General features: G+C 59.0%; 64 protein-coding genes, 1 tRNA gene and 3 pseudogenes (2 of these 68 only partly in view). 29 read left to right on the top strand and 39 right to left on the bottom strand.

Going from position 1 to position 54,412, the window contains the following annotated elements; all coding sequences use genetic code 11:
* The 5 genes from WDO70_10185 to WDO70_10165 all read right to left on the bottom strand — a co-directional run.
* On the bottom strand, nt 1-698 hold the 5' portion of the coding sequence (locus WDO70_10185; protein ID MEJ0063538.1) for a DUF5765 domain-containing protein. 43 nt of this gene lie to the left of the window's left edge; the window shows 698 of its 741 coding nt (coding positions 1-698); its start codon is at nt 696-698; its stop codon lies beyond the left edge, outside the window.
* Between the two features lie 102 nt (nt 699-800).
* Nucleotides 801-1,115: a 2Fe-2S iron-sulfur cluster-binding protein gene (locus WDO70_10180; protein ID MEJ0063537.1), complete on the bottom strand. Its 315-nt coding sequence runs from the start codon at nt 1,113-1,115 to the stop codon at nt 801-803.
* Nucleotides 1,116-1,132: 17 nt separating this feature from the next.
* Nucleotides 1,133-2,179 carry an NAD(P)/FAD-dependent oxidoreductase gene (locus WDO70_10175; GenBank protein MEJ0063536.1) on the bottom strand — a complete coding sequence of 349 codons (1,047 nt, stop codon included), beginning with the start codon at nt 2,177-2,179 and terminating at the stop codon, nt 1,133-1,135.
* 18 nt (nt 2,180-2,197) lie between these two features.
* Nucleotides 2,198-2,926 carry a cell cycle transcriptional regulator TrcR gene (locus WDO70_10170; GenBank protein MEJ0063535.1) on the bottom strand — a complete coding sequence of 243 codons (729 nt, stop codon included), beginning with the start codon at nt 2,924-2,926 and terminating at the stop codon, nt 2,198-2,200.
* Between the two features lie 118 nt (nt 2,927-3,044).
* The gene (locus WDO70_10165; GenBank protein MEJ0063534.1) at nt 3,045-4,067 is read right to left on the bottom strand and encodes an NAD(P)H-quinone oxidoreductase; all 1,023 of its coding nucleotides are present in this window, start codon (nt 4,065-4,067) and stop codon (nt 3,045-3,047) included.
* Nucleotides 4,068-4,156: 89 nt separating this feature from the next.
* Between WDO70_10165 and WDO70_10160 the strand changes: the two genes are divergently transcribed.
* The 4 genes from WDO70_10160 (at nt 4,157) to WDO70_10145 (ending at nt 5,635) form a co-directional block, all read left to right on the top strand.
* Nucleotides 4,157-4,471 (top strand): hypothetical protein, encoded by a 315-nt coding sequence (locus WDO70_10160; protein ID MEJ0063533.1) that lies wholly within the window; start codon nt 4,157-4,159, stop codon nt 4,469-4,471.
* A 25-nt stretch (nt 4,472-4,496) separates the two neighbouring features.
* Nucleotides 4,497-4,787 carry a hypothetical protein gene (locus tag WDO70_10155; GenBank protein ID MEJ0063532.1) on the top strand — a complete coding sequence of 97 codons (291 nt, stop codon included), beginning with the start codon at nt 4,497-4,499 and terminating at the stop codon, nt 4,785-4,787.
* 2 nt (nt 4,788-4,789) lie between these two features.
* Nucleotides 4,790-4,975, top strand: coding sequence for a DUF1192 domain-containing protein (locus WDO70_10150; protein MEJ0063531.1), 186 nt, complete (start codon nt 4,790-4,792; stop codon nt 4,973-4,975).
* Between the two features lie 87 nt (nt 4,976-5,062).
* Nucleotides 5,063-5,635, top strand: a complete 573-nt coding sequence (locus WDO70_10145) for a hypothetical protein (GenBank protein ID MEJ0063530.1) — start codon at nt 5,063-5,065, stop codon at nt 5,633-5,635.
* On the opposite strand, the gene WDO70_10140 is transcribed toward WDO70_10145, so the two are convergent.
* Nucleotides 5,627-5,842, bottom strand: coding sequence for a ribbon-helix-helix domain-containing protein (locus tag WDO70_10140; protein ID MEJ0063529.1), 216 nt, complete (start codon nt 5,840-5,842; stop codon nt 5,627-5,629). The two genes, WDO70_10145 and WDO70_10140, sit on opposite strands and share 9 nt — an antisense overlap.
* 210 nt (nt 5,843-6,052) lie before the next feature.
* On the opposite strand from WDO70_10140, the gene WDO70_10135 reads away from it, so the two are divergent.
* From WDO70_10135 to grxD, 5 genes are all read left to right on the top strand, one after another.
* Nucleotides 6,053-6,211, top strand: coding sequence for a hypothetical protein (locus tag WDO70_10135; protein MEJ0063528.1), 159 nt, complete (start codon nt 6,053-6,055; stop codon nt 6,209-6,211).
* Nucleotides 6,212-6,277: 66 nt separating this feature from the next.
* Entirely contained in the window at nt 6,278-6,940 is a 663-nt protein-coding gene (gene purQ, locus WDO70_10130) for a phosphoribosylformylglycinamidine synthase subunit PurQ (GenBank protein MEJ0063527.1), read from the top strand.
* Nucleotides 6,937-9,153 (top strand): phosphoribosylformylglycinamidine synthase subunit PurL, encoded by a 2,217-nt coding sequence (gene purL, locus WDO70_10125; GenBank protein MEJ0063526.1) that lies wholly within the window; start codon nt 6,937-6,939, stop codon nt 9,151-9,153. The genes purQ and purL overlap by 4 nt, the downstream gene beginning before the upstream one ends.
* Nucleotides 9,150-9,383 carry a BolA/IbaG family iron-sulfur metabolism protein gene (locus WDO70_10120; GenBank protein MEJ0063525.1) on the top strand — a complete coding sequence of 78 codons (234 nt, stop codon included), beginning with the start codon at nt 9,150-9,152 and terminating at the stop codon, nt 9,381-9,383. Before purL ends, WDO70_10120 begins: the two co-directional genes overlap by 4 nt.
* A gap of 14 nt (nt 9,384-9,397) precedes the next feature.
* Complete coding sequence (grxD, locus tag WDO70_10115) at nt 9,398-9,733, top strand: Grx4 family monothiol glutaredoxin (protein MEJ0063524.1); 336 nt, start codon at nt 9,398-9,400, stop codon at nt 9,731-9,733.
* Nucleotides 9,734-9,744: 11 nt separating this feature from the next.
* Here the strand turns inward: grxD and WDO70_10110 are convergent, their stop codons facing one another.
* The 7 genes from WDO70_10110 to apbC form a co-directional block, all read right to left on the bottom strand.
* The gene (locus tag WDO70_10110) at nt 9,745-10,236 is read right to left on the bottom strand and encodes a hypothetical protein (protein ID MEJ0063523.1); all 492 of its coding nucleotides are present in this window, start codon (nt 10,234-10,236) and stop codon (nt 9,745-9,747) included.
* A gap of 102 nt (nt 10,237-10,338) precedes the next feature.
* Nucleotides 10,339-10,767 (bottom strand): type II toxin-antitoxin system RatA family toxin, encoded by a 429-nt coding sequence (locus tag WDO70_10105; protein ID MEJ0063522.1) that lies wholly within the window; start codon nt 10,765-10,767, stop codon nt 10,339-10,341.
* 2 nt (nt 10,768-10,769) lie between these two features.
* The gene (gene lipA, locus WDO70_10100) at nt 10,770-11,708 is read right to left on the bottom strand and encodes a lipoyl synthase (GenBank protein ID MEJ0063521.1); all 939 of its coding nucleotides are present in this window, start codon (nt 11,706-11,708) and stop codon (nt 10,770-10,772) included.
* Nucleotides 11,709-11,731: 23 nt separating this feature from the next.
* Nucleotides 11,732-12,328, bottom strand: coding sequence for a hypothetical protein (locus WDO70_10095; GenBank protein MEJ0063520.1), 597 nt, complete (start codon nt 12,326-12,328; stop codon nt 11,732-11,734).
* Between the two features lie 107 nt (nt 12,329-12,435).
* Nucleotides 12,436-13,620: a class I SAM-dependent rRNA methyltransferase gene (locus WDO70_10090; protein ID MEJ0063519.1), complete on the bottom strand. Its 1,185-nt coding sequence runs from the start codon at nt 13,618-13,620 to the stop codon at nt 12,436-12,438.
* Entirely contained in the window at nt 13,617-14,117 is a 501-nt protein-coding gene (gene gpt, locus WDO70_10085) for a xanthine phosphoribosyltransferase (GenBank protein ID MEJ0063518.1), read from the bottom strand. Before gpt ends, WDO70_10090 begins: the two co-directional genes overlap by 4 nt.
* A gap of 43 nt (nt 14,118-14,160) precedes the next feature.
* Entirely contained in the window at nt 14,161-15,261 is a 1,101-nt protein-coding gene (gene apbC, locus WDO70_10080) for an iron-sulfur cluster carrier protein ApbC (protein MEJ0063517.1), read from the bottom strand.
* An 80-nt stretch (nt 15,262-15,341) separates the two neighbouring features.
* On the opposite strand from apbC, the gene hflK reads away from it, so the two are divergent.
* From hflK to WDO70_10065, 3 genes are all read left to right on the top strand, one after another.
* Nucleotides 15,342-16,436 (top strand): FtsH protease activity modulator HflK, encoded by a 1,095-nt coding sequence (gene hflK / locus WDO70_10075; GenBank protein MEJ0063516.1) that lies wholly within the window; start codon nt 15,342-15,344, stop codon nt 16,434-16,436.
* Between the two features lies 1 nt (nt 16,437).
* Nucleotides 16,438-17,304 carry a protease modulator HflC gene (locus WDO70_10070; GenBank protein ID MEJ0063515.1) on the top strand — a complete coding sequence of 289 codons (867 nt, stop codon included), beginning with the start codon at nt 16,438-16,440 and terminating at the stop codon, nt 17,302-17,304.
* Between the two features lie 246 nt (nt 17,305-17,550).
* Nucleotides 17,551-17,952 carry a hypothetical protein gene (locus tag WDO70_10065; protein MEJ0063514.1) on the top strand — a complete coding sequence of 134 codons (402 nt, stop codon included), beginning with the start codon at nt 17,551-17,553 and terminating at the stop codon, nt 17,950-17,952.
* A 16-nt stretch (nt 17,953-17,968) separates the two neighbouring features.
* On the opposite strand, the gene WDO70_10060 is transcribed toward WDO70_10065, so the two are convergent.
* Together WDO70_10060 and WDO70_10055 are read right to left on the bottom strand one after the other, a co-directional pair.
* A complete protein-coding gene (locus WDO70_10060) occupies nt 17,969-18,547 on the bottom strand; it encodes a class I SAM-dependent methyltransferase (GenBank protein ID MEJ0063513.1) in 579 nt (192 codons plus the stop codon).
* Between the two features lie 111 nt (nt 18,548-18,658).
* Entirely contained in the window at nt 18,659-19,537 is an 879-nt protein-coding gene (locus tag WDO70_10055; GenBank protein MEJ0063512.1) for a transglycosylase SLT domain-containing protein, read from the bottom strand.
* 184 nt (nt 19,538-19,721) lie between these two features.
* On the opposite strand from WDO70_10055, the gene WDO70_10050 reads away from it, so the two are divergent.
* Together WDO70_10050 and WDO70_10045 are read left to right on the top strand one after the other, a co-directional pair.
* Nucleotides 19,722-19,798: transfer RNA gene (locus tag WDO70_10050), tRNA-Met, on the top strand.
* A gap of 111 nt (nt 19,799-19,909) precedes the next feature.
* Nucleotides 19,910-20,476, top strand: a complete 567-nt coding sequence (locus WDO70_10045) for a hypothetical protein (GenBank protein ID MEJ0063511.1) — start codon at nt 19,910-19,912, stop codon at nt 20,474-20,476.
* Here the strand turns inward: WDO70_10045 and WDO70_10040 are convergent.
* The 6 genes from WDO70_10040 to WDO70_10015 are packed head-to-tail and all read right to left on the bottom strand — an operon-like array spanning nt 20,473 to nt 26,257.
* Entirely contained in the window at nt 20,473-21,072 is a 600-nt protein-coding gene (locus WDO70_10040) for a PH domain-containing protein (protein MEJ0063510.1), read from the bottom strand. The genes WDO70_10045 and WDO70_10040 overlap by 4 nt on opposite strands.
* Nucleotides 21,069-22,016, bottom strand: coding sequence for a thioredoxin-disulfide reductase (gene trxB, locus WDO70_10035; GenBank protein MEJ0063509.1), 948 nt, complete (start codon nt 22,014-22,016; stop codon nt 21,069-21,071). The genes WDO70_10040 and trxB overlap by 4 nt, the downstream gene beginning before the upstream one ends.
* The gene (can, locus tag WDO70_10030) at nt 22,016-22,699 is read right to left on the bottom strand and encodes a carbonate dehydratase (GenBank protein ID MEJ0063508.1); all 684 of its coding nucleotides are present in this window, start codon (nt 22,697-22,699) and stop codon (nt 22,016-22,018) included. Before can ends, trxB begins: the two co-directional genes overlap by 1 nt.
* Before the next feature lie 6 nt (nt 22,700-22,705).
* Nucleotides 22,706-24,616 carry a hypothetical protein gene (locus WDO70_10025; GenBank protein MEJ0063507.1) on the bottom strand — a complete coding sequence of 637 codons (1,911 nt, stop codon included), beginning with the start codon at nt 24,614-24,616 and terminating at the stop codon, nt 22,706-22,708.
* Nucleotides 24,606-25,247 (bottom strand): 2OG-Fe(II) oxygenase, encoded by a 642-nt coding sequence (locus WDO70_10020; protein ID MEJ0063506.1) that lies wholly within the window; start codon nt 25,245-25,247, stop codon nt 24,606-24,608. The genes WDO70_10025 and WDO70_10020 overlap by 11 nt, the downstream gene beginning before the upstream one ends.
* Entirely contained in the window at nt 25,244-26,257 is a 1,014-nt protein-coding gene (locus WDO70_10015) for a mitochondrial fission ELM1 family protein (GenBank protein ID MEJ0063505.1), read from the bottom strand. Before WDO70_10015 ends, WDO70_10020 begins: the two co-directional genes overlap by 4 nt.
* A 23-nt stretch (nt 26,258-26,280) precedes the next feature.
* Here WDO70_10015 and WDO70_10010 point away from each other — a divergent pair, with 23 nt between their 5' ends.
* The 3 genes from WDO70_10010 to WDO70_10000 are packed head-to-tail and all read left to right on the top strand — an operon-like array spanning nt 26,281 to nt 30,171.
* Entirely contained in the window at nt 26,281-26,775 is a 495-nt protein-coding gene (locus WDO70_10010) for an Lrp/AsnC family transcriptional regulator (GenBank protein MEJ0063504.1), read from the top strand.
* Nucleotides 26,776-26,781: 6 nt separating this feature from the next.
* A complete protein-coding gene (locus tag WDO70_10005) occupies nt 26,782-29,355 on the top strand; it encodes an MMPL family transporter (protein ID MEJ0063503.1) in 2,574 nt (857 codons plus the stop codon).
* Nucleotides 29,356-29,403: 48 nt separating this feature from the next.
* On the top strand, nt 29,404-30,171 hold the full coding sequence (locus WDO70_10000) for a VacJ family lipoprotein (protein ID MEJ0063502.1): 768 nt from the start codon (nt 29,404-29,406) through the stop codon (nt 30,169-30,171).
* 30 nt (nt 30,172-30,201) lie between these two features.
* Here WDO70_10000 and WDO70_09995 read toward each other — a convergent pair whose 3' ends face one another.
* The 4 genes from WDO70_09995 to WDO70_09980 all read right to left on the bottom strand — a co-directional run bounded on the left by WDO70_09995 (nt 30,202) and on the right by WDO70_09980 (nt 34,330).
* Nucleotides 30,202-30,423, bottom strand: coding sequence for a hypothetical protein (locus tag WDO70_09995; GenBank protein MEJ0063501.1), 222 nt, complete (start codon nt 30,421-30,423; stop codon nt 30,202-30,204).
* Between the two features lie 269 nt (nt 30,424-30,692).
* A complete protein-coding gene (locus WDO70_09990; protein MEJ0063500.1) occupies nt 30,693-31,385 on the bottom strand; it encodes an ATP12 family protein in 693 nt (230 codons plus the stop codon).
* A gap of 1 nt (nt 31,386) precedes the next feature.
* On the bottom strand, nt 31,387-33,342 hold the full coding sequence (locus WDO70_09985; protein MEJ0063499.1) for an AsmA family protein: 1,956 nt from the start codon (nt 33,340-33,342) through the stop codon (nt 31,387-31,389).
* The gene (locus WDO70_09980) at nt 33,314-34,330 is read right to left on the bottom strand and encodes an RluA family pseudouridine synthase (GenBank protein MEJ0063498.1); all 1,017 of its coding nucleotides are present in this window, start codon (nt 34,328-34,330) and stop codon (nt 33,314-33,316) included. Before WDO70_09980 ends, WDO70_09985 begins: the two co-directional genes overlap by 29 nt.
* Nucleotides 34,331-34,390: 60 nt before the next feature.
* Here WDO70_09980 and WDO70_09975 point away from each other — a divergent pair, with 60 nt between their 5' ends.
* Nucleotides 34,391-35,323: an aspartate carbamoyltransferase catalytic subunit gene (locus tag WDO70_09975; GenBank protein ID MEJ0063497.1), complete on the top strand. Its 933-nt coding sequence runs from the start codon at nt 34,391-34,393 to the stop codon at nt 35,321-35,323.
* Nucleotides 35,324-35,332: 9 nt separating this feature from the next.
* Here the strand turns inward: WDO70_09975 and WDO70_09970 are convergent, their stop codons facing one another.
* The gene (locus tag WDO70_09970) at nt 35,333-35,527 is read right to left on the bottom strand and encodes a hypothetical protein (protein ID MEJ0063496.1); all 195 of its coding nucleotides are present in this window, start codon (nt 35,525-35,527) and stop codon (nt 35,333-35,335) included.
* A 121-nt stretch (nt 35,528-35,648) separates the two neighbouring features.
* Here WDO70_09970 and plsY point away from each other — a divergent pair, with 121 nt between their 5' ends.
* Genes plsY through topA form a run of 3 tightly spaced genes read left to right on the top strand, consistent with a single transcriptional unit; the run spans nt 35,649 to nt 40,225 of the window.
* Complete coding sequence (gene plsY, locus WDO70_09965) at nt 35,649-36,446, top strand: glycerol-3-phosphate 1-O-acyltransferase PlsY (GenBank protein ID MEJ0063495.1); 798 nt, start codon at nt 35,649-35,651, stop codon at nt 36,444-36,446.
* Nucleotides 36,415-37,536, top strand: a complete 1,122-nt coding sequence (gene dprA / locus WDO70_09960; protein MEJ0063494.1) for a DNA-processing protein DprA — start codon at nt 36,415-36,417, stop codon at nt 37,534-37,536. Before plsY ends, dprA begins: the two co-directional genes overlap by 32 nt.
* Before the next feature lie 31 nt (nt 37,537-37,567).
* Entirely contained in the window at nt 37,568-40,225 is a 2,658-nt protein-coding gene (gene topA / locus WDO70_09955) for a type I DNA topoisomerase (protein MEJ0063493.1), read from the top strand.
* Nucleotides 40,226-40,278: 53 nt separating this feature from the next.
* Here the strand turns inward: topA and WDO70_09950 are convergent, their stop codons facing one another.
* Entirely contained in the window at nt 40,279-40,575 is a 297-nt protein-coding gene (locus tag WDO70_09950) for a GIY-YIG nuclease family protein (protein MEJ0063492.1), read from the bottom strand.
* Nucleotides 40,576-40,727: 152 nt separating this feature from the next.
* A complete protein-coding gene (locus tag WDO70_09945) occupies nt 40,728-41,510 on the bottom strand; it encodes a hypothetical protein (GenBank protein MEJ0063491.1) in 783 nt (260 codons plus the stop codon).
* Nucleotides 41,511-41,664: 154 nt separating this feature from the next.
* On the opposite strand from WDO70_09945, the gene WDO70_09940 reads away from it, so the two are divergent.
* From WDO70_09940 to WDO70_09915, 6 genes and pseudogenes are all read left to right on the top strand, one after another.
* The gene (locus tag WDO70_09940) at nt 41,665-42,855 is read left to right on the top strand and encodes a proline dehydrogenase family protein (protein ID MEJ0063490.1); all 1,191 of its coding nucleotides are present in this window, start codon (nt 41,665-41,667) and stop codon (nt 42,853-42,855) included.
* Between the two features lie 187 nt (nt 42,856-43,042).
* Nucleotides 43,043-43,636, top strand: a pseudogene (locus tag WDO70_09935) (aldehyde dehydrogenase family protein).
* A 22-nt stretch (nt 43,637-43,658) separates the two neighbouring features.
* Nucleotides 43,659-43,745, top strand: a pseudogene (locus WDO70_09930) (hypothetical protein).
* A 34-nt stretch (nt 43,746-43,779) separates the two neighbouring features.
* Nucleotides 43,780-43,932 (top strand): aldehyde dehydrogenase family protein, encoded by a 153-nt coding sequence (locus WDO70_09925; GenBank protein MEJ0063489.1) that lies wholly within the window; start codon nt 43,780-43,782, stop codon nt 43,930-43,932.
* A gap of 13 nt (nt 43,933-43,945) precedes the next feature.
* On the top strand, nt 43,946-44,203 hold the full coding sequence (locus WDO70_09920) for an aldehyde dehydrogenase family protein (GenBank protein MEJ0063488.1): 258 nt from the start codon (nt 43,946-43,948) through the stop codon (nt 44,201-44,203).
* The gene (locus tag WDO70_09915) at nt 44,136-44,759 is read left to right on the top strand and encodes an aldehyde dehydrogenase family protein (protein ID MEJ0063487.1); all 624 of its coding nucleotides are present in this window, start codon (nt 44,136-44,138) and stop codon (nt 44,757-44,759) included. Before WDO70_09920 ends, WDO70_09915 begins: the two co-directional genes overlap by 68 nt.
* Here WDO70_09915 and WDO70_09910 read toward each other — a convergent pair.
* The 7 genes and pseudogenes from WDO70_09910 to WDO70_09880 all read right to left on the bottom strand — a co-directional run bounded on the left by WDO70_09910 (nt 44,756) and on the right by WDO70_09880 (nt 49,013).
* Complete coding sequence (locus WDO70_09910) at nt 44,756-45,427, bottom strand: DHHA1 domain-containing protein (protein MEJ0063486.1); 672 nt, start codon at nt 45,425-45,427, stop codon at nt 44,756-44,758. The two genes, WDO70_09915 and WDO70_09910, sit on opposite strands and share 4 nt — an antisense overlap.
* A 401-nt stretch (nt 45,428-45,828) precedes the next feature.
* Nucleotides 45,829-46,113 (bottom strand): annotated as a pseudogene (locus WDO70_09905) (DHH family phosphoesterase).
* Nucleotides 46,001-46,567 (bottom strand): hypothetical protein, encoded by a 567-nt coding sequence (locus tag WDO70_09900; protein ID MEJ0063485.1) that lies wholly within the window; start codon nt 46,565-46,567, stop codon nt 46,001-46,003. Before WDO70_09900 ends, WDO70_09905 begins: the two are co-directional and overlap by 113 nt.
* Nucleotides 46,568-46,729: 162 nt before the next feature.
* Nucleotides 46,730-47,029, bottom strand: a complete 300-nt coding sequence (locus WDO70_09895) for a hypothetical protein (protein MEJ0063484.1) — start codon at nt 47,027-47,029, stop codon at nt 46,730-46,732.
* Nucleotides 47,030-47,093: 64 nt separating this feature from the next.
* The gene (locus WDO70_09890; GenBank protein ID MEJ0063483.1) at nt 47,094-47,588 is read right to left on the bottom strand and encodes a hypothetical protein; all 495 of its coding nucleotides are present in this window, start codon (nt 47,586-47,588) and stop codon (nt 47,094-47,096) included.
* Complete coding sequence (glpX, locus tag WDO70_09885; protein MEJ0063482.1) at nt 47,578-48,537, bottom strand: class II fructose-bisphosphatase; 960 nt, start codon at nt 48,535-48,537, stop codon at nt 47,578-47,580. The genes WDO70_09890 and glpX overlap by 11 nt, the downstream gene beginning before the upstream one ends.
* Nucleotides 48,538-48,626: 89 nt before the next feature.
* Entirely contained in the window at nt 48,627-49,013 is a 387-nt protein-coding gene (locus WDO70_09880; protein MEJ0063481.1) for a hypothetical protein, read from the bottom strand.
* 115 nt (nt 49,014-49,128) lie between these two features.
* Here WDO70_09880 and WDO70_09875 point away from each other — a divergent pair, with 115 nt between their 5' ends.
* The gene (locus WDO70_09875; protein MEJ0063480.1) at nt 49,129-49,809 is read left to right on the top strand and encodes a helix-turn-helix transcriptional regulator; all 681 of its coding nucleotides are present in this window, start codon (nt 49,129-49,131) and stop codon (nt 49,807-49,809) included.
* A gap of 132 nt (nt 49,810-49,941) precedes the next feature.
* Here the strand turns inward: WDO70_09875 and WDO70_09870 are convergent, their stop codons facing one another.
* From WDO70_09870 to WDO70_09855, 4 genes are all read right to left on the bottom strand, one after another.
* The gene (locus WDO70_09870) at nt 49,942-50,970 is read right to left on the bottom strand and encodes a homoserine dehydrogenase (GenBank protein ID MEJ0063479.1); all 1,029 of its coding nucleotides are present in this window, start codon (nt 50,968-50,970) and stop codon (nt 49,942-49,944) included.
* The gene (locus WDO70_09865; protein MEJ0063478.1) at nt 50,970-52,154 is read right to left on the bottom strand and encodes an LL-diaminopimelate aminotransferase; all 1,185 of its coding nucleotides are present in this window, start codon (nt 52,152-52,154) and stop codon (nt 50,970-50,972) included. The genes WDO70_09870 and WDO70_09865 overlap by 1 nt, the downstream gene beginning before the upstream one ends.
* A gap of 72 nt (nt 52,155-52,226) precedes the next feature.
* On the bottom strand, nt 52,227-52,511 hold the full coding sequence (locus WDO70_09860) for a hypothetical protein (GenBank protein MEJ0063477.1): 285 nt from the start codon (nt 52,509-52,511) through the stop codon (nt 52,227-52,229).
* Entirely contained in the window at nt 52,492-53,088 is a 597-nt protein-coding gene (locus WDO70_09855) for a hypothetical protein (GenBank protein ID MEJ0063476.1), read from the bottom strand. Before WDO70_09855 ends, WDO70_09860 begins: the two co-directional genes overlap by 20 nt.
* Here WDO70_09855 and phaC point away from each other — a divergent pair.
* A protein-coding gene (gene phaC, locus WDO70_09850; protein MEJ0063475.1) for a class I poly(R)-hydroxyalkanoic acid synthase crosses the window boundary here: on the top strand, nt 53,051-54,412 show its 5' portion. 426 nt of this gene lie beyond the right edge of the window; 1,362 of the gene's 1,788 nt are visible here — the first part of the coding sequence; it begins with the start codon at nt 53,051-53,053; its stop codon lies off the right edge, out of view. The genes WDO70_09855 and phaC overlap by 38 nt on opposite strands.

Here is a 54,412-nt window from a genome sequence, read left to right as displayed (position 1 = left end):
AACAGCAACTTGCGGATCGGGGTCTTGACAACGACCAGCAGCAACGCAATCGAAAGCAGGCACCAGACCGCCGGCTGCTCATTATGATCGGAACTTAGAAGTCCCGCCAGAGTCGGCCCGAACATCAGATGGTAAACCGTAAAGCGCCATGATCCGTATAGCAAGGGCAGCAGGAATCCGGCGATCATATAGCCGGAAAAGCCGCTCCTGATCATGGGAATTCCCGTCTCCATCAAGGAATTGCCGATGCCGTTAAGAGGCACGGACCAGCCGATATGCCAGGTGCCGCTGATCGAGCAAAGACTTTTACCGCACATCACTCTCCTGGGATCGCATTGGCCGGCCCAGTCGAAGGGATAAAGCTGGATCAAGGTATAGATGGAGGTTGCGAAGCATATGAAATAAACCGGCAGCTGGATTTTTTTCGCCACTTTATCGTTGATGAAATACATCGAGGCGGCGTTGATGAAAAAAGGCTGGAACGCGATGTGGAGATAGCCCAGCAGGGTCGATATCTGATTGGAGGGCAGGCTGCATTGGTTGATGACGGTATAGGTATATGCCTGCAAGGCTTCCATCAGCGAGAAATAGCCGAGGCTCACCCACAGGACTTCCGGCTCTTTTTTATAGACAGCATACGCCGTGCTGGACAGCCCCACCACGGCAAGGGCTGCGGAGGCTTCGCCTGACCAGCACATTTTTTGTACCTGAAAACAACCCAGCCTGATCGGCTGCGGCTGCATACTGGAGCGATTCTATGGCGGGAACAACCAATTAATTGGACGTCCCGCCCTGCTGTCCTAAACCGAACCGGGCGCGAGCTTGATCTTGATGCCGTCGAGCTTGCTGGTGAAGATAAGCTGGCAAGAGAGGCGCGAATCCTGGGTAACTTCAAACGCGCCATCGAGCATGCCGATTTCTTCTTCGTTCGCTTCGGGCAGTTTGTCTTTCCACTCCGGATCGACATAGACATGGCAGGTCGCGCAAGCGCATGACCCGCCGCATTGCGCCAGGATCGGCAATCCGCCTTCGCGAATGATCTCCATGATGCTCCACTCTTCGACGGCGTGCATGTCCTGGGTCTTGCCTTCAGTATCGGTAACGACGATTTTCATACTCTTAAACTCCGCGCTTAAGCTGCAGCTTCGGCGACGCCGAGCTTGGTCTGCAAGTCGCTGCTGCTGGTGGTGTACTGGAAGCGGTAGCGCCGGTCGGGATGGATGTAAGAAAAGGCTTTCTTCGCCATCAGCGCCGCTTCGTGGAATCCGGACAAGATCAATTTCATCTTGCCGGGATAGGTATTGATGTCGCCGATCGCAAAAATGCGCGGGACATTGGTTTCATAGCTTGCCGTCTCGACCGGGATCAGATTTTCGTGAAGATTGATGCCGAAATTCGCCACCGGCCCCAGCTTCATCGTCAGGCCGTAGAAAGCCAGCATCGTATCGCAGGCATGGTCATAGGCCGCGCCACCGTCTTCTTTCATGATCACGGCGCTCAATTGGCCTTCGTCGCCTTTAAGATCGAGGATTTGCGCGATCTTCAATTGCAACCTTCCGTCGGCCACCAGCGCGCGCATCTTCGCCACGCTATCCGGCGCGGCGCGGAAATCGTCGCGGCGATGCACCAGCGTGATCGATTTCGCCAAAGGCTGCAGGCTGAGCGTCCAGTCGAGCGCGCTGTCGCCACCGCCGGCGATGACGATGTCCTTATCCTTGAAATGCTCCATCTTGCGAACGGCGTAGAAGACGGATTTCGTCTCATAAGCGTCGATATTCTTGATCGGCGGCTTTTTGGGAACGAAGCTGCCGCCTCCCGCCGCCAGCACGACGATGCTCGCTTCGATAATCGTGCCGCGATCGGTCGTCAGACGCCATTTGCCGTCTTCGGTCTGCTGCAGGCTTTCGGCCATCTGCCCGAAATGAAAGACCGGATTGAACGGCGCGGCCTGTTCCATCAGGCGATCCGTCAGTTCCTGTCCGGTGCAAATCGGAACGGCCGGAATGTCATAGATCGGCTTTTCAGGATAAAGCTCGGCGCATTGGCCGCCGGGCTTGTCGAGAATATCGACCAGATGGCATTTGATGTCGTTCAGGCCGAGCTCGAATACCGAGAACAGGCCGACCGGGCCTGCACCGATGATGACGGCGTCCGTCGTATGAATCTGCGTTTGTTCCATAATCCTCTGGCTCCCCTTTTATTCCCCCGTTCCCGTCGCCGGCGGCATATCGTCATTGGCGGGACTATCGTTAGCGGGCGCATCGCTGTTCCCGAAAGGATTGGTAGGCGAAAAATCTTCCTCGACCTGCGGTTCGTCGGCCACCAGATTGAGGTCTTCAGGCATTGGGCGGCTGACAGGAATGGCTTCAGGCGCGTCTTTGCCTGCGGCCTTGGCTTCGCGGGCGAGGCGCCGTTCGGCCTTGCGCAGAGCGGCATCGAGATCGCTGCGCTTCGTGAGTCCCAGAAGGACAGGATCGCGCGGCTTGATATTGGCGCTGTTCCAATGCGCGCGGCTGCGGATTTTCTCGATCGTATCCTTGGTCGTGCCGATCAGGCGCGCGATCTGGGCGTCCAGCAATTCGGGATGATTTTTCACCAGGAACGCCACGCCGTCCGGCTTGTCGGCGCGCTTGGTCACCGGCGTATAGCGCGGCCCCTTGCTGCGCGCCACCGGCTGCGGCAAGTCGCTGCGCAGCATTTTCAGCTTGGTGCGCGGATCGGCCTCGCAGCGCGCGATTTCTTCGAGCGACAGCTGCCCGGACACGATGGGACTCATGCCGATCATGCCGGTCGCAACTTCGCCATCGGCGACCGCCTGGATTTCCAGCTTATGCATGCCGCAAAAATCGGCGATCTGGTCGAACGTCAGTTTCGTATTCTCGACCAGCCATACGGCGGTCGCTTTCGGCATCAGGGGATGCGCCATGTTCTTCTCTCCTTAGAACAAAAAAATCTTCTCCTCCGGCCACGGTGGCAACCGGACGATCCAAAAACATGCGTTATCGGGATCGATTTAAGATACGCCGCAAATTCGCAATGCAAACTCAAACGGCGACTTCGAGCAGTATCTTACCATGATGTTCGCCCGATTCCAGAGTTTTATGCGCTTCGGCAGCCATATTTAATGGAAAAACTTTATAAATCACCGGCTTAATCGCTTTTTTGACCAGCCATGGCATGGCCCGCCGTTCGATTTCGCGGGCCAGACGCGATTTTTCGGCAACGGTGCGCCCGCGCAGAGACGAACCGGTGATAACCAGCCGCTGCTGCATGATTCGGGTTATGTCGGCCTCGCCTTTAACGCCACGCTGCGCGCCGATCCACACCAGACGGCCTCGGGGAGCCAGTAACGATATATTGCGCGGCAAATAGTCGCCCCCGATCATATCCAGAATGACATCGACTCCCCTGCCCTGCGTGTAGTCCTTGATCGCAGCGGCAAAATCGCTGGCTTGATAATTGACTGCAAGCTCGGCGCCTAATTCCACGCACCATTTGCATTTTTGTTCGCTGCGGGCCGTCACAATCGGGTGGGCGCCATGGGCGCGAAGCATCTGGATCGCCATGCTGCCGATGCCGCTCGCGCCGCCGTGAATCAGGACGGTTTCGCTGGGCCGCAAGCAAGCTGCAACGAATAAATTCGCCCATACGGTAAACATCGCCTCCGGCAGCGCGGCAGCGTCCCTGACAGCTATATTAGCGGGAATGGGCAGACATAAATCTTCCGGCGCGGCTACATATTCGGCATAGCCGTCGCCCGTCAGCAGCGCCATGACCTTGTCGCCGGGACGGTAGCGCAGGCATGTTTCATGAACCGCTTCGACGGTGCCGGAAACCTCCATGCCGGGAATATCCTGCGGCGCGCCAGCATGGGGCGGATATTTTCCGCGCCGCTGTAAAATGTCGATGCGGTTGATCCCGGCCGCCGCGACGCGCACCAGCACATGGCCGGGCTGCAGTTCCGGGATGGGCCGCTCGGCGGCCTGCAGAACCTCAGGCCCGCCGGAAGTGGAGATGACAATGGTCTGCATCCGGAAAAGGTTATAGCGGTTGCCGAAAGCAGTCAAAATGCAATTTACTCCGAAAAAGTTCTGTTTTATTATCGCAAAGCGTTGCTTTCAATCTTGCCGACATTACCGATATAAGGATTTTTCCGATGGCCGCTAAAGTTCCGGACGCCTTAGCCTTCATACCCATTCAAGAGAAAATGAGGGAGGCAGCAGAGCTTCTTACGGTCGCTCTGACGCATACTACCGTTACAAGCATTCATGAGCTTTGCGGTAAAGAACTCGTCGAGATTGTCGAACCCGCTATAGTAAAAAGAGAGCCGAGCCTTCAACGGCTCGTCGACAACGAATTTGTCGCTATTGCCACTCAATTGAACGGCCTGAAGAAAAGGAAGTCGAATGTGCCGTATTCGGTGACAAGCCTAGCCAAGAAAATAAACGCGTTCGCGCCGCCGAAACCCTAGACGCTATACAAAAAAGAGAGCCTGCATGCCCGCATTACATAATCTTTCATCGAAGCCCATTATTGATCAAATGAGAGTGGTTGCAAAACTGCTCACGATCGCGCTCAAAGAAGCCAAAGATGACACTCAGTTACACAGCGATATCGGCTATGCGTTAATCAGAATTATGAACGGAAACACGGATAAGTCCCTCGACATAGACCTGAAAGGAGAATTTATCGATATCGCCACCAATCTCGGTCCAAAGGCGCCGAGCAATATCGCCACGAAGGCCAAAGAATTCGGCAGCCAGCTTGCCCCCATAAAACCGCCCTAATTATGATTAACCCGGACGAACTCGAACCCGCGAAGACTAAAGTTAAACCGCTCGACCTCGGCACGCTGTCGATTGGCGAATTGGCGGATTATATTAAAAATCTCGAAGCCGAAATTGCCCGCGCGCGGGATTTTATTGCCAAAAAAGAATCGCATCGCAGTGCAATAGAATCCATGTTTAAGAAATAGAATTATCTCCTTGATGGCAGGATGAAAAATTCCATTTCCGGAGAAATTAGGTTATAGTCGTAATCCGCTTTTGCATGGGGTTCGTTCATGGCCGCAAGAAACGCTACCCTTCCCGAGCTGATTTATCGGTACGGCACCGCCATCCTTGATAGTTCCAAGCGAACGATCATTCGTGACATGGGTGAGGCATTGCGTTCCAGCACCGCCATTTGCATGAAAGAAGTCGGCGAATCCTCGATGGCGCTTGCGAAGCTCGATGCGCCCCGCACCGATGAATTTTCTACCGAGCAAACTCACAATAACGACCGCCGCGCGATCGAGGCCATGTTTATCTCCATGGCGACCGGCATAACGCAAGACAGATGGCAGACTCGCGATGCCGCTCTTACGCATCTCAAGCGTTTCATTCAGGATATTCCCGCCACGCAGGAGCATGTTAATGCTTTTGCCAAAATTGCAAACGGCGATCCCGACGATTTTCTGCGGGCGACGGCGAGAAGCGCCCTGCATGCCGTGGCAAAGGGCAGATTTACGCCCCAGGAAGTTCGTCTCGCCGCCGTGACGGAACTTGATGCCATCGACAGCCGCCGGTCATCAAAGCGCCCAAGCGTCAAGCCGGCCGCGGGCGAAACACCCCCTCTAAGCGCGCCCTTACTGTAAGGGTGGCGAAGCATTTTTAAGCGCCATGACGCGCAAAGCGCTGGCAAGCCCCGCCGACGTCCGTCCGCTATCGACCTCAGCCACCAATTGAGCGAGCGTAAGACCGCGCTGCGACGCCAAGCGTTCCAGCGCTCGCCAAAACTCCGATTCGAGCGCCACGCTGGTATTATGCCCTGCGAGGCGGATAGTGCGTTTCTGTAAGGCCATTGTCCCTTCTAGCAAAAAACGTCAAAAAAAGTATGTTTTTCAATTTGTTATACCGCAAGTGCGAAAGAAGCACATCTTGCAATAAGTATTTGATTCGCATTTACTTTCATGGTGACAAATTGCAAAACCGAGTCTAATATTTCGCATACGCAACATTTTTATGTATTGGCAATGCCCAAACCTAGACACAGTTTTTACGGCAAGCCCGGAATGAATTCGTCCCCCGGCCTTGTGCTTGCGCCGCATATCGGCGAAAGCGCGCCTATGCAGCCCTGCTCCGGCGTCAAAATCGTCGATGTAAGGGTCTATGGCCCCGGCGTCGCCGCCGTGATGCCCGAAGTCGTCTGCGTGATTAAGCCCGCGGCTTAACTATTGATTGCTCCCCCGATATTTAGTCCTTAGAGTGCGCCGGAAACCCGGAGAGTCTTGTATTATATGCGCACCGCTATCGTTGTTTTTCCAGGATCGAATTGCGACCGCGACGCCGCGGAAGCCATTAAGCAGGCAACCGGCCAGGCCGCGATCATGGCCTGGCATGGCGACGCCGATCTGCCGTCCGTCGATCTCATCATCCTGCCCGGCGGGTTTTCCTATGGCGACTATCTGCGCACCGGCGCGATGGCAGCCCACTCGCCGATCATGAAAACCGTCATCAAGCGCGCGCATGAAGGCGTGCGCGTTCTTGGCATCTGCAACGGCTTTCAGATTCTCTGCGAAACACAATTATTGCCCGGCGTCCTGCTGCGGAACAGCGGCCTGAAATTCATCGCCAAGCCCGTGGGCCTCAGCGTCGCCAACACCAATACCGATTTCACCCGCCGCTATGCCGCGGGACAGGAACTCACGATCCCCGTCGCGCATGGCGAAGGCAATTATTTCGCCGACGGCGAGACGCTGAAGAAGCTGCGCGATAACGGACAGATCGTCTTTCGTTACACGAACAATCCCAACGGCTCCGCCGACGACATCGCCGGAATCGTCAATGAACGCGGCAATGTCATGGGCATGATGCCCCATCCCGAGCGCGTCATCGAGCCGCTGCATGGCAATACGGACGGGATGAATCTTTTCAAAAGTTTGGTTGAGTCTCTTTCATGAGTGCTGCTGTTCAGAAAACGTCTTCCGTCGATCCCATACGCGCCACGGCGCGCGAGCACGGCATGACCGACGGCGAATATGATTTGCTGTGCGCCATGCTGGCGCGCGAGCCGGGCATCGCCGAACTCGGCATCGCGTCGGTGATGTGGTCCGAGCATTGCTCCTATAAATCCAGCAAGGTCTGGCTCAAGCAATTGCCGACCACCGCGCCCTGGGTCATCTGCGGCCCCGGCGAGAATGCGGGCGTCATCGATATCGGCGACGGCCAGGCGGCGATCTTCAAGATGGAAAGCCATAATCACCCGTCTTATATCGAACCGTATCAAGGCGCGGCGACGGGCGTCGGCGGCATCCTGCGAGACGTATTCACGATGGGCGCGAGGCCGATCGCCAACCTCAACGCGCTGCGCTTCGGCGCGCCGGATCATCCGAAGACACGGCAATTATTGTCCGGCGTCGTGTCCGGCATCGGCGGCTATGGTAATTGCGTCGGCATTCCCACTGTCGGCGGCGAGTTGAATTTCCATCCCAGCTATAACGGTAACTGTCTGGTCAATGCGATGACCGTAGGCGTCGCGCAGGCGGACAAGATTTTCTACGCCAAGGCGGCGGGCATCGGCAACAATGTGATCTATGTCGGCTCGAAGACCGGACGCGACGGCATCAAGGGCGCGAGCATGGCCTCGGCCGAATTCGGCGCCGACGCCGAGAGCAAGCGCCCCACCGTTCAGGTCGGCGATCCCTTCATCGAAAAGCTGCTGATCGAAGCCTGCCTCGAACTGATGGCAACCGACGCGATCATCGCGATTCAGGATATGGGCGCGGCGGGGCTGACCTCATCCTCGGTGGAAATGGCGGCGCGCGGCGGGCTTGGCATCGATCTCGATCTCGACAACGTGCCGCAGCGCGAAACCGGCATGACTGCCTACGACATCATGCTGTCCGAAAGCCAGGAGCGGATGCTCATCATCCTCAAGCCTGGGCGCGAAGCGGCGGCGGAGAAAATCTTCCACAAATGGGAGCTTGATTTCGCCGTGGTCGGCAAGCTGACCGACACAGGCCGCCTGGTCGTGCGCCAGCATGGCAAGATCGAAGCCGATATGCCGGTCGCGGAACTGGTCGACAAGGCGCCGCTGTATGAGCGCCCCTGGGAACCCACGCCGCCGCAGCCGGGCGTCGATGGCCGCGACTATCCCCTGCCCGCGCGCATGAATCCTTTCACCGTGCTGGAAAAAATGCTGGCGACGGCGGACTTATGCTCGCGCCGCTGGGTCTATGAGCAATATGACAACACCGTGGGCGCCGATACTGCCCAAGGCTCCGGCGGAGACGCCGCCGTGGTGCGCGTGCATGGCACGAATAAGGCGCTGGCCATGACGTCGGACTGCACGCCGCGCTATTGCTTCGCCGATCCGGTTATGGGCGGCAAGCAGGCGGTGGCCGAAAGCTGGCGCAACCTGACGGCGGTCGGCGCTTTGCCGCTCGCCATCACCGACAACATGAATTTCGGGAATCCGGAAAAGCCGCGCATCATGGGCCAGTTCGCGGGCGCGATTCAGGGCATGAAAGAAGCATGCCTCACGCTCGATTATCCCGTCGTCTCCGGCAATTGCAGCCTCTATAACGAAACTCAGGGGGTCGCTATTCTGCCCACGCCCACCATAGGCGGCGTCGGGATTTTGCAGGACGTCGGCAAGGCCATGAATACCGCGTTCAAGAACGAGGGCGACTCCATCCTGCTGATCGGCAACTTAAACGGACACATCGGCCAATCGATTTACTTACGCGAGATCCACGGCAAGGAAATCGGCACGCCGCCGCCGGTCGATCTTTCGGCGGAAAAGAAGCACGGCGATTTCGTTCGTAAGCTAATTGACGAAGGCCAGGTGAACGCCTGCCACGACATCAGCGACGGCGGATTGCTGATCGCGCTGGCCGAAATGGCGATGGCAGGCAATCTCGGCGCGGCGCTTGATTTCCAGCCGGCGCACCCCACTTACTGGTTCAGCGAAGACCAGGCGTGCTATGTGGTTACCGCCGCGCAACCGGACCCGATTTTGCAAGCGGCGAAAAAGGCCGGTATACCGGCGAAGCGTATCGGCATCGCGGGCGGGGGCGACCTGCAGATGATCGACGGCAGCGCGGTGGATGTCGCGGCGCTGAGAAAAGCGCATGAAAGCTGGCTGCCGGATTATATGGGCAAGAAACAATGACCATGAACGCGGAACAAATCAGGCAAATGATCGAAGCGGCGCTGCCCGGCGCGCGGATCGACGTAAAGGATACGCGCGGCGATGGCGATCATTTCGCCGCAATCGTCGAAAGCCCATCCTTCGCGGGCAAAACGCGCGTGCAGCAGCATCAGATGGTCTACGCGGCGCTGGAAGGCAAAACCGGCCTGCCGCACGCGCTGGCGCTGACGACGATAATTCCACAGGAATGAAACAGGAGACTATTATGAACACCAATCCCGTATTCGAGCGCATCAAGGCGGATGTCAGCGCCAATGCCGTCGTTCTTTACATGAAGGGCACGGCGGCGTTTCCGCAATGCGGCTTTTCGGCGGCGTCGGCGCAAATCCTGACCATGCTCGGCGTGGCGTTCAAGGATGTCGACGTGCTGACCGATCCCGGCCTGCGCGAAGGCATCAAGCATTTCAGCAACTGGCCGACGATCCCGCAGCTTTACATCAAGGGCGAATTCATCGGCGGCTGCGACATCATGAAGGAAATGTATCAGTCCGGCGAATTGCAGCAATTGCTCAAGGACAAGGGCGTCGCCAGCGCGGCGTAACGTCCACCATCTCAGCCTTCATATGCCGGCAACCCGACCGCTCTCACGGCGCGCGAAGGCTGTTCCGGCACAAGCCGCGCCCAAGATGTTTGACTATCCGCAACATGCAAGGCATCGATGGCGTAGGCCCGGATCGTGGGATTAAGCTCCTCATTCCCGGTCACCAGCAGCAACGCTTTCAGCGCCCGGTCGTTGCCAAGGGCAGCATAGGCGCCGAGTCCGTAAGCGGCCGCTTCCCGTTCCATGCTTGCAGCTTTCGTATCGAACATGGCCGCGAATAACGGGATCAGCCCCTGGCCGTTCGTGCTGAAATCCTGCGTCGAAGGGTAGACCTTGGTGATTTGGGTTATGGCGGCAGCGGCTTTTACGCTGCCTAAACCGGCGAACGCGCCAAGACCGTAGCAAGCGGTATGTCGTTGATGCGTGGAGCTTTCGGGATCGGCAGCCAGATTGATCAGAACGTCGATCTTTCCGGCGCAGCGGCTATCTTTATCTATCGTCATTTTCAGCCTCCATTTAAAAATTCTTACGCGAAAAATCGCTTTGGAGATTAAGAAAATGATGACACCGATTTCATGAAAGTAATAGAAAATATCAACAAGCCGTTAACCATAAACCGCCTTCGCGCGCTCCTCGAAAGCCTGGGCCATGCGCATGATCGCCTTTTCCAGAAAGGCCTCCATCATGCCCGCGAGCAGCGTGGATTTGAGCGCGAATTCGAGATCGAAGCTGAGGTCGCACCCGCCCGGCGCGGGCGTGAAGCGCCAGTCGTTTTTCAGGTGCGACAGCGGCCCGCCCGCATAGGCGACATCGATCCGGCTTTTCGGAGTCAGCGTCACCACCGAGGTGAATTTCTCGCGCAGCGCCTTATAACCGACGATCAGATCGGCTTTCACCGTGTCGCCCTTGCGCTCCACGATGCGCGCGGCGGCGCACCAGGGCAGGAATTCCGGATAGCGTTCGATATCCGCGACGAGATCGAACAATTGCTCCGGCGTGTATGGCAAAAATCTGGTTTCGGAATGGCGGGGCATAGCTATGGACGAATGGCAGTCCGCGCCGCCTGCAATTTCTTGAAATCATCGCCCGCGTGATAGGATGAGCGTGTCAAAGGTGAACTGGCGACCAGGAGAAATCCCTTGCCGCGCCCGAGGGTGGCGTAATCGGCAAACTCGTCCGGCGTGGCGAATTTCGCCACGGCGGCATGCTTGGGCGTCGGTTGCAGATATTGCCCGATGGTCAGGAAATCGACATCGGCGGCGCGCAGATCGTCCATGACCTGCATGACTTCTTCGCGCTCTTCGCCGAGGCCCGCCATCAATCCTGATTTCGTAAATATAGTGGGATCAAGCTGCTTCGCGCGTTGCAGCAAAGCGAGCGACGTGAAATAGCGCGCGCCGGGACGGATGGAGGGATACAGGCGCGGCACGGTTTCGAGGTTGTGATTGAACACGTCGGGCCGCGCCTCGATGACTTGCTCCAGCGCGCCGTCCTTGCGCATGAAGTCGGGCGTCAGCACTTCGACCGTCGTGCCGGGCGACGATTTGCGGATGGCGAGAATGACGCGCGCGAAATGCCCCGCGCCGCCATCATCGAGATCGTCGCGGTCGACCGAGGTAATCACCACATGATGCAGCCCAAGTTTGGCAACCGCATCCCCTACCCGCTCCGGCTCATGCGGATCAAGGAGATCGGGCTTGCCGGTCGCGACATTGCAGAACGAGCAGGCCCGTGTGCAGACCGAACCTAGGATCATGAAGGTGGCGTGCTTCTGTTTCCAGCATTCGCCGATATTCGGGCAGGCCGCTTCCTCGCAGACGGTATGCAGCTTATGCTCGCGCACGAGATCGCGCGTCGCGAAATATTCCGGGCTGTTGGGAGCCTTGACGCGAATCCAGTCCGGCTTGCGCTGAACCGGATTATCGGGCCGGTGCGCTTTTTCGGGATGGCGGGGTTTGACGGGACTGTCCAGCATAGGCTGAATATAGCAGAATTTGACTAAACCCGGTCAAGTTTCGCGGAAATAGCGGCAGGCTCGGCCCTGGGTTTTGACACACCGCACAAAATATCGCCGAAAGCCCATAAAATAAGGACGGCCGTCCACCCTGCTTCGCTGTTCCCGACGGCATCCGCCAGCATCGGCGCCTTGGATACCAGCGCCAGCATCCCCATCATCATGCGCGGATGGCCGAGCGTATTCTTGACCACCGTGCTTTCCGTTTCGCCGAAAGCCTTGGTGAGAGACTGGCTGAATATCCCTAAAATCTGGCTGACGGTAAAAACCGCCAGCCCCACGGCGGTCGCCGCTTGGGCGTAATGCATGATATCGGGAATGGTCGCGATTGCCATGCCAGCCCCGGACAATGCGCAGCCCAGCGCGAAGCCGTTGTCGCGATGCCCATAACGGCTGAAAACAACCGAACTGGCGAGAAAAGCAAGGGACGAAACTACCTGATGCAGCGATGCATTGCCGGTTCCCACGACGAACAGCAAAAGATCGCCCGCGAAATAGCTGAACCCGCCGAGATTGGCGACATGACCCACCACCCAGCCTTTCGAGCCAGCGTAGCCCCACGAAACATGTTCAGCGATCATCGGCATCCCGCAGCCGCTTTCCAGGTTAATGAAAGCCTAAAATCAAAATATAATTTGTCGCCCCATAAGATTGCGTAAATGATCCGGTAAATTTCTTCTTTCCGGCCTCAGGAAACAATACGGAACAGGATTCCTTTCAGATACGCGCTTTCCGGCAGATGCGGATGCATGGGGTGATCGGCGGCGGCGAACACGGTTTGCAGGATTTGCCCCGTCCGCCCGGCATCGCGCAGACCCGAAGCGGTTTGCTCGATAAAATTGCCAAGCTCCATATGATGGCTGCATGAAGCGATAAATAAAAACCCGCCCGGAGTCACCAGCGCGGCAGCCAGCCGCGCAAGCTTGCGGTATCCGCGCGAACCGGAGGCAATGTCCTTGCGGTTTTTGATGAAGGCGGGCGGGTCGGCGACCACCACGTCGAATGCTTCTCCCGCCGCCGCATAGTCCGCGAGCGCCGCGAAAGCTTCGCCGCGTCGCCACGAGCATTTCGCGTCGAGCCCGTTCAGCTTCGCCGCTTCCGCCGCGCAATCGAGCGCCAGCTCGGAAGCATCGACGCCGGTCACATGCGCCGCGCCCGCCGCGGCGGCGTTAATCGCGAAACCGCCGGTATGGCAATAGACATCCAGCATTCTCGCATCGCGGCAAAAACCGGCAATGAGCGCGCGGTTGCCGCGCTGGTCATAGAACCAGCCGGTCTTTTGCCCGCCCGACAAATCAGCGGCAAATCGCAAATTGTTTTCGCGCAGCTCGATCCGCCCGGGCAAAGCGCCTTTGGCGGCAACGACCTCCTGCGATAATCCCTCCAGCGTTCGCGATCCGCTATCGTTGCGCAGGATGATCGTCTCGGGGGCAATGACATCATCCAAAGCCGCGATGATATCCTCTCTGGCGCGGTCCATCCCCGCTATATTCAATTGAACGATCACATGCCTGCCATAGCGGTCGACGATCAGGCCGGGCAGACCATCGGCTTCGGCATGGATCAGGCGGTAAAAGGGATCGCCGTAAAGCTTTTGGCGCAGCGCCAGCGCCGTCCGAAACTTTTCGGCAAACCAGTTCCGGTCGATGGACGCATCGCCGCGTTCGTAAATCCTGCCGCTGATAAGCGTATGAGGATGGAACGAGCCGACGCCGATCAGCTTGCCGTTCGCCTCGCGGAATTCAGCCATGCTGCCGGGCGGCAATGCCTTCGCCGCTTCATCCATCGCGATTTCATTGCTGAAAATCCATGGATGGCCGGACGCGGCGCGCTTATGGCGCTGAGACTGAAGTTTGATGGCGGGATAGGTCACGTGCTTTGCTTTTGCTTCGCAATCGGCTGCGAGAATTGCAGATCGATGTCCCATGGGAAATAAATCCAGGTGTCCTGGCTGACTTCGGTGATGAAAGTATCGACCTGCGGCCTGCCCTGCGGCTTGGCATAGATAGTCGCGAAATGCGCCTTGGGATAGGTGCGGCGCAGGATTTCTGCCGTCCTGCCGGTATCCACCAGATCGTCGATCACCAGCCAGCCCGAACCGTCGCCGGTAACGGCGGGCGGCTTGATGATTTGCGCTTCCGGCAACGCGCCGCTTGCCGGTTCGGCGCGATACCCGATAATGCAGGCGGTTTCAATCACGCGGAGATCGAGTTCGCGCGCCACGATAGCCGCCGGAACCAGCCCGCCGCGCGTGATGGCGATGATGCCGTGCCATGGCCCCTTGTCGATCAAGCGCCATGCCAGGGCCTTGCCGTGGCGGTGAAGCTCTTCCCAGCTCACCGGAAAGAATTTTTGAGGGGTTTCAGTCATTGAATAGCTCCCAACGCATAATCCACGGTTTATATATCCACAGTCATTCCGCGACAACCTTCGCGCCTTCATTCAGCTTCTTCAGAATGCGGGCCGCGATGTTTTTGAAAACCATGGCCTGGGTGCCGTTAGGGTTGGCGACGACAATAGGCTTTCCGGCATCCATGCTTTGCCGAACTTCGAGATCAAGCGGCACTTCGCCGAGGAAATCGCATTCCAATTTCCCGGCCTCGCTTCGTCCGCCGCCATGGCTGAAAATCTCGCTGCGTCCGGAGCAATGCGGACAGATAAAATAACTCATATTCTCGACGAGGCCCAAAATGGGGACGTCCACCCGGCGAAACATATTCAATCCCTTGCGGGCATCGATCAGGGAGATGTCTTGCGGCGTCGTGACGATGACGGCTCCGGAGAGCGGCACTTGCTGCGCCAGAGTCAATTGAGCGTCCCCGGTTCCCGGCGGCATATCGACGACCAGGATATCCAGCTCGCCCCACGCGACGTCGCGCAGAAACTGCTGGATCGCGCCCATGACCATGGGGCCGCGCCAGATCACCGGATTATCCTCGGCGACCAGGAACCCCATCGACATGACCTGCATGCCCGCCGCATGGATCGGCTGCAGCTTCTTTCCTTCCAGCATTTCCGGCTTCTTGTCCGCGATGCCGAGCATGCGCGGCACCGAAGGCCCGTAGATATCCGCGTCCATCAGCCCGACGCGCAGATTGTCCGCCGCGAACGCCGCCGCCAAATTGACGGCCATGGTCGATTTGCCCACGCCGCCCTTGCCCGAAGCCACGGCCACGATATGCTTGATTCCCGGCACCGCCGCTTGCGTCGAGGCGCGCGGAGGCCCCTTCCCCATGGCTTGTTTCGAGGCGCCGCGATGCGCCGTCAGCACGGCCGTCACCATACTGACTCCGGCGATCTGCTTGACCGCGTTTTCTGCATGCTGGCGAATGTCTTCCAGCACCGGGCCACGCGCCGGATCGACCTCGAGCGAGAAGAATATATGCGATCCCCCGATATCGTCCTTGATGGCGATTCCGCTCACATGATTCAGCGTCACGATATCTTTGCCGTGGGCGGGATCGATAACCCGGCTTAACGCCTTGCGAATAGCGGTTTCAGTTATTTCAGGCATAATTTTCCAGCATATGTTGACAAAGCCATAGATAGCTTAAATATAGCACTTCATTCCATCCAAATTGGAGCTTTATTCCGATGGCAGGCGAAAACCAAGGCAATCCGTGGGGCAGTCCGGGCGGCAAGCGTCCCTCCGGCGGCAATCCCTGGACTCAACCCGGCGGCAACGGCCAGCGTCCGCCATCCGACTTGGAGGGCCTGAAAAAAGCGGCGGTTTCCTTCTTCAATGACTTTATGGGCGGGCATATCGGCGGCGGCAAGGTTTTCACCATTTTCGGCCTGATGCTTCTGCTTATCTGGTCCGCGAGCGGGTTGTTTCAAATCAATTCGGCGCAACTAGGCATCGTCATGCGCTTCGGCGACGCCCGCAATGTCGTGGGGCCGGGCTTGCATTATCACCTGCCTTATCCGCTCGAAGACGTTATCGTGGCCGAAGTCACGTCCGCCCGCAAAATCGAGGTCGGCTATCGCAGTGGCGATGCGCGCGACCCCGAAGAAAGCATGATGCTGACCAGCGACGAGAATATCATCGACGTTAATTTCGATGTTTTGTGGCAGGTCGATCCCGCCCGGGTGAAAGACTACGTCTTCAACATCAAGGACCCGCCGCTGACCGTCAAGGCGGTTGCCGAAAGCGCGATGCGCGAAGTTATCGGCCAATCCAACATCCAGACCGCGATTACCAGCGGACGCGACGCGATCGAGCGGAAAACGACCGATCTGATGCAGAAAACCCTCGATCAATACCAGACGGGCATCGAAATTACTCAGGTCAATCTGCGCGGCGCGATGCCGCCGCCGGAAGTCAACGACGCCTTTCAGGACGTGACCCGCGCCCGCAGCGACAAGGAAACCAAGATCAACCAGGCCGAGACTTATCACAACAACATCGTGCCGGAGGCCGAAGGCCAGGCGGCGAAAATGCTGCAGGAAGCGTCCGCCTATAAGGAACAGATCGTCAATCAGGCGCACGGCAATGCCGAACGCTTTCTTAGCGTCCTGCAGTCATACCAGAATGCCCGCGACGTAACCGCGCGGCAGATGTATCTGGAAACGATGGAAACGGTTCTCAAGGATGCCCGCAAGGTCATCGTCGATCCCACGCTTAAGGGAACTTATTTGCCGCTGAGCGAAATGATCAAGCCGCCGCAGGCGAAGAAAGAGGAGCCATAAGATGCCTAAGCAAATCCTGCTTCCCATTATCGTTCTTGCCGCCCTTGTTCTCGTCATGGGCAACAGCCTGTTCGTCGTGAATCCGGCGGAACAAGCTATTGTTTTCCAGTTCCGCGAAAATGTGCGCGTCATTCAGAAAGAGGGGCTCTACGCCAAAATCCCCTTTATTCAGGATGTCACCTATTTCGAGCGCAGGGTGCTGCCGCTTGAGCCGCCGGGGCAGCGCGTGACGCTGGCCGATCAGAAGATTCTCGACGTGGACGGCTTTGCCCGCTGGCGGATCAAAGACCCCTTCACTTTCCTGCAAGGCCTGCGGGATGAGCGCGTCGCCACCGAACGGCTGGGAGGATTTCTGAATTCCTCGCTGCGCAACGTGCTGGGCAATTACAAAGTTTCCGACCTGTTGTCGGAAACGCGGGACACGATCATGGCCAAGATCAAGCAGGAGATGAATGTTAATGTCTCCCGCTATGGCGTCGAAGTCGTCGATGTCCGCATCCGTCATACCGACCTGCCGCTGGAAACCGTGCATAACGTCTATAACCGGATGCGCTCAGAGCGGCAGAAGGAAGCCGCGACGCTGCGCGCCGAAGGCGAGATGAAATCGCTTGAAATCCGCGCCAAGGCCGACGGCGACCGCACCCGGACTTTGTCGCAATCGCAGCGCGAAGCCCAGAAATTGCGCGGCGACGGCGACAAGGAAGCCATCAAGATCATGGGCGACGCGATGGGTAAAGACCCGCAATTCTACAGCTTCTACCGCACGCTCGAGGCTTACCGCACGGCTCTCAAGACCGAAAATACGTCCTACGTCCTCGCGCCGGACGGCGAATTCTTCAAGCTTTTCGGACAAGGAATCGGGAAGTAACACCGTGAAGAAGCCTGCGCCTGATACGCCGGAGCCTACCGCGGAAGAGATAAACCGCATGGACATGCTGGACATGGCGAATGCCTTGCGGGAGATATTGCAGCGGCAATCCCCTCCCCAGTCCAGCTCCGACATTTACACGGCAGCCCAGGAAAAAGTCCTGTATGTATCGAATACAATTCTTACAATATGCACGATTGAAGATGATCGTATAAGACTAAACGCCATTCGGCAGGCGATCAGCCCATGGCCGTGCACGGCCGGGCAGACCCCAGGCGTCGGTTAGCGCATGAAACCAGATGGGAGAATTCGATGGCACAGAAATTAGCGAAGACAAAAAAAATAGTGGAACCTCGCGACCCGATAGCGAAGGCTATAACGCTTACGGCGAAGATGGTTCTCAAACGGGTTCCGGCCCCCACCTTATCGTCTGCCGCTTCTATGCTGCGCCGCTCGTCCGGGCCGGATGGAAAACCGACGGAAAAAGCTGTTAATCGGGCGCTGCTGGCCATCTGGAGGCAGGTCGGGAAACTCGAATTGTCCGCCGCCGAAAAGCGTAAAATAAGGGCCGAGCTCGACCCAGCCAATTCGGGCAAGAGGCCGACATCGAAGCTGAAACGCGCCTCAAAGATTCAATTGGAGAGATGATTTTGCCTGCGAGCTTCTAAGCCTTGCGGTATATGTGCAAATCTTTCTGATGGAAAAATACCGTTTTGACCGGCAAAGTTTCGGGCACCCAGCCGTGATTTAACGCGAATTTATTGGCGATGATAAGCGTTCCGGGTTTGATTTCCTTGTGAAGTTTTTCACTGAGGTCTTTCATGACATACGGCAACAGATACATCACGATGACATTGGCGCTCGAAAGATCGTAAGAGAAAAAATCCATTTTCCTGTATTCGAGATTATCGAGTCTGGACCACCGCCTGAGCCATTCGGCCGTCATGTAAGTCTGCCAGATTCTCTCGATGCCGACGACTTTCGCCTTGGGCATCGCCTTGGCTATCTCGCGGGTCAGCTTGCCGGTGCCGGAACCGAGATCGACGATCGTGTAAACCCCGCCTTGATGAGCCTCGAAATCCTGCTTCAGCAGCTCGATGATTTTCTTGGTAAGCGCGGGAACCGTCCGGATATTGGGGAAATTCTTATGAAAAATGACATAATACGCATACCAGACGTAGGTGAAGGCGAACGTCCAATACAAGACCTTGTCTATGATGGCGTAGACGAGCGGCAGCGACATCCTTCATCCCCTTGGCATTTCAGATTAACGACAGCGGCAGAGAAACTTAGATCCCCGAGCGGGGATTTCGTTGGTTAGCACAACCCAGGGCGGTTGTGTATCGTTTAGCGTTTAGCCCATCATCGTATCGGAGGATTGGCGGCGGTCGTTCCGGTTCGCGACGGCGACGCTCGCGGGCGCCATCTTATCCATTTGCGACAAGACCATGACCGAGAACAGGGACTCCGGCGTAACGCTGCTGGCCAGAGCTTGAAGAGAGCTGGACGGCGAAGCGAGACTGGCCACTTGGGTTTGCAATCTCTCGCTGACGGGAAGCTGCATATCCGGCAATTGGTTGAGCGTACTGCCGATTTGAGCCAGCATCGCGGGCGCCTGGGCCGGCGAATTGACGAGGCCGGCGGGCAGGTCGATCCCCTTCCCTTCCATCTTGGCGGCGAAACGGTCATAGATCTGCGCCACGGTGCGGGGCTTGCCGTCGGCGGTGTAAAAGACGCTTTTATTGGCGGCGGCGGCGTCGGGAAGCAGCGCGGCGGCCTGGGCTCCTGGATTGCCGCGCACGGCTTCGATAAAATTGGCGGCGCCCGATGCGCCGAGGAAATGGGCGAGGTAAAGCTCGGTATTGCCGATTTCGCCGCCGATATTGTTCTGCAGATTGGTCTTGTTTTCCTGCGCGAGCTCGGCGGCCATGGAAGCCGCCATCTCCGGATTTTTCCGCAGGTTAAGAATTTGCTGCCGGACATGACGGTCCTTGACGACCGCCATACCGTCGGAACGGATGTCGATCTGGTTGGCCACGACGCCCATGCCATGCTTGTCGCCATATTCGGCGACCATCTTCAGCCAGGTCTGTTCGGTGAATTGATATAGCCCGGTGGCGGAACTGGTCTTCGCCTTGGCGTCGGTCTTAAAACCGCTTTCCTGGGCAGCTTTGTTCATGAGGTAGGTAAAATCTACCCCCGATTCCTTGCTGGCCGTCTTAATGGCCCCCACAACCCTCTCCATCCAAGAGGCTCCTACCCCTTGAATCTGTTGGGTTTCTTTCGAATTTGGCGATATGGCGGCTATGGTCATGCAATCCTCTTCCTAGCCAGGATGCTGCAAGGGGCATGCCAAAAGGCCGGGGAATAGAGGACAGATGACATATGACGGAAGATGCAGTAATCCTCTCGGCGGGGGGCCTGTAGTTCAGTTGGTTAGAACGCACCGCTCATAACGGTGTTGTCGTAGGTTCAAGTCCTACCGGGCCCACCACCGGTTTTTCTTAGCGAGCGCAGCAAGCTTAGAAAAAGCGAGTGCCCTGCAAAGCCTCTTGGCGAAGCAGGGCTGCATGGATCGCATTTGATGACAACGGACCCGCATTGCATGACACAACGAAGACAAATCCCGGCAATCGCAATTCTCGCGGCGTCATGCTTTTTGGCAGGCTGTCAGCATACGGGAATAGGCGCCGCCAATGGCCATTGGAAAAAGGAAAGCATCGGCCTGGCGGCGAAATTGCCTCCCGCGCCATGGAAGCTTAATGAATTGGACAAGAGCGATAACGGATTCTCGCTGGATAATTTCGATCATCGCTATAGCCATGGAGGCATCGTGCCTCCCGCCGGAGCGGAAATAACCGTCGTGCGCGAGAAATTGCCCGGCATGCCGGTCGCGGATTTTCTCCGAGAGCAATTAAGGATCATGCCCGCCGAGATTCAAACCGTCAAAGTCGCCGGAGAAAAAGGCGCGCTGGCGGATTTTGAAATGGAAGCCGCCGCGTGCAAGGAAAGGCCGCAGACTTGCGACGACAGCGCGCAGATGGATGTCTACGTGCCGCACGGCAAATGGCTCTATAAATTTTTCCTGAATTACCATGCTCAGGATTCCAACGCGCAATCGCACAAAGCCGCGTTCCGGGAATTCCTTGCCGGGGTTAAATTTGCGGACTAGGCCCGCGGGCGCGTTCTGCTGTTCGCGCTTAAATTCTTATCTTCGCCGTGATGGTTTCTAAGCTGGCTCAGCAGCGCGCTTTGAAACTTTCCGGGATCGGCCATATCGAAAACCGGCGCGAAACCGTTGCCATAGGCGCGGACATAGAGGCAGCCGTAATGAAACATCCGTCCCGCGGAAGTCTGTTCGATGGCCGCGCCCTCGATTTGCTCGAGAAAAAGCTCGTAAGTCTGGCGCGAAACCAGGCCGAATTTCATCACGACGCGCTGATCGGTCACGGCCAATTCGGATTCCGTATGCTTGATGTAAGCCGTGACGAACAGGAAGCAGCCCAAAAGCACGAAAGCCATCACGAGGTATCGGGCGGGCTGGGCATATTCGGCGGCAGTAATGGGGCCGAATACGAATTCGATAATCTGATGCGAGCCGAAAGCGAACGCCAGCCCAACCAATGTCACGAACAACGCGCGCCAATACACGATCCAATGCAACGTCGTGGCGAAGATAATTTTCTCGCCGGGCATCAGCACAGAACGGATATAGTGAAACCCTTTATTCTTTCGCTTGCCGCTCTTTTTTTTATGATCAGGGCTCACGATGCACCCGTAAGCCAGCGTTCGGCTTCCAATGCCGCCATGCATCCCATGCCGGCAGCGGTGACGGCCTGGCGGAATATCTTGTCTTTCACGTCGCCGGCGGCGAATACGCCGGGAACATTCGTGGCGGTGGAATCGGGCGCGGTCAGTAGATAGCCCGACTCGTCCATATCCAGCTTACCCTTAAAAAGTTTTGTCGCCGGATCATGGCCGATGGCGATAAACACGCCTTCGACGTCCAGCGCGCTTACGGCATCGGTCTGCGTGTCGCGCAATTTCAAGCCCTTCACGATCTTCACCGGCGCGGCATCGCCGACGACCTCCTCGACGATGCTGTTCCAGACCACCGCGATCTTGGGATGGCTCATGACCCGGTCGTGCAGGATTTTCTCGCCCCGGAATTGATCGCGCCGGTGAACGAGCGTGACCTTGCTTGCGTGATGCGTGAGATACAGGGCCTCTTCGAGAGCGGTATTGCCGCCGCCGATGACCGCGACTTCCTTGCCCTTGAAGAAGAATCCGTCGCAAGTGGCGCAGCCGGAGACGCCGAAACCCTGGAACAGCTTCTCGCTTTCCAGCCCCAGCCAGCGCGCCTGAGCGCCCGTGGCGATGATGACGGTCTCGGCCAGAAAAATGTCGCCGGATTCAGCGATGCAGCGATAGGGGCGCTGGGTGAAATCCACGTCGGAAATAACGTCGTAAATAAGCTGCGTGCCGACCTTTTCCGCCTGCGCCGCCATTTGCTCCATGAGCCACGGCCCCTGGATGATATCGGCAAAGCCGGGATAATTTTCGACATCGGTGGTGATCGTGAGCTGCCCGCCCGGCTGCATCCCCTGCACCATGATCGGCTTCAGATTAGCCCGCGCCGCATAGATCGCCGCCGTATAGCCCGCGGGCCCGGCGCCGATGATGAGGGTCTTGGTTTTATGAGTGACTGACATCAATGATCTCTAAGAGTGACAGACAAGGTATTTTGGCGGCCGGAGATCAGGGATTCCACCACGGCTTCGTATGCCCCTTGAAACTCCGCAGCCGACGACGCGCCGACTTTCAGATCGCGCAGCAAGCCGTCTTCGACGCCGTATATCCATCCATGCAGATACAGCTCCTGCCCTCGCTTCCAGGCCTGCTGAACGATACTGGTCTGCGCGGCGTGGTGAAGCTGCTCGATGACGTTCAATTCGCAGAGCATCGGCAATTGGCTCTCGGGCGGCAGCTTGGCAAGAGCCTTCGAATGAAAGCATTGCACGTCATGGACATGCTCAAGCCAGTTATCGGTCAAACCGAGGCTTACTCCCTGCTGCACGGCTTTGATGCCGCCGCAGTCGTAATGGCCGCAAACGATGAGATGCTTGACCTTTAGAACTTCGACGGCGAACTGGATAACCGACAAGCAATTAAGATCGCCGTGCGAAACGACATTGGCGATGTTCCGGTGCACGAATATGTCGCCCGGCGGCAAGCCAATGATCTGATTGGCCGGCACGCGGCTATCGGAGCAGCCTATCCATAGATATTCAGGCGCTTGCCCATCTGCCAAACGCGAGAAATAGCCGGGGTCCTGGCTGCGAAGCTGCTCCGACCATTCGCGATTTTTAGCAAAAAGTTGGGCCAAGCTTTTCATGCAGGCCTAAAACCCGAACATGTGATCGAGGCTGAACGCCGCGTCGTCTTTGGCGATAAGGCCATGATAACCGAACAGGCGGCAAGTGGTGTCGCGAACGACGACATAGCCATGATCGCCCGCCGCCTGCCGCTCGTCCGGGGTGAACATTTCGCTGACCTTCCAGAACAGCGAGCCGTGGCAGGGAATGCGCACGGCGCGCTTGGCGATTTCCGTGCCGTCGCGGCGCGTCAGGACTAAGGCCGTATCCGACACGCTATGCCACGACGCCGACGCAGGGTAAATCAGGTGGCATAAAGTATCGAGCGGCTCGGGGCCGCAGCGCAGGAACAGCCGTGTGCTCAAACCGGGAGCTTTTCCGGCATAGGATTGCGGCTCGTTCTTATAGGTCATGATGGTGTTGAAGACATGGGAGCCGAAGCTGGTTTCCGCCGCATGGCCGGTCTTGCGGTCGCGGTAGCGGAACAGCGCATGCATCCAGCCATCGACATCGTCTCCGGCGTCAAAATCATAGGTCAGCTCGATATGGCCGTAGCCCCCCGCCAGCTTCTTGCCGCCGAGCAGCTGGCCGACTTCCAGCAGCGACTGGTGCTTGCGCGGCAGATTGCCGAATTTGTGACGCGCCGCCTCCTGCCCCGTGGAGTCATAGATGATCGCCTGCAGCGGCATATGAGTCTGCGCCGTGGACATGGGCGTAGGCAGCGCCAGGCTGTCATACCGGTCGAGCGGCAGAACCGGCGCGGGAAGAATGTGAATCTTGCCGAGAATGTCGCCGAGCTCGGCGAGCCTTTTATCCGGCTTCAGATCGCTGCGCTCCACATTCGGATGCGAGATGCGCGACCGCCCGTCTTTCTGGAATATCTCGTAGCGCGGACGGACGAAATGCTTGCCCGCCTGAATCTCCACCTGCTGCGGCCAGCGCGCATTGGGCAGCAATTCCGAAACGCTCAGCCGGTACGTCGCAAACGGCGCGAGCGGCTTTTGCAGCCAGGCGGTTTCGGCATCCCCCATCAGGTTGAAGCCGATCTCTCCCGCCGGAATGGGGCTGGGATGGCTGTTCTGCACCCACAGCACGACATCTTCGTCGGCGGCGGGCGCGGGCAGACCGGCATAAAGATCGGAAGGCCATGAATTGGCGTCGTGGGTGCAGGACAAAACCTTATCGTCATCGCCATAAGTGTCGAGCGCGTATTTGACGACGTCATGTCCGGCGGCGCCGATCACATGCATGAAAAGCTGGCCGGTGAATTCCGGCAGACTAAAGCGCGCGCGCACTTCGGCGCTATCGATGATGACGACCGCATTCGCACCCGGCAGCTTCTCGGTCCATTCGGCGATGATCTTGCCGTCGGCGTCGAACAGGTTGCACCACATGGTCACGTCCCTGCCGCCATAGGTTGCCCAGTAATTCGCGGTGACGATGCGGGTATGATGCCCGCCGCCGTCGCGGAAAAACGCCAGATTGGTGGCGAAGTTCAGCGTCGAGAGATAACGCTGCTTGTCGGTCAGCATGGCTTCGGGCAAACGCAAGCCATCGAAGCTGTGCCAGGGCGTATTGGCGGGAAACAAATGGCGCGCCTGATCCACGATCTTCACCGAATCGAAGCTGGCGACCAAAATCGTCCGGCAGCGACATGACGATATGGCTGTCACGGGCTGCGCGGTATGATTCAGAAACGGCTTGCCGATCTGATCGACATCCTGGACGAACAGCCCGGCGATCTCGATTTTGTTCAACGGATAAAACTCGGCGAATCCGGCCAGCTGGTTGCTTGGATCGTAAATGGCGACCGGGCCGTTCTTCTCCAGATGCGCGACGAGGCTGTCGGCTTTCGCGGCGGCCAGCGGATGCCCCACGGCCTTGTAAAAGGCATTGCCGCCGGACTGGTTGCTGAACGTATCAATTTTAAGGGGCATAAGAATGGCCTTTATTAAGCTGCTTGAAAAACGCGCTGATGCGATGCCGGAATTGCTCGCGGAAGACGACACCGGAATCCGTTACCCAGTTGAGTTGAATCGCCCGCCTTTGTCCAGTGAAGGATTCATGGCCATGCCAGGCATTCGGCTGGTTTTTGAACACCAGCATCGTGCCCTGGTCGGGCGGCACCTCGGCGAAGGCGTCGTCAAGATTATCCGGCGAGCGCAGCAGCCGCAGGCGGCCGCCGGGCTGTTCCCATTTGCCATTCATATAGATCAGCACGGTAATCAGCTTGGTCTTGCTGTCGATGTGAATCTGGCCGTCGGTCGCACGGCATTGGCCGCGCACGGTGACCATCGTCGGAAGATCGGATAAATCGACACCGAATTTCTCGCTGATGAGCCGGGTCATGTCCGGCCCCTGGATTTCGTTCATAAACTGCTTGAAGTTTTTTCCATAACTCAATGTAGGTAAAGGAAAACTTCCTGGTTGCTCAATGACAGGAAAATCCGCCTCGATAGCGTCAAGCGCCTCGCGGCGCACGAATCCGGGCAAGATGAGATGTGGAAAAGGCTCGCGAACCGGCTCCAGCGCCGCCAAAGACTGCAAATTCAACATATCCGCCGTCATGCCGCTGCCGCCACTCTCTCCTGGAGCATCTGCCTCACCCGCGCCGCCACGAGTTCCATATCATTGAGCGGCTGGTAGGAAAACGGCTCCAGCACTCCCTTGAAGGGCCGCGCCAGGCCGTCATCGCGAATCGCCTGGTGAAAGCGGTTGAACTTCTCCGATCCTCCCGGCAGATCGATGACATAGACCGGCTTGCCGGTCGAACAGGCTTCGGACACCATATTCACGGAATCGCAGGTCACGATGACGTAATCCGCCAGCGCCAGCATGCCATAATAAGGATTGGGCCCCGTGCCGTCCCAGACGAAATTGGGCACGTCATGCAGCGCGGCTTGCAGCACGGCCATGTTGGCTTCTCCGGTACGGCGCGAAGGCGTAACCATGAGGCTAGCGGGCATATTCTTGGCGAGATCGGCAAGCTGCACCGACAGCGGAATCATCTCGCGCGGCGAAAACTGATAGACCGCGTTCGCGCCGCCGATCAGCACCGCGACCCAGGGGCGCGGCAGATGCGCGAACTGGGCGCGGAATTTCTCGCCTTCCGCCGCCAGCATGGAAGCGGAAACGCGATGCAGCGAGCCGCGCGTCGTCATGACGTTCGGGCCGGTCGTGCCGTCATGGCGCGGAATGATGACCAGATCGAAGCGCCGCGAATCGATCACCGGGTCCTGGATATGGACGCACAGCGTATGCCGCTTGCTGGCGTTGCGCACCCGAAGCGCCGCCGGAACGCTAAGACGTCCGGTCGTCACCAGCAAATCCGGCCAGGGCGGCGCGATGGGATCGCCTTTGCTGCTGAAGGCATAACGCTTGCCCAGGCGAAGATAGGGTGACAATTGCCGCCATGGGCTGCGCAAGCGTATGCGCTTGACGATGGGTTTCAGCCCTATCGCTTCGACCAGACCGAGGCATTGATTTTCCATGCCGACTTTGCCATCGGTAACGACCCAGCAAGAAAGTTGCGCGGGCAGTCCGGATGGCGTAGTTGTCTTTCCTTCTTCAGGCATCATAAACAAGGTTCCCAGTGTAAGTTATGAAGCACATCAAACTTGACCGCATCGACATGCGCATCCTGAACAACTTACAGGAAAACGGGCGCATGACAAATGTCGAACTGGCCAAGAAAGCCGGTATCTCGGCACCGCCCTGTCTGCGCCGCGTCAAGGCGCTCGAAGAGGCTGGTTTCATTAAGAGATATCACGCCGAGCTTGCGGCGGACAAGCTGGGCTATGGCGTGACGATTTTCACCGAGGTTAACCTCAATAGCCACAACGAATCCGATTTAGCCGAATTCGCGCGGCTGCTGCAAACCTGGCCGATGGTGCGCGAAAGCTATCTGACCACCGGCGACGCCGATGTTTTGCTGAAAGTCGTCGCCGAAAGCTGGGAATCCTATCAGAAATTCCTGACCACGCAGATCATGGCCGCGCCGCGCGTGACCAAAATCCGCTCGACACTGGTCGTCAAGAACATCAAAAACGCGCCGGGCATACCGCTGAGCGAAGGGCATGGGAAGAGTGGCAAGTAAATTCATATGATTTTTCCCATCGCCACTCTCGTCGATCTCTGCCGCCGCTACGCCTGGGCGGTCGCGCTGCTGTTCGTTCTGCTGACCGGTTTCTGCGGCTGGTACGCGACGGCGCATTTCCGCATGAATACCGACGTGAATACGCTGCTTTCCGAAAACCTCGAGTGGCGGCAACAGGAAAAGGAAATCGAGAAATCCTTTCCGGCGCGCAATGATCTGCTGGTCGTCGTGATCGACGGGCAGGACGCGGCGCAGACTGAAATCGCCGCCGCGACGCTGGCCGCGCGCATGAGCGAGCGCAAGGACCTGTTCAAGACCGTGCGCCGTCCGGACGTCCTGCCCTTCTTCAGGCAGAACGGCCTGCTGTATCTGGATCAAGCGAAGCTGGCCGATACCATCGACAGCCTGATGCGGGCGCAGCCGATGCTGGGCGCGCTGGCGGCGGATCAAAGCCTGCGCGGGCTGTTCCGCGCGCTCAACATGATGCTGATGGGCTTCAAGCAAGGCGCCGCCAAGCCGGAGCAGTTCGTCCCGGTACTGGAAAAAATCGCCGCCTCCGCCGCGTCCGTCAAAAACGGACAGCCCGTCAAGCTGGACTGGCAAAGCTTTCTAAGCGGTGGCGCTGCGCCCGATCCGCATGGTCTGCGCCGCTTTATCATGGCGCAGCCCGTTCTCGACTACGCGGCTTTGTCGCCCGGCGCAGCAGCGACCAGCGCGGTGCGGATGATGGCCAAAGAATCCGGATTCGACCGGCAACCGGGACTGCAAGTGCGGCTCACCGGTTCGGTGGCACTCAATGACGAAGAATTTTCCAGCATCGCCGACGGCATGGGAATAGCCGCCCTCGGATCGCTGATACTGGTCGGCACGCTGCTGATCTTGGCGCTGAAATCGCTGCGCATCGTCGTGCCGATCCTGCTGACGCTCGGCGCGGGACTGGTGGCGACGACGGCGTTCGGGATCGCAGCCATCGGCTCGCTCAATTTGATTTCGGTCGCCTTCGCCGTGATGTTCATCGGCATCGCAGTAGATTTCGGCATTCAGTTCGGCGTCCGGTTCCGCGACCAGCATTTCCATCATCCTGAATTGTCCGAAGCCCTTTCCGCCACCGCGCGGGTGATCGCCCTGCCGTTGGCGCTTGCCGCCGCCAGCACCGCTGCCGGATTTCTGGCTTTTACCCCGACCGATTACGCGGGCGTGGCCGAACTCGGCCTGATCGCGGGCGCGGGCATGATTATCGCGCTGCTATGCAATATCACGCTGCTGCCCGCGCTGATCGCGATCTTCAAGCCGCCTGCGGAGCAGGAATCCGTCGGCTTCCGCTGGGCCGCGCCTTTGAACGGTTTCCTGCAGCGCCACAGGATCGCGGTCATCGTGGCCGCTTCCGGTATCGCGGTCGCCTGCATCGGCGTCACGACGCAATTGCGGTTCGATTTCGACCCGCTGAATCTGAAAGACCCCAAGACCGAATCGGTCGCTACGCTGTTCGATCTTGCCAAGAACCTCGAAAGCACCCCTTACACCGCGCAAATCCTGGCTCCAGAGCAGGCACAGGCCGAAGAAATCGCCGCCCGGCTGCGTGCTTTGCCCGAAGTGGCGCGCGTAATGACCGCGAACAGTTTCGTTCCGGAAGACCAGGAACCGAAACTGCAAATGCTGCGGGACACGCAGATGATTCTCACGGCAACGCTGACCCCGATCGATTTCGCGCCGCCGCCGCGCGCGGACGATCTGGTGCAGGCGACGGCGCAATTCGCGGGCATGCTGGGCAGCGTCCGGGAGCAGCTTCCCGTGGCCGGGGAACTCGCCGACATCCTGCAGCCGATGCAAAATGACGCGAACCAACTGTTCGCCCTTCAGGACGCCCTGCTGTCCGGATTAAGCCCGCAGCTCGTCATGATTCGCGATTTGCTCGCCGCGCAAGCCGTGACGAGTGCGAATCTCCCCCCGGAACTGCTCGAAGACTGGGTCGCGCCGGACGGAAAAACCCGAATTGAAATCTATCCGAAGGACAATCCGCGCGATCCTGAAAATCTGTTGCGTTTTAATCACGCGATCAAAACTGTGTTCCCCGGCGCGGGCGGCACGACGATTTCGATAGCCGAATCGGGCAATACCGTCGTGCATGCTTTCGTCAGCGCCGCCCTCACTGCCATGGCCGTCATCGCCGGATTATTGCTCGTCAGCCTGCGCCGGATTTTCGACGCGCTGGCGGTATTGATGCCGCTCGTGCTCGCCGCGCTCCTTACGCTGGCGACCAGCGTTTTAGCGCATATTCCGATTAATTTCGCCAATATCATCGGGCTGCCGCTGCTGCTCGGCCTGGGCGTCTCCTTCGCGATTTATTTCGTCACGTACTGGCGCGCCGGAGGCGATGATTTCCTGCAATCGAGCATGGCGCGGGCGGTCGTTTTCAGCGCCTCGACCACGCTGGTGGCCTTCGGCTCCCTGGCGCTATCGGCCCATAAAGGGACCGCAAGTATGGGAATAATTTTAACAATTGCCCTGCTCTACGCTTTATTCTGCACATGTTTCTTATTGCCTGCGCTGTTAAGACGGGTTAAACCAAATATCGTGTAATATCCCTTCTGCTTTTCGATTTTTTTCGCGACGGCACACATGCGCTCCATGAATCTCCTTCGGGTTACCGTTCTCGTCCTATGCCTCGGCTTCGGCATAACCGGTTGCGCCAGCGATCCGGCGAAAAGCGACAGCCGCGACGAATTCGTATCCGATGCAAGCCATGATCCGTTTGAGCCGGTCAACCGCGTCGTATTCGACGTCAATGATTTCTTCGACCGCCTGCTGTTCCGCCCGCTGGCCGAGATGTACCGCTTCTTCGTTCCCGAATTCGTCCGTGACCGGGTCGGCGGCATTATCGACAATATGGGCGAGCCGGTCGTGTTCGCCAACAGCCTGATGCAGGGCCGCGCGACGGACGCTGGAATCACCTTGGGCCGCCTGGTCGTCAATTCCACGGCCGGAGTCGGCGGCATGTGGGACATCGCGGGCAAGGAAATCGGCTGGAAATCGACTTCCGCCGATTTCGGCCAGACGCTTCATACCTGGGGCGTGGGACAGGGACCGTATCTCGTTCTGCCGCTCTTCGGCCCCTCGACCGTGCGCGACGGCATCGGCATGGGCGTGGACATGGCCATGACGCCCTGGGGTTACATCGCGGGCATCGGCCCGGCATCGACGTCGAACGCCTATGATTACGTCAGCACCGGCGTCGGCGCCCTCGTCAAGCGCGAGCGCCATATCGACGATATCGACGAGCTGAAAAAAGGCTCGATCGACTTCTACGCCCAGATGCGCAGCGTCTATCTGCAATACCGGAACAAGCGGCTTGGCGTGATTTCGACGCTGCCGACTTCCGCGGCGTATGAAGAGTAATAGTCGTCAAAGCCGTCATTCCCGGCAGATCTATCGTCCATGGCGACGGCCGCATTCTTCCAGCATATCCGCCGCCGCGTGCCAGACATTCTTGATCCAGGGCGATGCCGTCCGGAAACGCTTATAGATATCGTCCTTTGCCGCCGCCATCAGGCGTAATTCGCGCGCAATGACCGCCGGACCGTCAACCGTTTCCCGCAGAGCCTCGGCCAGCAATTGGTTCCTGTCTTTGTTTTTCCGGTCGTCCGCCACGGTTTACCCCCTGAAACAAAACGATCACCAGGGAAGATTCCCTGGTGATCGGGGTGTTTGAAACCGCACTAGAACGGCGCAGCGTATTCGCTCGCGCTATTATATTCCGCCGCCACCCCGACCGGATGGTCGAGAGGCACATCGGATTTACGAGCTGATGCACAAGTAGCTCGCTAGTGAGGGTTTCAAAGCCCCCGAACGGGTTTGCCGTTCTAAAACAGCTTTCGCCGTCCTGCATGGAATGTAATCAATGGCCGCGAGGATGGCAATTACTCAATCAGCCCCGCAAACCGCGCTATCGCGGATAATTCGGCCTTAACGGCCTCCTGCCGCGCGCGGGTTTCATCGTCGCCGCCCCATTTTTCCGCCTGATAATCGGCATCGAGTTCGGCGGCGGCAAAAATATCCTCCACGCCGCGCCAATGCTGCGTGAGCGCGAAGCCCAGGATAAGCGAGCCGGTCGCGCTGGCCGCATTCTGCAAAGCCGTCAGGCGGAAATCGTCGAGAGCTTCGATAGCTTGCCGTAATGCGCCCACGGCAGACGTATCCTGCGGCACATGGCCGATGCCGGTCGCGGTCTTGAGGGAAGCGCCGAATTGAACGGCCGCCCAATCGAGATAGGGCTGCCAGATTTCATGCTGCCGTTCGACGAGCGCGGGCGGCTCCACGGCGCGATAACACAGCATGTCGGTTTCCGCATAGGCGGCGACTTGATCGATGATCACGGGTCTTTGCGCCGCCGTGATATCCAGGCTGGTGGCGGCGAATTGCGTCATGGGCATGGATCGCGGGACGATCTTTCCGGCAACCGCGTTCCATTCCCCGGCAATCGCCTGCGCCAATGTCTCGGTTGGACACAAATAATCATGCCCGATAGGCGTTTTCAGCACCTTGCCGTCCAGTGCGATGCCGTACCCTTCCGGCAGCGGGATGACGGAAGCTATTTTCCAGAAACGGCGCACGTTACCGCCCGAACAATCCCTTCAGCGGCGACTTGTCGCCGCCGAGGAGCTTGCCGATCTTTTCGTCCACGCCCTTGGCGTGCTCTTTGACATACTCGCGGCCCTTCTCGATCGCCGGAGAGGCGACGCCGGTCTGCGCGCCGGCCGCCGGATAAGTCGGATTATTCAGCGCCTCGACGCACGGATTGCCGCCCGCGCTCGCTTTCACGATGGGTACGCGGACATCGTTCCCCGCGACGCCCGGAATATTCGCGCCCAGGAACGTGCCCGCGAGATTGGCGGCGGCGGAAGCGGTATCAAGCCTGAAAACCGGCGCGGCAAGCGTCCCGCCGACATGCAGCGGCGACATCAGCTGCGCCACCGAAGCGTCCTTCGGCACCGGCTTGAAGAAAAAATTCAGGCTTTCCTGGCGCAGATCGGCGGAGCCGGTTCCGGCCACGGTGGCGACATTGCTTTCGAGCAGAATGCCGTTGCTGGTCACGACGCCATTCTGCGCCGTGAACCGTGCCGCCGCGCAAGCGAGCTTGGCGTTGGCGAGCGCGCCGGTCTGCGGCGAGAGCATCATGAGCAAATCGCCCGCTCCCTGCTTCATCTTTCCGGCCTGAGCGGCCTCGCCGACCTCCAGATTGATCTTGCCGTCCAGACCGGCCGCCAGCGCACGCGGGCTGTCGCCCCGGCTGGTCACATCGATATCCAGATCGGTTTTGCCGAGCGGGATGAAATCCATGTTCATCTTGTGCTGGATATCCGCAAGATCGAGCTGCTTGCCATTCATGGTCAGCGCCAGCGCCGCCGGACTTTGCCCCGCGTCGAGAACCACGCGCCCTTTGATTTCATTCCCGCCAAAGCCTGCCGTGAGCGGATCGAGCTGTAGCCGGCCTTCGCGCAAACTCACATGGGTCTGAACGGGACTTAGCGTAATTTTGTCGGTCTCGATCGCGATGATGTTGACACGCACATCCGCATTGGCCGATTTAAGCGCCGACAGATCGAAAGGCGCGGCGCTGAACAAGCGGCCGTCGCCGGGAGAACCGGGCGCGGGCTGGCCTATGCCTGCCGCGCTGCCACCACCTGGGGCGGGCGGCTTGATCTTGTCGATATTCACGTCGCCGGTGATGCGCGGCTTGCTGCCCGTCATATCGATATTCAATTTGCCGGTCACGTTGCTGCCCATCGCGCTCGCCAGCTTGAAACTGGCCAAGTCGATAACCTTCCCCTTCTTTTCCGCCATGCCGGAACCGGAAAGATCATTGCCCGCGAAGCTCGCTTCGGCGGTAAATGGCCAGTTCTTGCCCGCCATGAAATCCTGCCATTGCCCGGCTTCAAGCTTCACGTCGAACGGCAGCGTATTGAAGTTACCGTTCAATTTAAGATCGGTCTTGCCCGCGGCCTGCAGGCTCAGCTTATCGATAAGAACGTCGCCTTTGCCCTTCATCCCGGCGCGAACATTGTTCAGCTTGACTTCACGCACGTTCAATTCGATAGGCGCGCCCTGGGCGGCCGCCTTCTGCTCGGCGGCCTCTTTCTTTTGCGGAGAGGCTACGTCGAATTCCCAGTTGCCTTTGTTCGCGCTATTGGTTTCGAGCAGGATATCGGCGTCATTGAGGACGATCTTTTGCACATCCAGCTGTTTATGCAGCAGCGGCATCAGGGCCACCGCCAGTTCGAGCTTGCCGACTTTCGCCATCATGTCGCGGCTTGCCCATGACGGATTGGCGATGGCGGCGTCGTTGATCTCGAGCGTCAGGCCGCCCAGAATCCCGAAGCTCATTTTGCCGTTAAGGCTTACCTTGCGTCCCATGTTATCGGACAGAATCTGCGCGATCTGGCCGCGGTAGTCGTCGGGATTGACGGTCGCCACCACCACGCCGATACCGATGACTGGCACGGCGATAAGAACGCCGATGATAGCCAGTATGAGCTTGAGTTTACTTTTCTTTGCGCTTGGGGGGGCCATGATCGTCTCCGTCGAACGGGTCTGGATAATCGCCGGTAAAGTTGAACCAGCGGAAAGATTTTTTCATCACGGGCGGCACGGGCGCGATCGCGTCGATCATGCCGCCGCGCGGATGCGGCATCATGAGGCGGCGGGCATGCAAATGCAATCCGTCGTATAATTCGCCCTCGGGCAGGTTCATCGCCGCCGAGCCGTCCGTGCGCTCCGCCGGGAGATAAACCGGATCGCCGAGGATCGGCGTGCCTATGGCCTGCATATGCACGCGAAGCTGATGCGTCCGTCCGGTCAGCGGCCAGAGCGCCACCAGCGCCGCCTGCTTGCCTGCATGATCGATAATCGCATAAAGAGTCGCTGCGTCTTTTGCTTCCGCATCGCCATCCTCGGCGGAAATCATTTTCTCGCCCTGCTTTTTAAGCGCGAGGTCGATCCGCCCCTTGATCGGGCGCGGCGTTCCGATGGTAACGGCCCAGTATATCTTCCTGGTATCGCGCGCGCGAAAAGACGCCGCCAGCTTCGCCGCGGCAAAGGCGGTTTTCCCCAGCACCAGGATGCCGCTGGTATCGCGGTCGAGCCGATGCACCAGCTTCGGACGATTGCCGTCCTTGTCCCGCCAGGCATCGAGCATCGCGTCCAGATGGCGCTTCTGGCCGGTTCCGCCCTGCACCGCGAGGCCGGGCGGCTTATTGAGGATCAAAACGTCGGCATCCTCGAACAGCACCCATTGTTTTAACTGCTTCAGCGTCGAGGCGTCGGTGCGGGCGGCGGAGGCGGCTTTGTCCTCTCCCCCGGCCAGCATGGGAGGCACGCGGATTTTCTGCCCGGGCGCAAGCCTGGCATTGGCCTTGGCGCGCTTGCCGTCCACCCGCACCTGGCCGGTACGGAGCAGCTTTTCCACCTGCCCGTGCGTCGCATGGGGATAATGCCGCTTAAACCAGCGGTCGAGCCGGATTTCGGCTTCATCGGGGGTGATTTCTATTTGTTCGGCCATATTGTCCTACACGGTTCATGCGTTTATAGTCTTTTTCCGATGAAAATTGCCAGACCGGTTATGACAGCAGTCCATTCCCCCTTCTCCCGCCCGCATTTGCTCGGCATCGAGGATTTGACCGTCGCGGAGATCGAGGACCTTTTGTCCCACGCCGACGAGTTCCAGGACGTCAAGACCGTGCCGCATCATGCGGGAAAGACCGTCGTTAATCTTTTCTTCGAGAACTCGACCCGGACGCGCATCTCGTTCGAGCTGGCGGCCAAGCGGCTGGGCGCGGAAGTCGTGAATTTCGACGCCGCGACCTCCTCCGCCAAAAAGGGCGAGACGCTGGAGGATACGGCGCGGACGATCAACGCCATGGGCGTGGAAGCCATCGTCATCCGCCATAGCGAGGCCGGAGCCGCCGGGAAAATCGCCGGTCTGGTCGATTGCGCGGTGATCAATGGCGGCGACGGCACCAACGAGCATCCGACCCAGGCGCTTCTCGACGCCTACACGATCCGCGAATGCAAAGGCAGAATCGAAGGCCTGACGATTGCCATTTGCGGCGACATTCTGCATAGCCGCGTGGCGCATTCCAATATCTCCCTGTTCAGGAAATTCGGCGTGAAGATACGCCTGATCGCGCCGCCCAATCTTCTGCCGTCCAATGCCGAAGCCCTGGGCGCGGAACTATTCACCGACTATGCCGCCGGAGTGGCGGATGCCGACGTCATCATGACGCAGCGCATTCAGCTGGAACGGATGAGGGAGAGCGACAAACCGGATATCGAAAAATATCAGCAAGCCTACAGGCTCGATCGTGCAAAATTAGTGCTCGCCAAGCCCGACGTGATCGTGATGAATCCCGGCCCCATAACGCGCAACCTCGAACTCACCGACGATATCGCCGACGACCCCAAACACAGCGTCATCCTGCAACAGGTCCGGAACGGCGTCGCCATGCGCATGGCCGTGCTGGACAGGATCATGGACGCGGAGTTGTTGGGGTAAGAGGATTCTCTAGACTGGCGCGGGCCGATTGCCGTGTCCCCGGTTTCGCCAGATCAAATACGGCACCATGAGCGCCGTGCATACAGCCGCTTTGATGGCGGTCTCTTTCATATCGACTTGTCCATGCGCCGCTTGCTGATAAATTGCCGTGCCGACGCCGAAGCCGACAAGATATGCCGCAGTTTCCTTGAAAAGTTTTAGCATGGAGCACCTCATCCTCTGGATTTCACTATAACCGATAAATATACTTTCAGTAACTGATATGGGCGATCGTTAACCAACCCCCTTGCATCCCCCATGATTTTATGGGCTATTTCCTGTCATCATGATCGCCACGCCTCCTCCCTCCGCCGATTTTTCCAGCCCGTTCATGGCGATCTTCGCCCTGATGGTCAGCTATGGCCTCGGCTATCTGCTCGGCAGCATCCCGTTCGGCCTGCTGCTGACCAAATTCGCGGGCGCGGGCGATATCCGCCAGATCGGCTCCGGCAATATCGGCGCGACCAACGTGCTGCGTACCGGAAAAAAAGGACTTGCCGCGCTCACGCTCGCGCTCGACGCGATCAAGGGGGCCGTGGCCGTCATGATCGGCCTGCATTTCTCCCCTGCCCTCGGCCTGATCGCAGGCGCTGCCGCGATGCTCGGCCACAGCTATCCCATCTGGCTGAACTATAAGGGAGGCAAGGGCGTCGCGACTGCGTTCGGCATCACTTGCGGCATTTATTGGCCTCTCGGCCTCGCCGCCGGATTCACCTGGGTGGTCGTGCTGGTGATGGTACGGCTGTCGTCGGTCGCGGCCTTGGCGGCGGTCACGCTGGCGCCCTTCTATGCCTATATTCTCGACCGCCGGGATTTGGTGCTGTTTTTCATCGGCATCGGCATCTTCATCTGGTGGCGGCACCGCAAGAATATCCGGCAGTTGATCTCCGGAGAAGAACCGCAGATCAGTTTCGGCAAATCCGGCGAAGCCGCGATCATGGCGGCAACGACGGTCGCGGCGGCGATGGCGTCCGAGAATGCCGTTCCCGCCCCCGCCGAAACGGTCGAAGTCATCGAGGAACAAACCGCCCACCAAACGCAGGAAAAAAAGGATGCGGACCATGATCCAGCCGCGTCCGTTTAGCCATGCCGAACGCCGGGACTGGCTAATGCTGGCGCGGGCGGAAAATGTCGGCCCGATCAGTTTCAAGCATCTCATGAAGCGTTACGGCTCTGCGTCCGAGGCTCTCGAAGCCCTGCCGGAGATCGCGGCGCGCGGCGGCAGAAAAAGCTTCAAGCCGCCGAGCCTTGATAACGCCGAGCGCGAAATCGCGCTCCATGAGGATTTCGGCGCGAAGCTGATCGCGTCATGCGAGCCGGACTATCCCACTTATCTGGCCGCCATCGAAGACGCGCCGCCGATTATCTCGGTGCGCGGCAATATCGCGGCGCTTCACAAAAAATGCCTGGGGATCGTCGGCGCGCGCAACGCGTCGCTCAACGGGCGCAAGCTGGCCGAGATCATCGCCCGCGATCTGGGCAAGGCGGGCTACATCGTGGTATCCGGCCTCGCGCGCGGCATCGATACCGCCGCGCATAAGGGCAGCGTCGAGACCGGCGCCGTCGCCGTGCTGGCGGGAGGCGTCGACAATATCTACCCTCCGGAAAATGCCGGGCTCTATGAACAGATAAGCGAAAACGGCTGCATCGTCGCGGAAATGCCTTTCGGCAGCGAACCCCGCGCGCAGCATTTTCCGCGCCGCAACCGCATCATCTCCGGCCTCAGCCTGGGCGTCGCCGTCATCGAGGCCGCCCTGCAATCCGGCTCGCTGATTACGGCGCGCATGGCGCTCGAACAAGGCCGCGAAGTGTTCGCCGTGCCCGGCTCGCCGCTCGATCCGCGCGCGGGCGGAACCAACCGGCTGTTGAAGCAGGGCGCGACGCTCATCCAGAATGCCGAAGAAATCATCGAGGCATTGCCGATGGGCTTCGCCTTCGCCGATTCTGCGAAAAATGACAATTTTACCCCTCTACCGGCAACCGATACTATAAAGCAAACCGATAATATTCGCCTACAAATCATTGATAATATTAGCACTTCTCCAACAGAGGTTGACGAACTCATTCGGGAGTGTCATGTCTCAGCCCCTCTGGTCCTGACCGTCCTGCTCGAATTGGAGCTGGCCGGAAAGATTCAGCGCATGGCGGGCAACCGAGTCTGCCTTGCGGGTTAAAGGCCATATTACTTCATAAGGAATAGTCTCATTGGCTTCCAAGCTGGTCATAGTCGAATCGCCCGCCAAGGCGAAAACGATCAACAAATATCTGGGTGATGACTATAAGGTCATCGCGTCCTACGGCCACATCCGCGATCTGGTGCAAAAAGACGGCTCAGTGAAGCCCGACGAGGATTTCGCGATGAGCTGGGAGCTTGGCGAGCGCGCCCAGCGCGCCGTCAGCGAGATCGTCTCATCGGCGAAGAATGCCAGCGCGGTCTATCTCGCAAGCGATCCCGACCGCGAGGGCGAGGCTATCGCCTGGCATGTCAGCGAAGTGCTGCGCCAAAAAGGCACGGACAAGAAAACGCCGATCCATCGCGTGACGTTCAACGAAATCACCAAGACCGCCGTGCGCGAGGCGCTCGCCAATCCGCGCGAGCTGGATCAGGAATTGATCGACGCCTATATGGCGCGCCGCGCGCTCGACTATCTGGTCGGCTACACGCTGTCGCCGGTCTTGTGGCGCAAGCTGCCCGGCTCGAAATCGGCGGGGCGGGTGCAATCGGTGGCGCTGCGCCTGATCTGCGAGCGCGAATCCGAAATCGAAAGCTTCGTCGCGCAGGAATACTGGACCGTCGAAGCCGGTTTCCTGACCGCCGCGAACGCCGCCTTTACCGCCAAGCTGACGCATCTGCAGGGCAAGAAACTCGACAAATTCGCGCTGAAATCCGAGCCGGAAGCCACCGCCGCCGTCGCTTTCCTGAACCAGCTTTCCTGGCGCGTCGGCAAAGTCGAAAAGAAGCAAATCCGCCGCAATCCCTACCCGCCTTTCACGACCTCGACCTTGCAGCAGGAAGCCTCGCGCCAGCTCGGCCTTGGCGCCAGCCGCACCATGCGCATGGCGCAAGACTTGTACGAAGGCATCGAACTCGGCGGCGAAACCGTCGGCCTCATCACCTATATGCGTACCGACGGCGTCACCTTGTCGAAAGAAGCCATCGACAGCGCGCGCAACCTGATCGGCAAGGAATGGGGCGATCAATATGTGCCCGCCGAACCGCGCGTCTATAAGGCCGCCGCGAAAAACGCCCAGGAAGCGCATGAAGCGATCCGCCCGACCGATATGACTCGCCGGCCGGAACAGGTCGCCCGCTATCTGGATGCCGAAAAGCTTAGGCTTTATACGCTGATTTGGCAGCGCACCGTCGCCTCGCAGATGGCCAGCGCCGTGCTGGATCAAGTCAGCGCCGACATCGTCGGCGACAATGACAAGGCGGTATTCCGCGCCGTCGGTACGACGGTGGTGTTCGACGGCTATCAGCGCGTCTATCAGGAAGCGCGCGAAGACGACGCGCCGCCCTCCAGCGACGAGGCCGACGCGCCGCGAGGCACGCGCCTGCCCCCACTGAAAGAATCCGAAGGCGTCAGCAAAACCGCCCTCAAGCCGGAGCAGCATTTCACGCAGCCTCCTCCCAGATATGGCGAAGCCAGCCTGGTCAAAAAACTGGAAGAACTCGGCATCGGCCGTCCCTCGACCTATGCCAGCATCATGCAGGTCTTGCAGGATCGCAGCTACGTCAAGATCGACAAGAAGCGTTTCGTGCCGGAAGACCGGGGACGCATCGTCACCGCCTTTCTGGAAAACTTTTTCGGTAATTACGTCGAATATGATTTCACCGCCGACCTCGAGTCCAAGCTCGACGATATTTCCGGCGGGCGGATCAAATGGAAACAGGTGCTGCGCGATTTCTGGCGGGATTTCTCCGCCGCCGTGGACGGCACCAAAGACCTGAAGATCACCGACGTCATCAACGCGCTCGACGCCGCGCTCGGCCCGCATTTCTTCCCGCCGCGCGCGGACGGCGTCGATCCCTGCACCGCCTGCGGCACCGGACGCCTGGGGCTGAAGCTCGGCAAGTTCGGCGCGTTCATCGGCTGCTCGAACTATCCGGAATGCCGCAATACCCGCCCGCTGGTTGTCGCCGATGGCAATACGGATGTCCCCGCCATGGAAGGCCCGCGCGAACTGGGCAACGATCCCGCCACGGCGCTGCCGGTCAGTGTCCGCATCGGCCCCTATGGCGCGTATGTGCAGCTCGGCCCCGCGCCCGGCGCGGAAGCCGCGCCCAAGCCGAAGCGCCGGAAAAAAGGCGAAAAGGCCGAGAAGCCGTCGGGGCCGAAACGCGTTTCGCTGCTCAAGAATATGGACCCGAATTTGCTCGATTTCGATACGGCGCTGAAGCTGCTGTCGCTGCCGCGCGATGTCGGCCCGCATCCGGAAACCGGCGGCATGATCGTCGCCGGAACCGGCCGCTTCGGCCCCTATCTGAAATATGAGGGGCGCTATAAGTCGCTGGCTCCCGACGATGATCTGCTTTCCATCGGCCTCAATCGCGCCGTGGTGCTGCTGGCCGAGCCGTCCAAGGGCCGCGGCGGCGCGGCGCGGACTCCCGCGAAGGAAATCGGCGAACATCCGTCCGGCGGCAGGATCACCCAGCATGCTGGCCGCTTCGGCCCCTATATCAAGCACGGCAAGCTGATGGCCACGATCACGCGAGCTTATGATCCCGATAATCTGACGCTGGATCAGGCCGTCGAAATCCTGGAAGCCAAAGCCGCCAAGGGCGGCAAGCCGAAACCGGCGAAGGCGGAGAAAGAAGAGAAAGAAAAGAAACCCAAGGCGGCGAAGAGTAAGAAGAAATAAAAGCCGTCATTCCCGACGCCGCGAAGCGGCGAGCGGGAATCCCGTTTGTTTAATTATGCCAACTCATTATACAAATCCCGCCAAGTCGGATTTACGCTTTCGATCAATTGCTTCTTCCAATCGCGCCTCCAACGCTTGAGGGAAGTTTCGCGCTGAAACGCGGCCTCGGCGGTTTCTTGCACTTCATGATAGACAAGTTGCTTAAGCCCGTATGTTTTGCTGAATCCTTTATATAAACCAGCTTTGTGCTCATAAATACGACGCGCTAAATCGGATGTAACACCGATATAAAGGGTGCCGTATGGTTTGTCCGTGACAATGTATATGTAAAACCGTTTCTCGCTTCTCATGATTGCAGTCTAAGAGAATACGGCCTGCAAGAAAAGCCGTCATTCCCGGCGGCCGACGAAGCCGGACGAACGGGAATCCCGTTTTATTTTTTAGAAAAACCAAACGGGATTCCCGCTCGCCACGCTAAAGCGTGGCGTCGGGAATGACGGCTCTATGCCGCCGCCCGCAATTCCTCGAAGAAGTTCCGGTAAGGATTGCGGATGGCGGGCCGAATGGCCGCCAGTTCCGCCGCTGCCGCCATTTCTTTTTCCATGTCCGGCGGAAGATAAAAGCCTCTCTTGCAATAGTCCGGCTCCTGCGCGTTCGGCAGTCCGACTTTCTTGAATTCGGTTTCAAGCTGCCAATCGACGATGCGCTTATTGACCCAGCTTAATTCGCCGCGATCATACAAATGCTTGCCGATGCCGATTTCGTCCAGCCAGAACGGCATCGGAATGCTGACAGCCGTGCTGTTCGGGCAGACTATATGGAAGCTGCCGATGGCGCGCAGCGATTCCGGCGGCAAAGTCATAAAGCCGATGCTTTTATGGCTTTCAAATCCCCATTCGGGATGCTCAAGAATGCCCTCGATATTGCCTTTGATATGCTTTCCTTTAGGAGAGACGCGGATATCGAAATCGTTAGGATTACCGCCGAGCTTGATGAGTTCGCTGCAAAAGACTTCCGCGCCGCGCATCGCCTCGACCGCATTTTTCTTGGGAGGCTTATTGCGCATCGCGCGGCTGACTTTGGGAATGAGATATAGGGCCAATAGCTGCTTCAGCCCGCCGCCCCATAATTTTGCCCCGCCGGTGAAATAGATAATCTTGCCGGTATTGCCGAGCATGGCTTGCTCGGCGACGCGGCGCGCCGCTATGTCCTCGGCTTCCTTGCAGCCATGAACCACCGTCGCTTCCGGAACGGCGCGCGAATAGCCGTCGAAAGGACGGATCAATAAAGCGTCCGCCCGCCCGCAAAGCGAGTTTGCTGCGTATCTGAAATCCGTATCCGGCATGATCAATAAATAACGCAATTTCCTGAAACTAATCAGCGAATATGGTTTTTTACCAGACTTTACCCGAATCTGTTAACCATCCTAGACTGCCGGCATGGACTATTCCCCTGCCCTGCCCCCGGAATTGAAAGACAGGCTTGCCCGGCTTTACCGCGCCGATGAAGAGCAGGCCGTCGCGGATTTGCTGCCGCAAGCGGCGTTCGATCCGCAGCTTCTTCGCCAGGCGCAGGATCGCGCCGCGAGCTGGATCGGCAAAATCCGCGCCCACAAAAAGGCCCTGCCCGGCATCGCCGAAATGCTGTCCCATTTCAGCCTGGATACGAAAGAAGGCATCGCTCTGATGTGCCTAGCCGAGGCGCTGCTGCGCATTCCCGACGCGGCGACGGCCGACGCGCTGATCCGCGACAAAATGACCGCCGCCGATTTCGAGGCCCACCTCGGCCAGGACACGCCATGGACGCTGCGCGCCGCGAGCTGGGCGCTGAATCTCACCGGCAGGATATCCGGCGCGCATGAGGACGGCCACGGCAGCGCAAGCGCGATGCTCGGCCTGCTCGCGGGCAAGCTCGGTCACGGCGCGGTGCGCGAGGCGATCCGCATGGCGATGCGCTGGCTCGGCGATCAGTTCGTGATCGGCCACGATATCGACGCGGCGATCATGCGCGCCAATAAGATCAGCGACGCGCGCACCCGCTATTCCTACGACATGCTGGGCGAAGGCGCGCGCACCGCCGAAGACGCCGAGCGTTATTATCAATCATACTTGAATGCCATCGACGCGACGGCCTCGAATAACCTTCTCTATCCCGGCCATGCGCCGTCGGGAATATCGGTCAAGCTTTCGGCCCTGCATCCGCGTTATGAAGCGGCGCAGGCGGAACGGGTTTATGCCGAACTCGTGCCGCGTCTCGTGGCGCTGGCCGAAGCCTCGGCGCGTCATGACATTTTCATGGTCGTGGATGCCGAGGAAGCCGACCGGCTGTTGCTTTCGCTCGGCGTGATAGAAAAGACCCTGGAGACCGCTAAGCTCGGCGCATGGACGGGTTTCGGACTCGCTGTGCAAGCCTATCAGAAGCGCGCTCCGGCAATCATCGATGCCGCCGCGCATTTCGCGCAAAAATTCCAGCGGCGCATGGTGGTGCGGCTGATCAAGGGCGCTTATTGGGATACCGAGATCAAGCGCGCACAGGAGCGCGGCTGGGACGAATTTCCGGTCTATACGCGGAAGATGACGACCGATGTTTCCTATCTTGCCTGCGCCAGGGACGTTGCTGGCGCATGGTGAATGGCTGACGCCGGTTTTCGGCTCGCATAACGCGCTGACCATCGCCGCGATCATCGCCGCCTCGCGCCCGACCCGAAGAAAATAGAATTTCAGTGCCTGTTCGGCATGGCGACGGAGCTTTTCGAACTGCTGCGCGCCCGAAGGCTATCGCACCTGCTTTTATTCTCCCGTCGGCGGCCATGATGTTTTGCTCGGCTACCTCGTGCGGCGATTGCTGGAGAATGGCGCGAACAGTTCCTTCATCAACCAGCTTACCGATCCGCGTATCGATATCGCGCATCTGACTGCCGATCCCGCCGCTTTGCTTAAGGCCAAGGAGCAAAAACGTCATCCCGCCGTTATCTTGCCGAAATATATATACGCGCCGGAACGCGCCAATTCCTCCGGCCTCGATCTCACCGATCCGGGCGTGACGGAACCTTTGCTGGCCGCCATGCAAGAGGCGAGGAAGAAAGAATGGCCTGTTCCCGCCGCGCCGCCGCTCGATAAGGTTTTCTCCGCCGCGCAAGCCGCGTTCGGCACATGGCATCGCCGTCCGGTGGAGGAACGCGCCGCCGCGCTCAATCGTCTTTCCGGCCTGTTGGAACGCGACCGCGCCGCGCTCATGGCTTTGCTGGCGGATGAAGGCGGCAAGACGCTGCCCGACGCGCTATCCGAAGTGCGCGAGGCGACGGATTTCTGCCGCTACTACGCCGCCCGCGCGCGGCAGGATTTCACGCCGGAAATCCTCCCCGGTCCGACCGGCGAACGGAATACGCTGACGCTGCACGGGCGCGGCGTGTTCGCCTGCATCAGCCCGTGGAATTTTCCACTGGCGATTTTCCTCGGCCAGGTCGCCGCCCGCGCTCGCCGCCGGAAACAGCGTCATCGCCAAGCCCGCGCCGCAGACGCCGCGCGTGGCGGCTCATGCCGTCAGGCTGGCGCATGAAGCGGGTATTCCCGCCCGACGCTCTGCAACTGCTGCCGGGCGGAGCCGATATTGGCGCGGCGCTGGTCGCGCATCCGGCTCTGGCGGGCGTGGCCTTCACCGGTTCGGTCGCGGCGGCGCGGGCGCATCAACCGCGCCTTGGCCGCTAAAGACGGCCCTATCGTGCCCCTAATTGCCGAGACCGGCGGACAGAACGCGATTATCATCGACAGTTCGGCATTGCCCGAACAGGTGATCGACGATGTTATCGCCAGCGCCTTCCGCTCCGCCGGACAGCGATGCTCCGCCGCCCGCATTCTCTGCCTGCCTCACGCGACGGCGGACAGCATGATCGCCGCGCTGGCCTCCGGCGATGAAGGAACTGGTCATCGGCGATCCCGCGGCCCTCAAGACCGATATCGGCCCGCTGATCGATCATGACGCGCGCGCGCGGCTGGAGAAACATGTCGAACGCCTCCGCGCCGAGGCGAAAGAAATATTCACATTGCCCTTACCAGAAGAACTCCGTCATTCCCGACGCCGCGAAGCGGCGAGCGGGAATCCCGTTTGTTCGAATATAGATCACGCCTTCTTCAGCCCGCAGATATGGGAAATCCCCAATGTCGCATTCCTGACGGACGAGGTTTTCGGCCCGATCCTGCATGTCGTCCGTTACAAACCCGAAGACTTGCCCAAGCTTGTCGCCGCGATCAACGCGACGGGCTTCGGTCTGACGGGCGGCGTGCATAGCCGCATCGATGCCGTCGCCGGCGAAATCGCGGAAGAGCTTCACGTCGGCAATCTCTATGTCAACCGCAGCATCATCGGCGCGGTCGTCGGCACGCAGCCTTTCGGCGGCGAAGGCATCTCCGGCACCGGTCCCAAAGCGGGCGGGCCGCATTACCTGCCCCGCTTCGCGCTCGAGCGCACCGTCTCGATCAACACCACGGCGGCGGGCGGCAACGCCACCCTGCTCGCGGCGGCGGGAGCAGATTAAGCGAAAGCCCCGTCCTCGATCTGAAACTGCACCCTATCCTGGCCGTTCCAGTTGTCGCGGCGGAGATAGCCCGCGAGATGCAGCGCGCGGCCTTGCGGCTTGAGCAGCGCCGCGCCGAGCGGATTGTCCAGCGCGCGGAAGGCGATGCCTTTCACGGTCGCGCCTGCCGCGCTCAAAATACAGCGCACATGCTTGTCGCCCACCAGATCGGCGCGAACGATCCGGCATGACGGAATGGCAAAGCGCGGCTCGGGATTGCCGGTGCCGAAGGGTTTCAGCCGGTCGAGCTGCGCGATGAAGTCGGGCGTCGCCGCCGCGCCCGCCAGCATCCCGTCGAGCATCAATGTCGGAACCAGCGGGGAAGCTTCGAGGAATTTCTCCACGCGGGCGGTGAGGAAAGCGCGCAATTCCGGAATTTTGTCCTGCGCGACGGTCAGTCCCGCCGCCATCGCGTGGCCGCCGCCATTGACGAGCAATCCGGACTGCCGCGCCGCGATCACCATCGCGCCGAGATCGAGGCCGCGCACCGAGCGGCCCGATCCCTTGCCGATGCCGCCGTCGAGCGCGACGACGATGGCCGGGCGGTGATAGCGCTCCTTAAGCCGCGCCGCGACGATGCCGATGACTCCAGGATGCCAGCCCTCGCCCGCCGCGAACAAAAGCGGCATGCCGTCATTCTGCTGAATCTGATATTCCGCCGCGGCCAGAACGTCGACTTCGATATCCTTGCGCTGGCGTTCAGCTGGTCGAGATGAATCGCCAGCGCCTCGGCCTCCAGGGGATCGTCGCAGGACAGCAGCCGCGCGCCGAGATTGGATTTGCCGACGCGCCCGCCCGCATTGACGCGCGGGCCGAGAATGAATCCCGCCGTGAAGGTATCCGGCGGCATGCTCGCGCGCCCGGCTTTCATCAGCGCCAGCAACCCCGCATTGCCGGATCGCGCCATCACGCGCAAGCCCTGCGCGACATAGGCGCGGTTAAGCCCCGTGAGCGGCACGATATCGGCCACGGTGCCGAGCGCCACCAGATCGAGCCATTGCATCAAATCGGGCTCTTTGCGCTCATCACTATAAAATCCGCCGCCGCGCAGCGCGCGATTCACGGCGGCGACGAAAAGAAACGTCACGCCGATAGCGGCAAGATTCCGGTATCCATCGCCTTCGTCGATGCGGTTCGGATTGACCAGCGCGAGAACCGGCGGCAAAACCGGTTCCGCCGCATGATGATCCAGCACGATGACATCAAGGCCAAGATCGCGCGCGCGGGCCAGCGGCTCGTGCGCAGTCGTGCCGCAATCGACGCAGATCCACCAGCTTCGCGCTGCTGGCCGCGATGCGCTCCATGGCGGCGGCATTCGGCCCATAACCTTCCGCCGTCCTGTCCGGAATATAAAGCTGCGGCGCGGCGCCGCAGGCGCGCAAAAACCGAACCAGAAGCGCCGTGGAGGTTCCACCATCGACATCGTAATCGCCGAAAATCGTGATGGATTCCTGCGCCGTAATCGCGGCAACCAATCGCGCTGCCGCTTTGTCCATGTCCTTAAAGGACGACGGGTCGGGCATCAGCAGGCGCAAGGTCGGATCGAGATAATCGGCGGCGGTTTCGAGCGTGATGCCGCGCACCGCCATCGCGCGAGCCAGAATATCCGGCAGCGTAAAACGCTGCGCCAGGGCTTCGGCGATGCGCTCGTCGCAAGCCCGCGCCTGCCACATCCGGCCGGTCAGGGATTGCGTGACGGAGAGAAAGGAGACTGGAGCGACGATAGGTTCCGCCGGGGTTTGCTGAAGCATATTTTCAATATGCGTCATTCCCGGCGCTATGTCACGCGCGCCGAAACCATTGCCCCGGCGCGCGTTTCCGCGCAGCCGCAGATCAGGGTGACGGCTTCAGATCGATCGGGCGGCCGCTCTTAATGCAGCCTAAAGCGCGGGCGATTTCGATCGGTGTTCCTTCATAACGAGGGCCCCGTCTCAATGACACGAGCAGTCCCTGTTTTTAGTCACCATGAGAATCGTGTCCTCGCCCGCATGGGAATGTATGTTGGCGACAGTCGCACCGTCTTTCTTCTTGATGCTAAAATATGTATGACCTTCATAAGAATCGAAATTCTCAACGGTATAATTCGTGCCGGAAAATTCCTTTTTCGCCAGTCTCCATAAATCACAAATGCCGGGCGGATGAGACGATACTTTCGTGCCTTCATCGAAAGCCTGCTGCAATTCGGGGCGAACGGATTCAGCGTCATAGGAAATCTTTCTAAGGCCCTTCATCAGCCGCTCATTAGCGGATATATTATAGGAATAGGAAGAATCTGCGAAGCTCCGCAGCACCAGGTTAATCTTGCGTAATCTGGTCACGGTCTCGGCCTCGGTGCCGAAGGCTTGATGGAGACCTTGGCGAGGCCCCCACAATATTTCTAGCAATATCGTCGTTGAGCCTTCGACCACAGACCAAACCTCCAATATGAAGCTCATAACTCGAATCACCACAAGCTCCGACGCGGGCGATCTCTTCACAACGCTCTTTTTTCTTCTTGGTCAGACTATATATCGTAAAAAAAGCATCACTATTGGAATCGCAAGCATTGACAGGCGGAGAAACCTGAACTCTATCGGCCATATCGGCGAATAACTCTTTCGCTAAATTATATAAGCCATCGAGATTTCTTTTAGGGCCCACAACGGCTTCCGTTAATTGAGATGGAGCGTCGCTCATAATATTTTCTCCTTTCAATGAAATTTCGCGTTGCCATGTTTTTATCATGAAAACGTGAAAGTAAATCATCGATTTTGCGTTACCCGTTAACCAAAACGGCAACTCATAAATCAAACGGCTTCCGGCGGAAATTATGCATGGCCTCGATGGTGCGCACGGTGCCGGTGATAGAGCGCATGACGATGGAATGCGTCGCCGCGCCGCCGGGAAAAAGCCGCACGCCCTTCAGCATCGCGCCATTGGTCACGCCGGTCGCCGCGAACATCACGTCGCCATGGGCCAGATCGCCGAGCATATATTTACGGCCCAGATCGGTAATCCCCATGCGCGCCGCCCGCGCCTTTTCGTCGTCGTTGCGGAACACCAGCCGCCCCTGCATCTGCCCGCCGATGCATTGCAGCGCGGCGGCGGCCAGCACGCCTTCCGGCGCGCCGCCCGTGCCCATATAGACATCGACGCCGCTTTCCGGCTGCGCCGTCGCGATGACGCCGGAAACGTCGCCGTCGGTAATCAGCATAATCCGCGCGCCTGTTTCTCGCACCTTGGCGATCAGTTCGGCATGGCGATCCCGGTCGAGAATGCAGACCTGAAGATCGTCCATCGCCGCGCCTTTGGCGGCGGCGATATTGCGGAGATTCTCGCCCGGCGAAGCGTCGAGATCGATGACGCCGTCAGGCATGCCGGGGCCGACGGCGATCTTGTCCATATAGACATCGGGCGCGTTCAGGAATCCGCCCGCCTGCGCCATTGCCACGACGGCAAGAGCATTGGTCCCGCCGCGTGCGGTAATTGTGGTTCCTTCCAGTGGATCAAGCGCGATATCGACCTTCGGCCCTTTGCCGGAACCGACTTTCTCGCCGATGAAAAGCATCGGCGCTTCGTCGCGCTCGCCTTCGCCGATGACTACGGTACCGTCGATGTCCAGGCTGTTCAGCCGGTCGCGCATCGCGTTGACCGCAAGCTGGTCGGCCTGTTTCTCGTCGCCGCGTCCCACCAGCCGCGAGCAGGACAGCGCGGCGGCTTCGGTCACGCGCACGACTTCAAGGGCTAGGTTACGGTCCATGGGGGAGCTTTCTCATAAAATGGACACAAACAGTAGCTTCACCCCGGCAAGAGAGAAAGAGCTAATTTTATTTAGCCATCAACGACTTTTTAAAGAGGTTTGGCGTCGCCCATTTTGTGAAGAGGCCGTCGTTGCGGCCTGGCCAAGGACGGCCACTCGGGCGGAAATGACATTTGCGCGATTATGCAATCGCCGTTTTGCAGGCCTCTTACATAATTTTCCGGCGGCGGCTCGTTGACTTCCAGGCCCGGTGTCATTCCCACGAAACGACCCGCCAAAAAACAGGCCACTACATAGCCTTCGCGTGAGCCTTGCTTGCCTTTGTATGGGTCGGGAAGCAATTTCCGAGCCGCGTCAATCTGCTGTTGCGCCGGTTTGGCGGGATCGATCATGACTTCGTCGCGCGTGAGAGAAATAATGCTCGCCGTTACGATCGCGGCGGCCATCCCATAAGCGTATCTATCGGCCCTATCCATAGTTATTCTCCATAAATTAATTATGTAATATCCATAATGTAATAAACATATATTTTAATGTCAAATACATAAATTAGTTTCATACTGTATTCTTGAACCGCAAGGAGTCTTAACCATGATCACATTGCCGCAGATCAAGGCCGCGCGGGCTCTGCTGGGATGGACGCAGGATGCGCTGGCCGACGCGGCGGGCATTTCCCTGCCCTCCATCAACAATATGGAGCGGGGGCTGTATTCGCCGCGTCCCGAAACCCACCGGGCGATCGTGACGGCTCTCGAAAAAGCCGGTATCGAGTTCACCGAGAATAACGGCCTGCGGCAACGGCAGGAACATCATGATATCATCACCTTCACCGGGCCGAATTTTATCCGCGATCTGGATGAAGACATCATGACCGTTTTGCATAAGCCGGAAGACGAGATTGTCGGCAGTACCTATGACGACCGCAAATGGATAGAGTATGCTGGGGTGACGAATCCCGCCTATGTCGAGGCTCGCACCCGGATAAAATGGAAGGAGCGCTTTCTCATTCCCGCGACGGCGTCATTTATCACCAGCCCGCCGAAATCCTACCGGACTTTGCCGGAACCGGTTTTCGGAAAAATGAATTATGAAATATACGGCAACCGCCTCGCCTTGATCGAATGGGAAGCGATGCGCGTCACGATGATTAAAAACCACATGGTCGCCGAGACGTTCAAAAAGCAATTCAACGCGCTGTGGAGCATCGCCAGGCCTTTCTCGGCGGCGCAATTGAAAAAAATCGAGCAGCTGCGGCTGAAGAAGAAGTCATAGAGCCGTCATTCCCGACGCCGCATAGCGGCGAGCGGGAATCCCGTTTGGTTTTGGTCCAAAAACAAAAAAACGGGATTCCCGTTCGTCTTTGCCCGCCTTATGGGCGGTCAAAGACGCCGGGAACGACGGCTGCTAGTTTACTACAATCTCCCGCAACATAGCCACCGGCACGCCGAAAGGCAAAGTCTTGCGTCCGCAGGCGATGTCCACCAGATCGGCCACGATGGCGGAAGCGGTCACGCTGCCCCCTGCCCCGGCGCCGATCAGCATGATCGGCCCCGAAAAATCGCCATGGAGTTCGATGACATTCGTCGGCCCCGAAAGCTGCGCCAGCGGATCGGAAGCCATGAGCTTTTCCGGTTTGACCCGAATGCGCGCCTTGCCGCCGGACAGCTCCGCGCCGGCGATAAGCTTGATCGTCATGCCGTCGCGCTTGGCCTGCAGCACGTCGTGGCGGACGATGTCGCGGATGCCCGCGACCTCGATGCGGCTGAGATCGACCGTTCCGCCGCCCGCGATCATGGCGAGCAGCGCGATTTTCTGCATCGCGTCGAATCCGTCGATATCCTGGCTGGGATCGGCTTCGGCATAGCCCGCGTCTTGCGCGGCCTTGAGCGCCTGATCGAAATCGACATTCTCCCATGCCATCCGCGATAGGATATCGTTGCAGGTGCCGTTGAGAATGCCGCGTATGCGGGTCACGCGATTGGCGGCCATCGCCTCGCGCAAGACCTTGATGACCGGAACGCCGCCCGCTACCGCCGCCTCGAAAGCCAGCGCCGCGCCGGTTTGCTCAGTGATCGCGGCAAGCTCGACGCCATGCGCCGCCAGCAGCGCCTTGTTGGCCGTGACCACCGATTTTCCGGCTTTCAGCGCCGCCGTCACCAGATTGCGCGCCGCGCCCCCGGCTCCGCCCATCAGCTCGACGACGACATCGATATCCGGATCGGCGGCAAAAGAAGCCGGATCGTCATGCCAGCGGCAGCCGCTTAAATCCACGCCGCGATCCCGGCTGCGATCACGGGCGCTTACGGCGACGAGCCGCATATCGCGGCCCGCGCGCGCCGCGAGCAAATCTTTTTGTTCACGCAGGATTTTGATGGCCGCGACGCCCACCGTTCCAAGACCGGCGAGGCCGATGCGCAGCGGCTGCTTCTCCATTACACTTTTCCGTTCAAGAAATGCTTGATGTTGCGGCATGCCTGCCGCAAGCGGTGCGGGTTTTCGATCAGCGCCATGCGTACATAGCCGTCGCCATACTCGCCGAAGCCGACGCCGGGCGATACCGCCACCTGGGATTCCTGGAGCAGCAATTTGGCGAATTCCAGAGAGCCGAGATGCTTGAACGGCTCGGGGATCGGGGCCCAGCAGAACATCGTGGCGGGCGGCGAGGGAATATCCCATCCGGCCTGATGCAAGCCTTCGACCAGCGCGTCGCGCCGCGCCTGATACATGGCGCGGATTTCGGCGACGCAATCCTGCGGGCCGTTGAGCGCCGCCGCCGCCGCGACCTGGATCGGCGTGAAGGCGCCGTAATCGACATAGGACTTAAAACGCGTCAGCGCCGTGATCAGCTTCTTCGAGCCAGTAGCGAAACCTATCCGCCAGCCCGGCATATTGAAGCTTTTGCTCATCGAAGTGAATTCGATGGCGATTTCCCGCGCCTCGGGGATTTGCAAAATCGACGGAGGCGGGTTGCCATCGAAATAGATCTCGGCATAGGCCACGTCGGAAATGATGTAAATCTGCTGTTCCAGGCAATATTCGACCACCTGGCGGTAGAATTCCAGATCGACCACCTGCGCCGTGGGATTGGAAGGATAGGACAGGATCACGCAGAGCGGCTTCGGAATGCTGTGCTTGACCGCGCGCTTGAGCAGTTCCAGAAAATCATAGCCCGGCCCGACCGGAATATGGCGCAGCGCCGCTCCGGCCAGGATAAAACCGAACGGATGAATCGGATAGGACGGATTGGGGACGATGATCACGTCGCCGGGCGAAGTAATCGCCTGCGCCAGATTGGCCAGCCCTTCCTTGGAACCTATCGTGACGATGGTTTCGGTATCCGGATTGATCTCGACGCCGAAGCGCCGCTTGTAATAGGCGGCGTTGGCGCGGCGCAGGCCGGGAATGCCCTTCGACACCGAATAGCGATGGGTCTTCGGGTCTTGCACGGTTTCGATCAGCTTATCGACGATATGCTGCGGCGTCGGCTGATCTGGATTGCCCATGCCGAGATCGATGATATCTTCGCCCGCCGCGCGCGCGGCCTGCTTCATCGCCGTAACCTGCGCGAAGACGTAAGGCGGCAGACGTTTGATGCGGTAGAATTCTTCGTTGGTCATGGTGGCAGCGATGGAAAGAATGAGGAGCGGAAAGGCATAATGCCGGTATCGGAGAATTACACTAACTTTCCGTTACTTTGTCTCCGGCGCCCCTTCTTTCGCGGGCACCAGGCTCAGAGCCTCTTCCCGGTCGCGGCTGAGTTGCTCGCGTTCCTGACGGCGCGCCGCCGGAGACGGCAAATCCTTGGGACGTTCCGGTACCGAAGCAAGATTCGGCCATGCCGCGGCCTGTTCATCAACCCGTTGAATATTTGAACGATTTTGGCCGATTTTCTTGGCATCGGGCTCGCCGGTGAAACGGTTTATCCAGGTCTCGTCGGCGCAGCCAGCTAAACTGCTACATACGGCTAATAGCATAGCATATTGAAAAAGATTGGTCTTTTGTCTCGATTTGACGTATTTCATTGGCATCTGTTTTCGTTGCATAAGGTTTGGTGATGGCTCCCCAGGACAGTACGCCGAAAATCCAAAAGAAAAAAGTCCCTTTGACCGAGGCGGAACGAACCGCCGCGCGCTTGCAGATGATTCGCGAGTATGTCGCCGCGCCGCCGCGATCCGACGCGCCCATATCCGCCCGTCCCGCAGATGCCCCGACGCCGGCGCAGGCAGACGAGCCAATGCCAGTGCCAGCGCCGGAACCGACAGAAGCAGATGCATCGATACCGGCACATGCAACGGATGCGCCGCTACCGGCGCAGGCGGCAGCGCCGATCAAACATGCAAAACCCAAAGCGGCAAAGCCTAAAAAACCTGAACCTGCTCGAAAAAAGAAATCCGCGCCCCAGCCCAGGAAAGAAACCCCTAGGAAAGAAGCTCCCAGGAAGTCCGAAACACAAACGGCGGCCCCGCCTTCGGCCAAGCTTCCCGCGGCTTCAAGCAGCAAGGCCAACGATTTGGTGAAAGTTCCCGATCCCGTCGCGCTCGGCCAGGCCATGATGAACCTCATGGAAAAAAGCCAGCCGCTGATGCGCGATTTCATGGAGCGGGTCAAGCTCACCGTACCCGACATGGTGCCGGCCTCCGCCTTCCCGTCCAGTTTCGGCGACACCTGGATGGAACTTGCCTCGCAGATGTGGACGAATCCGCAGCGCGTGGTCGACGCGCAGCTGGGGCTTTGGCAGAATTATCTGAAGCTGTGGCAGAACACGTCCCGCCGCTTTCTCGGCAAGTCCTATGAAACGATCATCGAGCCGCAGCCGCAGGACCGTCGTTTCAATGACGAAGCCTGGACGCAAAACACGCTGTTCGATTTTATCAAGCAATCATACCTGATTACCTCGCAATGGCTTCAGAACGAGGTGCGTTCGGTCGATGGCGTATCGGTTCCGACCATGCGGCGGGCCGAATTTTACACGCGCCAGTTCGTCGACGCGCTGTCGCCCAGCAATTTCGCCTTCACCAACCCGGAAGTGCTGCGGCTGACCGCGGAAACCGGCGGAGAAAATCTGGTCAAGGGACTGCAGAATTTGCTGCAAGACCTGGAACGCGGCCAGGGCAAGCTCAAGATCAGCATGACCGACATCAACGCGTTCGAGCTGGGCAAGAATATCGCCATGACGCCCGGCAAGGTGGTCTATCAGACCGACCTGATGCAATTGATCCAGTATGAACCGATGACCGAAAAGGCTCACGCCCATCCGCTGCTCATCATTCCGCCATGGATCAATAAATATTACATTCTCGATCTGCGCGAGAAAAACTCCTTCGTCCGTTATTGCCTGGAGCAAGGCCACACGGTGTTCATGGTTTCCTGGGTCAATCCCGACGAAAAGCATGCGGCCAAGAATTTTGAAGATTACATGACCGAAGGCCCGCTCGCGGCGCTTGCCGAAATCAAGCGCCGCACCGGAGCCGAGGGCGCGAACGTCATCGGGTACTGCTTAGGCGGCACGCTGCTCGCCTGCCTGCTCGCCTGGCTCAAGGCCAAGCCGGAACGGGCGCGGGAAATCCCGCAAATCACCAGCGCCACCTATCTCGTCACCATGATCGATTTCAGCGAGCCGGGCGAACTCGGCTTGTTCGTCGACGAGGAGCATGTGCGTTTCCTCGAAGCGCAGATGCAGGAGAAAGGTTATCTCGACGGCGCGACGATGGCCAACACCTTCAACCTGCTGCGCGCCAACGATCTGGTCTGGTCGTTCGTGGTCAGCAACTACCTGATGGGGCGCGAGCCGTTCCCGTTCGACCTGCTGTTCTGGAACGCCGACGCCACGCGCATGCCCGCCGCGATGCACAGCTTTTACCTGCGCAAGATGTAT

Source organism: Alphaproteobacteria bacterium (assembly GCA_037200005.1).
Lineage (GTDB): Bacteria > Pseudomonadota > Alphaproteobacteria > UBA9219 > RFNS01 > JBBCGY01.
Note: the sequence above shows the minus strand (reverse complement) of the source record. Positions and strands in the feature narration are given on the sequence as shown.

Bases quoted from the DNA above. Each gene is read 5' to 3' on its own strand.
- WDO70_10180 (MEJ0063537.1), bottom strand. From the start codon at position 1,115: ATGAAAATCGTCGTTACCGATACTGAAGGCAAGACCCAGGACATGCAC.
- WDO70_10175 (MEJ0063536.1), bottom strand. From the start codon at position 2,179: ATGGAACAAACGCAGATTCATACGACGGACGCCGTCATCATCGGTGCA.
- WDO70_10170 (MEJ0063535.1), bottom strand. From the start codon at position 2,926: ATGGCGCATCCCCTGATGCCGAAAGCGACCGCCGTATGGCTGGTCGAG.
- WDO70_10160 (MEJ0063533.1), top strand. From the start codon at position 4,157: ATGGCCGCTAAAGTTCCGGACGCCTTAGCCTTCATACCCATTCAAGAG.
- WDO70_10155 (MEJ0063532.1), top strand. From the start codon at position 4,497: ATGCCCGCATTACATAATCTTTCATCGAAGCCCATTATTGATCAAATG.
- WDO70_10150 (MEJ0063531.1), top strand. From the start codon at position 4,790: ATGATTAACCCGGACGAACTCGAACCCGCGAAGACTAAAGTTAAACCG.
- WDO70_10145 (MEJ0063530.1), top strand. From the start codon at position 5,063: ATGGCCGCAAGAAACGCTACCCTTCCCGAGCTGATTTATCGGTACGGC.
- WDO70_10140 (MEJ0063529.1), bottom strand. From the start codon at position 5,842: ATGGCCTTACAGAAACGCACTATCCGCCTCGCAGGGCATAATACCAGC.
- WDO70_10135 (MEJ0063528.1), top strand. From the start codon at position 6,053: ATGAATTCGTCCCCCGGCCTTGTGCTTGCGCCGCATATCGGCGAAAGC.
- purQ (MEJ0063527.1), top strand. From the start codon at position 6,278: ATGCGCACCGCTATCGTTGTTTTTCCAGGATCGAATTGCGACCGCGAC.
- purL (MEJ0063526.1), top strand. From the start codon at position 6,937: ATGAGTGCTGCTGTTCAGAAAACGTCTTCCGTCGATCCCATACGCGCC.
- WDO70_10120 (MEJ0063525.1), top strand. From the start codon at position 9,150: ATGACCATGAACGCGGAACAAATCAGGCAAATGATCGAAGCGGCGCTG.
- grxD (MEJ0063524.1), top strand. From the start codon at position 9,398: ATGAACACCAATCCCGTATTCGAGCGCATCAAGGCGGATGTCAGCGCC.
- WDO70_10110 (MEJ0063523.1), bottom strand. From the start codon at position 10,236: ATGACGATAGATAAAGATAGCCGCTGCGCCGGAAAGATCGACGTTCTG.
- WDO70_10105 (MEJ0063522.1), bottom strand. From the start codon at position 10,767: ATGCCCCGCCATTCCGAAACCAGATTTTTGCCATACACGCCGGAGCAA.
- lipA (MEJ0063521.1), bottom strand. From the start codon at position 11,708: ATGCTGGACAGTCCCGTCAAACCCCGCCATCCCGAAAAAGCGCACCGG.
- WDO70_10095 (MEJ0063520.1), bottom strand. From the start codon at position 12,328: ATGATCGCTGAACATGTTTCGTGGGGCTACGCTGGCTCGAAAGGCTGG.
- gpt (MEJ0063518.1), bottom strand. From the start codon at position 14,117: ATGACTGAAACCCCTCAAAAATTCTTTCCGGTGAGCTGGGAAGAGCTT.
- apbC (MEJ0063517.1), bottom strand. From the start codon at position 15,261: ATGCCTGAAATAACTGAAACCGCTATTCGCAAGGCGTTAAGCCGGGTT.
- hflK (MEJ0063516.1), top strand. From the start codon at position 15,342: ATGGCAGGCGAAAACCAAGGCAATCCGTGGGGCAGTCCGGGCGGCAAG.
- WDO70_10070 (MEJ0063515.1), top strand. From the start codon at position 16,438: ATGCCTAAGCAAATCCTGCTTCCCATTATCGTTCTTGCCGCCCTTGTT.
- WDO70_10065 (MEJ0063514.1), top strand. From the start codon at position 17,551: ATGGCCGTGCACGGCCGGGCAGACCCCAGGCGTCGGTTAGCGCATGAA.
- WDO70_10060 (MEJ0063513.1), bottom strand. From the start codon at position 18,547: ATGTCGCTGCCGCTCGTCTACGCCATCATAGACAAGGTCTTGTATTGG.
- WDO70_10045 (MEJ0063511.1), top strand. From the start codon at position 19,910: ATGACACAACGAAGACAAATCCCGGCAATCGCAATTCTCGCGGCGTCA.
- trxB (MEJ0063509.1), bottom strand. From the start codon at position 22,016: ATGTCAGTCACTCATAAAACCAAGACCCTCATCATCGGCGCCGGGCCC.
- can (MEJ0063508.1), bottom strand. From the start codon at position 22,699: ATGAAAAGCTTGGCCCAACTTTTTGCTAAAAATCGCGAATGGTCGGAG.
- WDO70_10025 (MEJ0063507.1), bottom strand. From the start codon at position 24,616: ATGCCCCTTAAAATTGATACGTTCAGCAACCAGTCCGGCGGCAATGCC.
- WDO70_10020 (MEJ0063506.1), bottom strand. From the start codon at position 25,247: ATGACGGCGGATATGTTGAATTTGCAGTCTTTGGCGGCGCTGGAGCCG.
- WDO70_10015 (MEJ0063505.1), bottom strand. From the start codon at position 26,257: ATGATGCCTGAAGAAGGAAAGACAACTACGCCATCCGGACTGCCCGCG.
- WDO70_10010 (MEJ0063504.1), top strand. From the start codon at position 26,281: ATGAAGCACATCAAACTTGACCGCATCGACATGCGCATCCTGAACAAC.
- WDO70_10005 (MEJ0063503.1), top strand. From the start codon at position 26,782: ATGATTTTTCCCATCGCCACTCTCGTCGATCTCTGCCGCCGCTACGCC.
- WDO70_10000 (MEJ0063502.1), top strand. From the start codon at position 29,404: ATGAATCTCCTTCGGGTTACCGTTCTCGTCCTATGCCTCGGCTTCGGC.
- WDO70_09985 (MEJ0063499.1), bottom strand. From the start codon at position 33,342: ATGGCCCCCCCAAGCGCAAAGAAAAGTAAACTCAAGCTCATACTGGCT.
- WDO70_09980 (MEJ0063498.1), bottom strand. From the start codon at position 34,330: ATGGCCGAACAAATAGAAATCACCCCCGATGAAGCCGAAATCCGGCTC.
- WDO70_09975 (MEJ0063497.1), top strand. From the start codon at position 34,391: ATGACAGCAGTCCATTCCCCCTTCTCCCGCCCGCATTTGCTCGGCATC.
- WDO70_09970 (MEJ0063496.1), bottom strand. From the start codon at position 35,527: ATGCTAAAACTTTTCAAGGAAACTGCGGCATATCTTGTCGGCTTCGGC.
- plsY (MEJ0063495.1), top strand. From the start codon at position 35,649: ATGATCGCCACGCCTCCTCCCTCCGCCGATTTTTCCAGCCCGTTCATG.
- dprA (MEJ0063494.1), top strand. From the start codon at position 36,415: ATGCGGACCATGATCCAGCCGCGTCCGTTTAGCCATGCCGAACGCCGG.
- WDO70_09950 (MEJ0063492.1), bottom strand. From the start codon at position 40,575: ATGAGAAGCGAGAAACGGTTTTACATATACATTGTCACGGACAAACCA.
- WDO70_09940 (MEJ0063490.1), top strand. From the start codon at position 41,665: ATGGACTATTCCCCTGCCCTGCCCCCGGAATTGAAAGACAGGCTTGCC.
- WDO70_09925 (MEJ0063489.1), top strand. From the start codon at position 43,780: ATGAAGCGGGTATTCCCGCCCGACGCTCTGCAACTGCTGCCGGGCGGA.
- WDO70_09915 (MEJ0063487.1), top strand. From the start codon at position 44,136: ATGAAGGAACTGGTCATCGGCGATCCCGCGGCCCTCAAGACCGATATC.
- WDO70_09910 (MEJ0063486.1), bottom strand. From the start codon at position 45,427: ATGCCGCTTTTGTTCGCGGCGGGCGAGGGCTGGCATCCTGGAGTCATC.
- WDO70_09900 (MEJ0063485.1), bottom strand. From the start codon at position 46,567: ATGACGCATATTGAAAATATGCTTCAGCAAACCCCGGCGGAACCTATC.
- WDO70_09895 (MEJ0063484.1), bottom strand. From the start codon at position 47,029: ATGAAGGGCCTTAGAAAGATTTCCTATGACGCTGAATCCGTTCGCCCC.
- glpX (MEJ0063482.1), bottom strand. From the start codon at position 48,537: ATGGACCGTAACCTAGCCCTTGAAGTCGTGCGCGTGACCGAAGCCGCC.
- WDO70_09880 (MEJ0063481.1), bottom strand. From the start codon at position 49,013: ATGGATAGGGCCGATAGATACGCTTATGGGATGGCCGCCGCGATCGTA.
- WDO70_09875 (MEJ0063480.1), top strand. From the start codon at position 49,129: ATGATCACATTGCCGCAGATCAAGGCCGCGCGGGCTCTGCTGGGATGG.
- WDO70_09870 (MEJ0063479.1), bottom strand. From the start codon at position 50,970: ATGGAGAAGCAGCCGCTGCGCATCGGCCTCGCCGGTCTTGGAACGGTG.
- WDO70_09865 (MEJ0063478.1), bottom strand. From the start codon at position 52,154: ATGACCAACGAAGAATTCTACCGCATCAAACGTCTGCCGCCTTACGTC.
- WDO70_09860 (MEJ0063477.1), bottom strand. From the start codon at position 52,511: ATGCTATTAGCCGTATGTAGCAGTTTAGCTGGCTGCGCCGACGAGACC.
- WDO70_09855 (MEJ0063476.1), bottom strand. From the start codon at position 53,088: ATGGCCTGGCCGAGCGCGACGGGATCGGGAACTTTCACCAAATCGTTG.